We start from the raw sequence: 46,535 nt of genomic DNA on the forward strand, positions 1-46,535 counted from the left end.
GATTCTCATCGCTTTAAACATGCAAAAAGAGAGAACCAATCTGATTCTCTCTCGCTGCTGATTATAAGTCAACCCACTACAGTTGACGAAGAGCCCAAAAAAGAACCTGGAAAACCAGATTCTTTTAATTACTATTAGTCAAGATGAGAGGTAAGCTTATCTTGAACCAACATTAATACGGTTAATCGCACGTTGAAGGGCAACTTGAGCACGACGCACTTGGTCGATATTGTCAGCGGCTTGCTGTGCTTCTTCAAGCTCACGTTCGGCACGCAACTTGGCACGTTCGGCACGACTGACATCAATATCACGTTCACGCTCCGCAGAATCTGCAACGATCGTGACATGATTGTTTTTCACTTCAATAATACCACCATTAACTGCAACCCAGTCCACGTGATTATCATCGTCTATACGGCGAATTTTCATCTCATGAACTTCAAGAGCAGCAATGATGTTAACGTGACCTGGCAAAATACCGATTTCACCATCTTTTGTCCCTGCTAAAATATATTTAGCATGGTGGTCATATTTAATACCGTCAGGTGTTACGATTTGTACAGTCATTTCTGCCATATCATCACCTCATTAGTAGCCAAGGTTTTTAGCTTTTTCAACGACATCCTCGATTGGGCCTACGCTACGGAAGGCATCTTCTGGAAGATGGTCATATTTTCCTTCAAGAATTTCTTTGAAGCCACGTACTGTTTCAGCAACTGGAACATATGAACCTGGTTGACCTGTAAATTGCTCCGCAACGTTAAAGTTTTGTGAAAGGAAGAATTGGATACGACGTGCACGTCCAACCAATGTTTTTTCTTCATCAGACAATTCATCCATACCAAGGATAGCAATGATGTCTTGCAATTCACGGTAACGTTGAAGGACACGTTGAACCTCTGTCGCAACAGCATAGTGTTCTTCACCAACAATTTCAGGTGAGAGGGCACGAGAGCTTGATGCCAATGGGTCAACGGCTGGGTAGATACCCATTTGAGTCAACTTACGTTCAAGGTTTGTTGTCGAATCCAAGTGAGCGAAAGCTGTTGCTGGCGCTGGGTCAGTGTAGTCATCGGCTGGTACGTAGATGGCTTGGATTGATGTAACAGAACCTTTTTTAGTTGATGTGATACGTTCTTGCAATTGACCCATTTCAGTCGCAAGTGTTGGTTGGTAACCAACGGCAGAAGGCATACGACCAAGAAGGGCTGAAACTTCCGAACCTGCTTGTGTGAAACGGAAGATGTTATCGATGAAAAGAAGCACGTCTTGACCTTCCACATCACGGAAGTATTCAGCGATGGTCAAACCAGTAAGGGCTACACGCATACGTGCTCCAGGTGGCTCATTCATCTGACCGAATACCATGGCTGTTTTCTCAATAACGCCTGATTCTTTCATTTCCCAGTAAAGGTCATTACCTTCACGTGTACGTTCCCCAACACCGGTAAATACTGAAATACCACCGTGTTCTTGGGCAATATTGTGAATCAATTCTTGGATAAGAACGGTCTTACCAACACCGGCACCACCGAAAAGTCCAACTTTACCACCTTTAAGGTAAGGGGCAAGAAGGTCAATAACCTTGATACCTGTTTCAAGGATTTCAGTTGATGTTGATAATTCATCGAAGCTTGGTGCTTTTTTATGAATTGGTTCACGCTCTGCATCCTCAGCGAAAGGCTCTTCAAGGTCGATAGCATCACCTAGAACATTGAAAACACGTCCTAAAGTATCTTTACCAACTGGTACTGAGATTGGACGACCTGTATCAAGCACTTCAAGACCACGTGTCAACCCATCTGTAGATTCCATGGCAATCGTACGAACGACACCATCACCAAGTTCAAGAGCTACTTCCAAAACGATTTTTTGAGTTTTATCCTTGTCTTTATAGACGACAAGGGCATTATTAATCTCAGGAAGTTGATCGCCTGTTTCAAATCGAACATCGACAACAGGACCGACAACCTGAGCAATTTTGCCTGAGCTCATGTTTTTCTCCTTTATATAAGTTACAAAAGTCTTATCCGACTTTTACTTTACCTCTATTCAAGTGCTGAAGCACCTGCTACGATTTCTGTAATTTCTTGCGTAATCGCTGCTTGACGTGCACGGTTATATTGAATAGTTAAATCATTGATAACATTTTTAGCATTGTCTGTTGCTGTCTGCATAGCACTCATTCCCGCAGCATGCTCTGCAGTCTTGGCATCAATAATGGCACCGTAAATCAAACTTTCAGTATATTGTGGCAACAATTGCTCAAGAATGGTCTCACGGTTAGGTTCTAATTCAAAGCCAGTGACACCTTCTTCAGCTGCTTCTGAAGCATCAAGTTCAGTAATTGGCAACATTTGTTGAACACGAACTTGACTAGTCAAACTGTTTACATGGTGGTTATAACAAACGTATAACTCATCAAAAATTTCATTTTGATACATATCAACAGCCTTTGAAATGATTTTACCAACTTGTTCGAAGCTTGGTTGATCATCCAAGCCACGCAATTCAAAAGCAACATCAATACCACGAGCCTTGAAAAAGTCTGAACCCATACCACCAATTGAAATAATTTCAAAACTATCTTTATTAGGATGGTATTCTTTGATAAGGTCCATAACCGATTTCAGAATAGTTGAGTTATAACCACCAACCAGACCTTTATCGGATGTAATTACAATATAACCCGTCTTCTTAACAGGACGTGAAATCAACATAGGGTTTGATGACCCTGAAGTTAACTCAGTCTTCAACAAATCAGTTGTAATTTGACGAATTTTGGCAGCATAAATTTGAAAGTCTTTAGCTGATTGCTCAGATTTCGTCAATTTTGCCGCTGAAACCATTTGCATAGCTCCAGTAATCTGACTTGTTTTCTTCGTTGACGCAATTTTGGCTTTAATTTCACTAAGAGAGCCTGCCATATCACACCCTCCTCTTAGTTAAATTGTGATTGATCTTTAAACTCTTGAATGGCAGCATCAAGCACTGACTCTTCAGGAAGATCTTTTGTTGTACGAATCGTTTCGAAAATCTCAGCATGCTGAGCATCAAAGTAATCATACAAGGCTTCTTCAAATGCCAAAATATCTTCTACAGGAACACTATCAAGGAAACCGTGTGTAAGAGCATACAAAATCACAACTTGTTTTTCAACAGGAAGTGGTTTATGAAGAGGTTGTTTAAGAACCTCAACTGTACGACGACCACGGTTCAATTTCGCTTGAGTTGCTGCATCAAGATCTGAACCAAACTGCGTAAAGGCTTCAAGTTCACGATAGGATGCTAGGTCTAGACGTAAAGTACCAGCAACTTTTTTCATCGCTTTGATTTGGGCAGAACCACCAACACGTGATACTGAAGAACCCGCATCGATGGCTGGACGGATACCTGAGTTGAAGAGGTTTTCTTGCAAGAAGATTTGTCCATCTGTGATTGAGATCACGTTAGTTGCGATATAAGCTGAGATGTCACCTGCCTGAGTTTCGATAAATGGTAAAGCTGTAATTGAGCCTCCACCAAGAGCATCAGAAACTTTAGCTGAACGTTCCAAAAGACGTGAGTGAAGGTAGAAAACATCACCTGGGTAGGCTTCACGTCCTGGAGGACGACGAAGAAGCAATGATAATTCACGATAAGCTACCGCTTGTTTTGATAAATCATCATAGACAATCAAAACGTGTTTTCCGTTATACATAAATTCTTCAGCCATTGCGACACCAGCATAAGGAGCGATGTAAAGTAATGGAGAAGGTTGTGATGCAGATGCTGTCACAACGATTGTATAATCAAGAGCTCCATATTTACGGAGTGTTTCTACTTGTGTACGAACTGTTGATTCTTTTTGTCCGATAGCAACATAGATACAAATCATATCTTGACCTTTTTGGTTCAAGATAGCATCAATGGCAACAGATGTTTTACCTGTTTGACGGTCACCGATAATCAACTCACGTTGACCACGACCAATTGGAACCAAAGCATCAATGGCTTTAAGACCAGTTTGAAGCGGTTCTGAGACAGATTTACGTTGCATAACACCTGGTGCAGGTGTTTCAACTGGGCGAGTTGAAGTAGTTGCAATATCTCCAAGTCCATCAACTGGTTGTCCAAGTGGGTTTACCACACGACCAATCAAAGCTTCACCAACTGGTACTTCCATAATTTTACCAGTACGTTTTACGACATCACCTTCACGAATAGAATCAAACTCACCTAGGATAATGATACCGACATCATTTGACTCCAAGTTTTGAGCCATACCATAGGCACCGTTTGAAAATTCAAGAAGTTCACCACTCATGGCATTATCAAGACCACGAGCACGAGCGATACCATCACCGATGTAAGTGACTACACCAGTTTCTGTGACGTCAAAATTTGGCTGGAAGTTTTCAATTTGCTTTTTAATTAAAGCGCTAATTTCTTGTGCGTTAATTGCCAAAAGTCACACCACTTTCTATTTCAAATTCATTTTCAATTGTTGTAATTGAGTTTTCAAGCTGGTATCAATGATTTTATTTTGTGTTTTAATAACAAATCCACCAAGGATACCTTCATCAACGTGTTCAACCAATTCGCGTGTCTTAACAGCAAATTTACGTGCAACGACATTTGAAATACGCTCTTTTTGATCAGCTGTCAAAGGGATTGCTGTAGTCACTTCCACAACATAAGTTCCGGTGACACGATCAAGGCGTTCTTTGACATCTCTAAGAATTGCCTCAATTAAGGCTTCTCTTTCATTCTGTAAAATTACCTCAAGAAAATTCTTCAAATAAGCTGAACAAAACTCTTGAAGCAACCTAACAGTTGCTAGCTTATCCTCACGACTATATGAGTCTTGACTAAGTAGCGTCGTTAAATGTGTTTCTGTAAAAATCGCTAACAGTTGAGTAATTTCCTCATAGATATCAGACACTGCATCTTGTTCAACAGCAACCTCTGCTAAACTCTTAGCATATTGCTCAATGAGAGCGAGTGTTTTTTTATCCATTAGGCGTCTCCCAATTTGTTAAGATAGCTATCAATCAGTTCACTTTGTGAATCTGGATTGAGGTTTTTTGCAATCATTTTTTCTGCTAAGAGTACTGTTAAATCAGCAACTTCACCTTTCACACTTGAAAGTGCTTCTGATTTACTCAAAGCAATTTCTTGATTAGCTTTTTCTTTTAGACGGCTTGCTTCTTCACGAGCTTCCGCAATAATTTTAGTTTCTTGAACTTTACCAGTTTCCTTTGCATCTTCAATAATTTGACTTGCTTCGGCACGAGCACCAGAAAGTTCTGTTTCACGTTTAGCAGCTAACTCTTCCGCTTTTTGACGAGCTACTTCTGCTCCATCAATATCATCAGCAATTTTTTGAGCACGCGCTTCAAAGATTCCTGTGATTTGATCCCATGCGAAGATTCGAATGAGAACATACAAAAGAATAACTGATCCAGTAGTGATAATAAGATTACCAAGACTTGTACTATTAATAAGTGTAGACATGGGTCATAACTCCTTTCTTATTCCTCTTCTTCGCAGACTTTTTCACCAATATATTTTGATGAAAGAATCGTGAATACGTAAGCTTGAATACAACCGATGAAGGCTGAGAATGCTGTCCAGGCCATGTTCAATACAAAACCTGCTGGGCCTCCAACGAGACCAGAATGACCAACACTTACAATCAAGCTCATCACAATCTCACCCGCATAGATATTACCGTAAAGACGAAGTGCTAGAGAAATCAAGTTTGTAAATTGCTCTAGAATGTTCATTGGTAACATAGCTGGATAAGGTGTCAAATAACTTTTTAGATACTCAACAATACCATTTTTACGAATACCTTCAAAATGCACTACAACCGCAATGATTAAAGATAAGGTAAAGTCAACCATGAAATTTGACGTTGGTGATGTCCAAAAATTATGTTCTTCTGATTCTAACTTAATCAAAAGTCCAAGGTTATTGGCTACCAAGATGAAGAAGAAAAAAGTAAACATGAGTAAGCTATAGTTCTTAGTATACTCACCTAAATTAGGTTTGATAGTATTTTGTACGAACTCATAGATATACTCAATAAATGTCTGCTTACCTTTTGGTTTAATTGCCATCTTACGGCTTGTCCAAAAGATAATGCCAAAGGCAATCAGTACAGTCAAGAGAGACATAACGAGAATGGTCAAATCAAACTCAATGCCCAAAAAATGAACTGTTGGATTTGTAGTAGTTTCCAACTGACTCCCTCCTTCCTCTAACTTTAGTTAGATACTCTTGCTACTATTTTGTTGTAACAAAGAATGTACATGCAAGAAGGACGAAGAAAGTACCCTCGATAAAGGCAACACCCAAGAACATGAGCGTTTGGAATTTACTGAACATCTCTGGTTGACGAGCTGAAGATTGTGCAATATTTGCAACTAGAATACCTTCACCGATAGAGACACCCATAACGGCAATACCAAGCGCTAAAATAGCTAAATTCAACATAAGAATTCTCCTTTTAAATTTTTTACTTCTACAGTTTAGACCTATTTTTTTTGAAAGTCAACGCATTTTTAGAAATGGTGGCGTTTTCTTTATCTTTTTTTTAACCTTTTTTGACCTTTAGTGAAACCTTATTTTCATTATTATTTAAATAGGAAAACAAGTTCTATTTTTACTAAACATTAGAAAATAATAAGATAAACTATCTTAAAAAAATGACCACTTCTTACACCTCCTGCTCAAAAAAACGAACAACAGTTAATGTTGTTCATTTTTTGATTGCAATATTTAGTTCTAAAATCCCTAATCGATGCTATACAATAGTTTTTCAAGATTTAGCTAGTATAGCTTATTAGACAGTTTGATTACTCGTTTTTAGTCAACTGCCAAATATCTTCAGCATATTCTGTAATAGTGTCATCAGAAGTGAATTTATGCGACTTAGCAATATTCATAAGACTCATACGTGCCCATAGCTTTTGGTCACGGTAAAGAGCATCAATCTTCTCTTGAGCCGCTACATAAGCAGAGAAGTCTTCCAAAAGGAAATACTCGTCATTATGTGTGATAAGTGACTCATAAATCTCTGTCCCTTCACTTTGAGCATTTGGAATTGTTCCGTTAACAAAGCTATCAACGACTCGACGAATAGTCGGATTGCTTTCATAGATGCCACGAGCATAGTAATCATGATTTTCATAGTGGCTATAAACAGCATCCTTATCCATACCAAAGATAATGATATTGTCATCCCCAACTTCATCTTTGATTTCGATATTGGCACCATCAAGGGTAGCTAGAGTAATTGCTCCAGTCATCATAAATTTCATATTTGATGTTCCAGAAGCCTCTTTTGACGCAAGTGATATCTGCTCAGACACATCTGCAGCTGGAATAATAAGCTCTGCCAAAGATACCCTATAATTTTCAAGGAACACGACTTTGAGCTTACCTTGTAAACTGCTGTCGTTGTTAACCACATTTGCAATTTCATTAATTAGTTTAATCACGGATTTTGCGAAATGGTATCCTGGTGCAGCTTTTGCTCCAAAAATGAAGACACGAGGTACCATATCTTTGTCAGGATTTTCCTTAAGATCAAGATAGAGTTTCAAAATATGAAGAACATTTAGAAGTTGACGTTTGTAAGCATGGAGTCGCTTAACTTGAACATCAAAAATAGCATCCGTCGATACTTCGATACCCGTCGTTTCTCTGATATAACGTGCTAGGCGCTCTTTAGCAACCTTTTTAACCTGATAAAAATGGTCTAGAACAGTATCATCATTCGCAAATTCTACCAATCTGTCAAGTTGATGAATATCCTTTCGCCAGTCTTTTCCAATAGTCTCATCCAAAGCCTGAGAAAGCTCTGGAGCAGCTATTTGTGTCCAACGACGTTGAACGATACCATTGGTTTTATTGTTAAACTTCTCAGGATAAAGGGTATAAAAATCATGCAAGGTATCTTCTTTCAACAGATCTGTGTGCAGTTTAGCAACTCCATTGACTGAGTGACCACCGATAATTGCTAGATTAGCCATGTGAATTTGATTGTCTTTGACAATACGTGTTCGCTCAATTAAACCTGAGTCATAGCCTTGTTTTGCCAGATTAGAAACGAAGCGATGATCAATCTCAAGAATAACCTGGTAAACCCTAGGTAGAACTTTTTTAAAGAGCTCTGCATCCCATTTTTCCAGCGCTTCTGACAAAATAGTATGGTTCGTGTAAGACATGGTCTGAACCGTTGTTTCCCAAGCAGCATCCCAAGTTAGACCATAATCATCCAATAAGATACGCATAAATTCTGCTGGTGCTACTGCAGGGTGGGTATCGTTGATATGAACAGATACTTTTTCGTGGATATTCTCTAGAGGCAAGCCTTGTTTTAGATAAGATTTAACAATGGTTTGAAGACCTGCACTTGTCATAAAATACTCTTGAATCAAACGCAACTGTTTGCCTTCATAATTACTATCATCTGGATAAAGAACTGCTGTAATATCCTGAACACGGCGACGATCTTCAATCGTTGGGTAATCTAGTTCATAGGCTTCTGGAATCTCAACATCCCAAAGTCGAAGGTTGTTAATAACTCCATTCTCAAAACCAATCTGTGGTACATCATAAGGAACCGCATGAAGGAGTTGAGCATTATGGTAAACAGGGACAATACGACCTTCTTGGTCAGCTTGAAGGTAAACGTCACCGAAAAGCTTTACATCAACTATATCATGGTCTTTGCGTGTCTCCCAGACATTACCAATAGAACCAAACCAAGAATCGGGTAATTCAACTTGATAACCATCAACAATACGCTGCTTAAAAAGCCCATACTGATAGCGGAGCCCATTTCCAAAACCAGGGTAGCCAGTCGTTGCAAGTGAGTCCATAAAGGCAGCTGCCAAACGGCCCAAGCCCCCATTTCCAAGAGCCATATCATGTTCTGCTTCAACTACCTCTTGAAAATCGACATTCAGTTCTTCAAAACTTTCTTTCACTAAATCTAAGATACCTAGATTAAGGAGGTTAGTTTCCAACATACGACCTGGTAAAAATTCAATAGAAAAGTAATAGGCTACTTTTTCCTTATTTTCTGAAAGTTTATGATTTCTGTCAATCCAGGTATCGGTATAATAACGACGAATGAGTTTAGCTAGTGTCGTAAACAGTTCTGCTGGTGTTGCACGAGCTACTTTAATCAATTGCTCCTCGTGAAGTGTATCCTTAAAATCTCGGATAAATTGTTCTTTGCTTAACTGTTCTAAGTTCATGAGTTTCCTTTCTGAAATCATTTGAATATTACGATAATTATAATCCTAAATAATCAACTTATCTCCCTGAAATAAGTTGATCTTTGTTTGATAAAGTTAAAGCGATTGATAGAGCTTATCATACGCGAGACTAGCTGTATCCCACGAAAAATCTCTAGTCATGGCATTTCTTTGCAACTGCTTCCAGCCTTCTTGATGATGATAGTAGGTATCCAAAGCACTTTCTAGCGTCTTAGTCATCCAGTAGCCTGAGAAATGATCAAAGCTAAATCCTGTGCCTGTTTGCGTTACTGAGTTATAGGCTTCAACAGTATCTCGAAGACCTCCAACTTCTGAAACAACAGGCAAGGTACCATATCGCATCGCCATCATCTGAGACAAGCCACAAGGCTCAAAGGCTGATGGCATAAGGAAAATATCACAGGCTGCATAAATTTGCTGAGCCAATGCCAAATCAAAGGTAATATTAGCTGATAGTTTATCTGGGTATTGGCTTGCAAACCATGAGAAGGCATTTTCATAATCAGCATAGCCTGTTCCTAAAAGAACAATTTGTAGGTCATACTGCAAAATATGATGCAACTCATTGACCACTAAATCAAAACCTTTTTGATCTGTCAAACGTGAGACAATCCCAATCACTGGTACATCTGACCGAACTGGTAACCCTAGGGATTCTTGAAGCGCTTGTTTATTTTTTGCTTTTCCTGATAAATCTGTCACTGAAAAATGATAAGGAATCAAGGGATCTTTCTCTGGATCTAAAAGCTCTGTATCGATACCGTTAACAATACCAGATAACTTACCTGCTTCCATTCGCATGACTTGATCTAACCCTTTACCAAATTCAGGTGTCATGATTTCACCCACATAAGATGGTGATACTGTTGTCACACGGTCTGCATAGAGAACAGCTGCCTTCATCCAGTTGAGGCAATTGTTCCAACGAAGTGTTCCATCCTCATAGCGCTCTGATCCAACTCCAAAAAGGTCACCTAACATAGCTGGATCAAACTGACCTTGAAACTCAATATTGTGGATTGTAAAAACAGTCTTAATATTTTGGTAAGCAGCAATCCAATGGTATTTTTCTTTTAGAAGATAAGGAATCATTGCTGTATGGTAATCATGTACATGAAGAACGTCTGGAATAAAATTAACTTTTTCCATCAACTCTAAGGCTGCAATCTGAAAGAAGGCAAATCGTTCTCCATCATCCCAATCACCATAAACCTTGCCACGGTAAAAATACTGCTGATTGTCAATAAAGTAAAAGGTTACCTGATCACGGACAATTTTTTTCACACCGACATACTGATGACGCCAACCAATATTGGTATAAAAAGATAGCACATCTTCGACTTGATTACCAAATTTAGCAGCAACCACATCATAATAAGGGAGAACAACAGCAACTTCATCGCCATTTTTAACCAGTGATTTTGGAAGCGCCCCTATCACATCTCCCAAACCACCTGTTTTAGCAAAAGGTGCTCCTTCTGCTGCTACAAACATGATTTTCATTGAATAATATCTCCAGTAATTTTTTGACCCTTGCCAATAACAAGTGGGTTATCAGGACTCCCTTTTAAAGTAACACCTTCAGGAATGGCTACTCCCTTATCAATAATAGCATAGGCAATACTAGCACCTTTGCCCACAGACACTTTAGGGAAGAGAACGGACTTGTAGACCTTACTCTCTTCATGAACCTGACATGACCGTGATACAATGGAATGCTCAACTTGTCCTTGAATAACAGAACCAGATGCAAATTGTGAATTTTTTACAATGGACTCTGTTGCAAAATAGGTTGATTCTTCATTTTTGACCTTGGTATAAACTTTTTGATTACCATAAAAGAGTGCGTAAAATTTTTGAGGGTCTAACATATCCATATTAGCTTTATAGTAAGAATCTACCGAGCAAATGTTAGAAAGGTAGCCTGTATGTTCAAAAGCAAGAGCTCCATCTGTCAAAATGAGCTCACGGAGAAGATGACGGATTTTACGTGGATTTTCCTTGCTTGCTTCCTCCTCCATCTTAGTAATCAGCCAAGAAGTATTGACAACGTAAATATCCGCAGACATTGGTACAGGCTCATCAGTTTTATCAATGTCTGCTTTGCCAACAACAGCATCCGTCTCATCAACTGCTAAGAGTTCGTTGGCAGGAGAACAATCAGCCTTCAACATCTTCTTATAGACAACTGTTATCTGACGCTTGTTGGCATTGTGAAGATGGATAACTTGTTGTAGATTGATATTACACAAAATATCACAAGACATATAGATTGTTTGATCTGAACCTGAGCGTTTGAGGTAATTAAGAATTTGCTCGTAGTAATCCGCATCAACAAATTCACTCTCATCGCTGGTATTGTAAAAACCTAAGAAGTAATGGCTAAGCAAGGTATTCAATCCCCACTCACGCCCTGAGCGAATATGGTCAAAGACAGAACGGATATTTTGCCCACGAAAAATACCATAGATGCTACGGACACCAGCATTAGCCAAGCTAGATAGCTGAAAATCAATCAGACGATATTTGCCATCAAATGGGAGACTTGCTAGCGGTCTATTAGCGGTCAAGGCACCCATATCTGGATAACCAACAGTATTTCCTAAAATTGCAGTATATTTATCACTCTTCATCTGTCAACCCCACTACTTCATCATATCCAACAACTTGAACGTCCTCTGCTCCATCAATAAGAACGTTTTCGCCAATTACAGCACCCTCTCCAATAATAGCGCGATAAATCTTGGCTCCAGACTTAATCGTTACACCACTCATAATGAAGCTATCCTTAACTTCGGCTCCTTGCTCTACTTTGACATTTGTTGATAAGATGGAATGGTCAATCTTACCAGCAACGTAGCAGCCATCAACAACAAGAGAATCGTTAACATCAGCTTCTTCAGTGATAAAATTAGGTGGCGTAATCAGATTTTTAGAATAGATTTTCCATGAACGATCACGGCTATTAAGTGCATTATCAATAGCGATGTATTCCATGTTTGCCTCCCAAAGAGACTCAATCGTTCCAACATCTTTCCAATAACCTGCAAAGTTGTAGGTATAAACAGGCTCTCCTTGTTCAAGATAGGCTGGAATAACATGTTGCCCAAAGTCTGACATATCAATATTATTTTTCTCAGCATCAACCAACATGTTACGTAATTTTTGCCAATTAAAGATGTAAATCCCCATAGAAGCTTTGGTTGATTTTGGATGTTCTGGCTTCTCTTCAAACTCTACGATACGATCATTTGAGTCAGTATTCATGATACCAAAACGACTGGCTTCTTTTAGAGGAACGTCAATGACCGCTACTGTCAAACTAGCCATATTATCCTTATGAGTTTGAAGCATATCATCATAGTCCATCTTATAGATATGGTCCCCAGATAAAATAAGAACATATTCAGGATTAATACTATCAATATAATCGATGTTTTGATAGATAGCGTGGCTTGTCCCTAAAAACCAGCGGTTTCCTTCCGTTGCAGAATAAGGTTGTAAAATAGTCGCTCCGCTATTTATCCCATCCAATCCCCATGAAGATCCGTTTCCGATATGGCTATTTAGAGCCAAAGGCTGATACTGTGTAATCACTCCGACATTTGTTATCCCTGAGTTTGCACAATTTGACAATGCAAAATCAATGATACGATATCGTCCTCCAAATTGCACAGCTGGTTTCGCAATGCTTTGCGTTAGTTTTCCAAGACGTGTTCCTTGCCCTCCTGCAAGGATGAGTGCCAACATTTCATTTTTCATCTACAGTTTCCTCCCCAATAGATAACTGATTGTAAGTTAATCTTTTGATTTGCTTACCTACGGCTTTTTCTTTTTAATACGACGCTTCACTTTCCAGATACTTGCTCCCATGGCTGGTAGGGTAAAGGTCAGGGTCTGCTCATAGTCTCGCCATTCACCCAACTCTGTTTTCGTCTCTGGATTATTTTCCTTCCAAACACCTCCAAATTCTTCTCGCTCTGTATTTAATATTTCCTCATAGATCCCAAATACTGGAACCCCAATCGTAAACGCCCTCCTTTCAACAGGTGTCATGTTAAAGACACAAAGCAAGATCTCACCTTTGTCCGATTTTCGAACGAAGGACAACACTGTCTGAGACTTGTTATCAGCATCAATGATCTCTAAACCATCAAAGGAATCGTCAATCTGCCAAAGCGCCTTATGTTCCTTATAGAAGCGATTAAGTTGGCTTGAAAAGTACTGCATCTTGGCGTTCATACTATCGTTAAGATTGGACCACTCTAATTGTTCGCTGTACTTCCATTCTAAAAACTGACCAAACTCCGATCCCATAAAAAGTAACTTCTTGCCGGGGTGGCAAATTTGATAGGTATAAAGATTTCTAAGACCTGCAAACTGATTGTAACGATCTCCCCACATCTTATGCATCATACTCTTTTTCCCATGAACCACCTCGTCGTGTGAAAAAGGAAGAATAAATTGCTCATTAAAGGCATACATGAAACTAAAGGTTACCAGATTGTAGTCATACTGGCGATATATAGGATCTTTTTCATAGAATCGTAAGATGTCATTCATCCAGCCCATATTCCACTTATAATCAAATCCCAACCCACCATCTGCAACTGATTGTGTAATCGGTGTGGCAGCAGTTGATTCCTCAGCAATCATCATCACATCTGAGTGATAAGACTTCACAATTTGATTTAATTTTTGTAAAAAATGATAGCCCTCTAGATTACGATTACCGCCATCTTTATTTGGAACCCAAGGTCCATCATCATAATCCAAGTAGAGCATATTTGACACAGCATCTACACGTATACCATCCAGGTGGTATTCCTCTATCCAGAATAAAGCACTGGAAATCAAGAAGGACTGAACTTGATTTTTCCCTAAATCAAAATTGAGGGCTCCCCATCGATAATTATGAGCACGATCATGATCTTGGTATTCAAAGGTAGGCGTCCCATCAAAATAAGCTAGGGCATCATCATTTTGTGTGTAGTGTCCAGGGACCCAATCCACAATAACACCTATATTTTCCTTGTGACAGGCATCCACAAAAGCCTTTAAATCATCAGGTTGACCATAGGTATGCTCCAAGGCAAAGTAGCCCATCACTTGATAGCCCCAACTCATATCCAAAGGATGAGCCATTAGAGGCATAAACTCAACATGAGTATAATTCATCTTGACCAAATAGGGAATAAGCTCTTCTTTTAGCTCTTTAAAGGTATAAGGACTGCCATCTTCTTTTTGTTTCCAAGACGAACTGTGAACTTCATAAATATTAACAGGTCGTTTTTTAAACCCTAAACGCTTGCGACGTCCTAACCATAGCTGATCACTCCACTGATAGTCTGAATGTGAAGTCACTACAGCTGCTGTCCCAGGACGTCTCTCAAAATAAATCGCTAAAGGATCAATCTTCTCAATAACCTGACCACCACTTCTAGTAATCAAGTATTTATAAAGCTGACCCTCCTGAGCTAAGTCGGTATCGACCTCCCAGATACCAGCTTGATTTCGTTGCATTTCTACTGGATTAGCTCTCCAGTCCGTAAACTCTCCAATCAATTGAACCTTCTCTGCATGAGGGGCCCAAACCCTGAAACTGAACCCCTTCTCTCCATCCAAAGGGTGCACTCCCAAATAATGTTGAACACGGTAATTTTCTCCAGTACCAAAAGTGTACACTTGCTCTTCTAACGTCATGTGATCACCTGCTTCTCCTAAAACCGTTTCCAAAAATTGAATTTTCAGAAAAATAAATGTAAATAAAAAAAGTAACCCAAACGTCTGTTTAGATTACTCGGTTGTCAATGAACTTAACATAAACTTTTAATGTAAGCGTTGTATTTTCTTCATTATATCACATTTTTCTTGTTAAGTCATTCGTTTTTCATAATTTTTCGATAGATTTTTCGATATTATTGAAAATAATATTCGTGTTTTTTTCATCTTGATAATTCAAAGAGACCAGCCCAGTGCCACTATCACATGAAGCTATCGTGATGGTGTCTTCTATAGCTGCATAGCTTTTGTTTGAAAATAAAGGATTGTGCTTTTTCATCTCAATCCATTCTGAAACTTGATTGAGCATATCGTTTTCATCAGAAACTCTAGTCCAATCAATGGCGTTAACAGCATCCGAGGCATTGTAACTATTCATTGCAGCAAGTAAGTCAGATTCAGTTACCTGATTTTCTGGTCCTGTGGCTACTATTTTTGTTCTCATGAATTCTTGACCAATCTGCATGAAAGCCATTCCTTGCATCATCAGATTTAAGCCAGTTGCCAGTAAGACCCTTTTTCGATGACTGTCTGTATCATCCGCTGGATGCAGAATCTGCAACAGATCACTGAGGTTATAGTTATCATGCGCCTCGATATAATTGACGACTTGACTTGGTGCCAAGTAGGAAGAAAAAGAACGACTTCCTAATAAGGATTGCCCAATTTCCCACTCTAATGGTGCCCCCGAAACAAAGCCTGCCTTAAGATGACCATAGACTTCTGCTCCCTTGACAGCATCACGCGCATCATCATTGAAAAATCCGATTCGAGGGAGCTGGTTGGCATTTGCTTTGATAGCCTTTTGATGTCTAGCAAGACCAGTTCCCATATCCCAGCCTTCACCATAAATGAGTAGCCTAGGGTCAAGTCTATCCAAGGCTTCTCGAATAGCTCTCATGGTTTCGACATCATGTAGCCCCATAAGGTCAAATCGAAAACCATCAACCCCATACTCCTCGGCCCAATAGAGAACAGAATCAATCATATATTTTCGAAACATTTCTTTCTCGCTGGCTGTCTCATTGCCACACCCGGAACCATCCTGAAAAGAACCATCTGTTTTCATACGGTAAAAATAGTTCGGTACAGTCAGTTGAAAAGGAGAGCTGTAAGACGAATAAGTGTGGTTATAGACAACATCCATAATAACACCTATACCAGCCTCATGATAAGCCTGAATCATTTCTTTCAACTCATGAATAGGAGCTAGGGGATTTTCTTGATCGTATGCAAACTGACGATCTGGAACATTGTAATGCTCTGGATCATAACCCCAATTGTAGGTCAGATGACCAGAGTCATCATAAACTTTATGGTGTTCAAAGACGGGTTGCAACTGAACATGAGTGTAGCCCATTTTTTTGATATGGTCAAATGCAGTACTATCCCCTTGAGCATTTTGACTCCCTGTCTGACAAGCACCCAGATAAGTCCCTCTATAAGCAGCTTCAATACCAGAGCTTTCTGATGTAGTCAAGTCTCGAAGATGCATTTCACAGATAACAGCCTGACAAGGATTATCCAATCGCCAATCAGCAAATTCTGGGGTAACTTTTTTAAAGGTCTCTGGAACCAACTCTTGATCTGACACAATCAAACTTTTCTGACCATCTAGACTAAGAACTTTTGTGTAAGGATCACAAGTATCTTGATAGAAATGCGATTCGTGGTAGATACGGTATTGATAGGCATAGCCTGACCAATCTCCTTCTAAACAGAACTGCCAAACACCCTTGGTATTCATTTCGTGATGATCAAGGTTAATCGAACTTCCTCTTTCCATTTGAAGGCATTCTATTTGATTCATTTCCTGATCAAATAACAGAAGGTCAACACGGTTAGCTAATGGGGACCATACCCTAAAGTCAGTAGCAGTTTCATGATAACGATAACCTAGCCAGCCCTGATAACCCCAATTGCGATCAAACTCAGATGCTCTAACGGCCATATCAAAAGCGGTATCACGAGGTTTAGACAGATACGGACTAGTCAGGGCTGCTTGTTTAGCATAATAAACCTGATGATCCCCTTCAACTAGCCAAATATGATTGGGAGAGTCCCCAGAAAAGCGGCGTATCTGAAAGTCCACTGTTTGTTTGGACCAATCGTCAGCCTTAACCAAAAGATGAACCGAATCTAAAAAACGATCCGAAGGATAAGTAATCTCTCCAAAAACACCGAAATCATCTTCCCCTGTAAAAGAGGCATCCTCTCCCCAATAACCATCAATCCACTTCCACATACTGATGTGACGATAGTCTCCTTGGGAGTTATGAAAATGTACTGTTAAATAATTTTCCATCGTCTTTATACCATATCTGAGCCAGATAAGCCATCTACCTCATGAGAGAATTTCTGAGCGATTTCCTCTAGGGCAAGTTCATCAGCATCAACCAAGGCAGAATCTGCAATTTCATCCACATTAGCATAAAATTCAATATGATTTTTTAAATTTTCCAATAAAATAGGAGCATCTCCACCATATTCACCATCTAGGTTAATCATCATGCGCTGGTCACTTAGAGGTTCAATCGTCATCTGACTTGTCTTAATGTACTCGATATTTTTATCGTTCATATGCTTACCACCTTGAAGCACCATACGAATAAGAGCAACAATTTCAAATAGGTTTGAGGTTTTTACTAACAAAAGAGTGAATAATCCATCGTCCAACTTGGCATCAGGGGCAATGGTTTCAAAACCGCCCACCGAATTTGTGATTGCTGCAAAAATCATAGACACTTCACCTTCAAAAACACCATCATCGTGGGTGATTTTAACAGGGACCGTCTGAATACGTGGCAGCAACTCAACCCCTTTTGCAAGATAAGCCAAATAACCAAACATGGTTTTTAATTGGCTAGGGACGCTGTAGGTTAACTCTGTGAAGGAACCTGCAGCGGCGATGTTGATAAAGTATTTTTCCCCATAGGCACGGCCAATATCTGATTTTATGGTCTGTTTTTTTCCAATAATCTTTGCAGCTTCAATAGGATTTCCTCTAGGAATTTTTAAGGCACGCGCAAAATCATTGGTTGTTCCTGTAGGAATAATCGCCATCTGAGGACGTTTTCTCAAAGGAGCAATCCCACTAACTACTTCATTAATGGTACCATCTCCACCTGCTGCGATGATTAAATCAAAGCCTGCTTCAGCCGCCCTTTTAGCTTCATTTCTGGCAGAGTGGGGTTGAGCTGTTGTTTGAAAAGCTGAGCTTTCAAATCCATAACTCTCTAAAATATCAAGAACATCTGCAACGTTTTTTTTCATAATTTCCTGACCTGAGGTTGGATTATAAATCAAACGTGCTCTTTTTTGTCTTCCCATCTTATTTTTCCTTCTATTTTTTAACCAGGTATCTCGTTAGATTTAACATTACAAGGTTAACAACCATTCCTCATCAACAACTGGAATACCTAGTTCCTGTGCCTTAGCTAGCTTACTTCCAGCATCACTTCCTGCAACAACTAGATTGGTTTTTTTAGAGACAGAACCGGTCACCTTAGCACCAAGTTCCTCAAGTTTCGCCTTTGCTTCGCTACGTTTCAAGTGCTCTAATTTTCCTGTTAGAACAACAATTTGTCCTGATAAGGCTGCATCAGCAGAGACCTTTTTACCCAAATAAGAGAGGTTAACACCATCTTGTTCTAGTTCGCTAAGAAGCAAGCGGGCATTCTCTGTAGCAAAATAATCTCTCAGGCTCTTTGCAATAACAAGACCTAGGCCATCGATTGCAGCAATCGCTTCTTCATCAGCTTGTGATAGGGCTTGCAAGTTTTCAAAAGCTTCCATGAGCTGCTTACTTGCCTTGGCACCTACATGACGAATCCCCAATCCAAAGAGCAGTTTTTCAGCGGAATTCTGCTTAGCTGCTTGAATGGCTTCGTAAAGTTTCGTTGCTGATTTTTCCTGAAATCCTTCTAACGTCACTAAATCTGCAATCGTCAACTGGAAGATAGCAGGAATATCACTGACCAAGTCAGATGTGAAGAGTTTTTCAACGACTGATGGACCTAATCCTGTGATATTCATCGCATCTCGTGAGGCAAAATGGATCAAACGTTCCTTGAGCTGGGCTGGGCAAGAAGCATTGATACAACGCAAAGCAACTTCGTCCTCATAGTGAAGCAAGTCTCCTCCACACGATGGACAAGTCTCAGGTATCGGCATAACTTCCTGACTGTCACGTTTACTTTCTACAACCGATAGAACAGCTGGAATAATATCACCAGCCTTGTAAACAAGCACCGTATCACCGATACGAATATCTTTCTCTGCAATATAATCCACATTGTGGAGTGTTGCTCGACTAACGGTTGTTCCTGCCAGCTGAACAGGACTAAGATTAGCAGTCGGTGTTACGACACCTGTACGCCCTACTTGCCAATCAACAGAAAGCAGTTCTGCTTCTTTCTCCTCAGCAGGAAACTTGTAAGCAACTGCCCAACGAGGAGCCTTAACAGTGAAACCTAATTCCTCTTGCATCGCAAGGCTATTAACCTTAATCACCACGCCATCAATATCATAAGCCAAATGATCACGGTCTCGTCCAACCTCCTGGATAAAGTCCCAAATAGCATCCATAGAGGAAGTGATTAGGCGTCTTGGATTGACTGAAAAACCTAAGTCTGCTACCTCTTTCAACACCTCATCTTGGGTAGCTCTCTCTGTCGGACTCGCCTCTTGATAGAGGAAAGTCGCTAATTTTCTCTCAGCTACGACTGACGTATCCAACTGTCTCAAAGTTCCTGCCGCAGCATTTCTTGGATTGGCGAATTCAGTCTGACCTGACTCCTGACGCTCATTATTAAGACGCTCAAACTCTTTACGCGGAAGGTAACACTCTCCTCGAACTGTGATAGTGAGTGGTTTGTCCAGTTGAAGAGGAATATCTTGAACTCGTTTTAGGTTTTCAGTAATATTTTCACCGATTGAGCCATCACCTCGTGTTGCACCAACTTGCAAACGTCCATCAACATAAGTTAAGGAAACAGACAAGCCATCAATCTTAAGCTCAGCCATATAGCTTGCCTGAGGAAACTCAGCTTTGATTCGCTGATCAAAAGTGTCTAGTTCTTCTCGCGAAAAAGCATCCTGCAAGCTATATAGCGGATACTCATGTTCATACTTCTCAAATCCCTCCAGAATCAAACCACCTACTCGGTGCGTCGGACTGTCTGCTTGAACCAAATCTGGATGAGCTGTTTCAAGTTCTACCAACTCACGATAAAGTTTGTCGTAATCGCTATCTGAGACGGTAGGATTATCTTCTGTGTAATACTCTTTAGCATACTGGTTAAGCAAGGCTACCAGTTCTTTCATACGATTTTCCATAGCTCTATTTTATCACAGATTCCCTCTTAAAAGACAAAAAACCTTCCAAAAAGAAGGCTTATCATAGACTATATTGTAAAGTCAATACGCTCTGCGATTTTCTTAATAAGTGCAGCACCCACAAGGAGAGAAGCTAGCTCTCCTACTGCTGTTGTGAACCAAGTCAAGAAAAAAGGCAACTGACTAATGATAGTCAATTCTGCTGCAACTGTAAACATAGAAGCTGCAAAGAAAAATGAAAAGTAGACGTGCGCCTTATCCCAAAGTCCACCACAGATAGATTGACCCTTAAACTTGTCAAATAAGAAAACACCTAAAGTCACAAATACCAAGGTTGACCCTCCGCCAACAATGACATCGATCATACCAAAACTAAAGAAATTAGCAATCATACAGCCCAAAGTCACACCAATAATATACTTAAGATTGTAAAAAGCCAAGAAATTCATCATTTCCGCAAGGCGAAACTGGTAAGCACCGTAAGAAATAGCATTCAATGGTGGGGTAACCGTCAACACAACATAGATAGCTGCAACAATAGCGATTTGAACCAAATCACGGATAGAATATTTTTGCATATAAAACTCCTCTTTAGCAAAATGCTTCAATTATGCTCAGTACAAAGGGATTAAGTTACTGAGGGTTGCATTAAGCAACCTTTCTATCATATCATAAAATAAGGTACTTGAAAATAGCTATTAACTAAGTCAAGAATAGTCCTTCTCACCATATCTCGGATAAAACTGAGTACTTGCTTATAGTTATCAGTTGGTTCGCTTCACAAGGTGTGCTATAATCAGACTATGAAAAAATTAAATTCAATTTGCAAACAATTTTTCACCTCTGAAGTGTTTAAATACCTTTTCTTTGGCGTCCTGACAACCTTAGTCTATATGGGGGTTCGTCTTATCATTTTCGAGCTTATTCCAGTTGGTTCAGTCTCTGTTGTCATTGCCAATATTATTGCGATTCTTTTCGCTTTTTTTACCAATGATAAGTTTGTCTTCAACCAGACTCCAAAGGGATGGTTTGGGCGATTGGTTAAATTTTCTATCGCTAGACTATCTACCTTATTGCTAGATTTGGTAATGGCATTTCTATTAGTTGACCATTTCCCTGGAATTATCGGTCACTTTTTGACTAGCCTACCAGTCTCAAGCTATTCTACCGAGATTCTAGAAAAGGTAAATGGTATCGAAACGCTCATCAGCCAAGTTTTGATCATGGCGTTCAACTACCTCATCAGTAAACTTTTTGTTTTTAAAGACAACAATAACTAAAAAATCTGAAAGGGATAGGGATATCTCTTTCAGATTTTTTTACTCTTCTTCATCGTTTGAAAGGTGATGAATGATTGTCATAACATCGCCCTTACGTCCTTCCAATTCACCTTGTCGTAACTCTTGAATAGTGGCATTAAGAATAGCCCCATAAATCAGGATGTTTGCCAAAAAAATGAACCAAATCATGATGATAAAAAACATGACTGCTCCAAAAGTCTTGACATCGACCAAGCGTCCAAAGGTTCTAATAACATACGAGGAAATCAAACTATTAAAGAAGAACCAGACAAACGACGTCAATAGCGTCCCTGGAATAATATAGCGTATTTTCTTGATTTTTACATTCGGTAAAATAAAATACAACATTGCAATACTAGTAAAAATCACTAAACTAGTCAAAGGTTGGCTAAGATTTAAAATAATATTGGCTAACTTATCACTCAAATGATAATAGGTCATCAAAATCTGCAAGATCGCTTTAAGGAACGTTGATGCCATTACCGCAAAAGTCAAGAGAAAGAGAATGAGAACACTGGTCACAACTCCAATCAGATGACTAATCACAAAATCACGGTGTTCTGACACCCCATAGGCTTTATTGATTGCCTTTTGAAGCGATGATAGACTCTTAGACATCGTCCACAGAGCCGTAAGTGTCGCAATCCCAAGTAAGCTACTTGATGGCCTTGAAAAAATATTAATCGCAAGACCTGACAAGGTCTGATACAACTGAGCAGGTAGGTACTCCTTCATTACCTTTAACATGTCTGTAATGTCAAGATTGAGATAGGGAAATAAGTTGGTTGCAATCACTAAAAGTGGAAAAATGGTCAGCAAGAGGTAATAGGCTACTGCAACAGCTGATATGTCCATCTCTGCACTGCGATAATGAGCTAAAAAGACCTGTAGTGGATGCCACTCAAGCCTTTCCCAAAGCTTATCAAAAAGCCGTTTTCGGTTCATTTTAATAGGTTCTTTCTTCACCTTGACTTGTCAAGATACGTGGACCATCTTTTGTGATGACAAATTGATGCTCGTACTGGCATGACAGACCGCCATCCAAGGTCTTATGGGCCCAACCTGTCTCCATATCCGTATCAATTTCCCAAGTTCCTGTATTAATCATTGGTTCAATTGTAAGAACCATCCCTTCTTTCAAACGAAGCCCACGACCAGCTACGCCATAGTTTGGCACCATTGGCTCTTCGTGCATGGTTGGACCAACACCGTGACCAACCAAATCACGAACAACTCCGTAACCACGACTCTCTGCGTACTCTTGGATAGCAGCTCCAATATCACCGATACGGTTACCGACAACAGCCTGTTCAATACCGAGGTACATGGCTTCACGGGTAACTTCCATAAGTGACTTAACCTCGTCAGATGGTGTTCCAATCGCATAGGCCCAGCATGAATCTGCCAAACCACCGGTATAATTTTCAGTGTATTCTTTCAACTGCGCAACGTTGTTAAAATCAAGTTTTGACACGTCCACAACAGATTTATCAAGAGGTTCTGAAAGTACCATGTCAACCTTCAACAAATCGCCATCTTTCAAAATATAGTGACGTGGAAAGGCGTGAGCCACCTCATCATTAAGCCCACAACAAGTCGCATAAGGGTAGTCCATCAAACTACCATCAACGCCGATTTGAAGGGGAAGAACATTCTCTTCTTTACAACGACGACGAACGTACTCTTCAACCTCCCACATGTCAACACCTGGTTTCAATAAGTCACGCAAGCCAATATGAATAGATGCTAGGAAATCTCCCGCTCTATCCATTGCTTCAATCTCACGCGCTGATTTTAATGTAATCATTCTAGCTTTTCTCCTTTTATTATCAATTCATTTTCGTTGTCACAAGTCCTTTGACGACCAATTGGTAGCCATGACGGATTTCAAAATCAATGATTGCACTACGACGACTTTCTGTCATCAACTTTGGTGTAATGCAAAGGTCATCCTCAATTTGAACAGCCTTTAAAAAGTATAACATCATTTGCTCAATAATGATATTCTTTTGGTATTTTTTCCGTAGAACACGGATAGAGATTTCTTTTAAATACTCTGTCAAAATCCCATAAGATATAGAGCCTACGGCATCCATCATCGATGGTTCAACAGTAAAGTAATAATTTCCCTTATCTTCTTTAAGGTTACTCAGTATCTGCTCACTGTAGGTATGCAGGTGGGTCCCTTCCATTTCTTGAAGCTCCGCCATAACACGGCGGCGTGTGATCACACCGAGCAGTTTTTGATCTTCACCTACAACGGGCATCATGTCAAAATCATCTTGCATCATTTTTTGATTGATGTTAGCCAGGCTGATGGTAGGCTTGGCTAGGTGGGGATTTTTAGTCATTAGTTTATCAATGCTAACACTCAACGCCTTAGATGACACATCCCTCATCGTGACCACACCCACTACCATATCATGTTGGTTAATAACGGGAAAACGGATGTTTCCTGTTCGCTTAGATAATTGCTGGTAATCACGTACCGTGTCAGTATCCTTCAGGTACCCATAGTCATAGGCGCTATGATAGACTTGATTAACCGTTTTTAGATCCTCTTTGATACGTAGGTTCGCAAGGGCGTTATTGATCATAGTCGCAACGGTAAAGGTATCATAATTGCTGACCATGACGGGAATGTTGTGAGCATTTGACACGGTAAGGACACGATTAGAGACCTCAAAGCCTCCTGTTACCAGAATGGCATTGTGATTCTCTAGGGCAATCAATTGGATATCCTCTCGGTCACCAACAATCAACAAGCCTCCTTTGACAAGATAGCGATGGATATTTTCTCTCGTCATCGCACCAATAGAAAACTTGCTAAACTCATGTCCAAGTCCTTGATGACCTGAAACAACCTTAGAGTCTGAAATATGGGCTATTTCAGCATAGGTTAGGCGATCAAGAGGACGACTCTCTTTTTTTTCGATACGAACCGTTCCACTACGTGGACGTGTTTCAACAATCCCTCGATTTTCTGCTTCCTTAATCGCACGGTAGGCGGTTCCATCGCTGACTCGCAAATGATTCGAAATGCTACGAACACTCACGCGCTTACCAATCTCTAGATTTTCTAAGTAGTCTAAAATTTCCTGATGTTTACTCATGTCATATCATCCTTTTTCAGTTCAAACCTAAAATAATCCCTCATTTTATGTGTATAGCGGTCGCTTCCTTTATAGTGTTTCACTAAATGAAAACCTGCTTTTTGAGCCACTACCTGACTAGCAACATTTTCTTGATGCGTAATAATGATAAGCTTTTGAAACCCGATAGCATCGAAGGCTATTTCAGACAAGGTCCGCAAGGTTTCAGTCATTATCCCCTTGCCCCAATGACTTCTTTTCACAAAATAGCCAATCTCAGCCCACCCTTTACTCGCTTGTATGCTCTCAAGGTTAATCATGCCTAGAAATTCCTGACTTGACTTATCAAAAATAGCCCACTTTCCTAATGGTTCTTTCAAAAAATAATGCACCAGCAGATAGTCACTTTCAAAGCGACTTGCTCGGGCTGGAAAAATAAAAGGAAGATTGTCAGGATCTCTGGTCAATTCATAAAAATCCGAAGCATCTTTAAAAGATACGGGTTTTAATAGGAGACCTTGGGTCTCTATCTCTGAAAATCGTGCTAAGTTCACCCAAATATCCATTTAACTTCCTTTCCTCCTCATCATTGTTCGTCTTGGTATTGTTATATTATAGCATAATTAAAACAGTTTTTATAGATGGATTGGTAAGCGATAAAGCTAGATTTCTTATAGAGATTTTCAGCCAAGTTACAACAAAAAACTCCTGAAGGAATCTACCACCTTCAAGAGCTTCTTATTAGCGTAAATAACGTACCAAGGAATAAACAACCGCTAGAGTCACTAGGGTCACAACAACAAGATAGAAAATAGAATGTCTATTTTTTTCCTTTTCAGGCTTCTCATAACGCGCCTTATCAATTTTTTCAAGAATATCTTGCTCTAGTAGTTCATTCTTTTTTGACATGGATAGCCTCCTTAATCGCCTAACAGACGACGGTAATTTTCGGGATTATCCTGTCCAAGTCCCTGTCTTTGTTGCTTAACAAGATCTTGAATGTGGCTAATCTCTGATAGATACTGGACTAGTTGTTCCGGTTTATCGGATTGGAAACAATTATCAGCTAGTGTTAGTTGAGGGTTATGAGATGTTTTATCGAAGGCCAAAACGAGCTGATTGTACTCAAAGGCCTGACGTACTGCCGATAAGATTTCACTGCCGTGATTGATGTCCAAATAGATTGAACAAGTCTCAAATAAGCGTCTCACCTGATCTTGGGCTATATTGGGATAGAGATGAACATTATCATACTGAGCAAATCCCATCAAATAAGGCGACATCTCCGTCAAGGCACCAATGTGAAATTGATAGTTAGGCAAGGAGGTTACCAAGAACTCCAAGTGTTCTAACTGATCTGAATTGGTTAAAGTGAGAATCTTCTGTTGACCACTATTTTCTGATTTTTCAGGGTAGAGGTAGCCTAGATAAGAGACACGTTTCTTTTCTTCCTCCGATAACAGTAACTGCATCTTATCATAAGTTGCTTTATCTTGAACGATAACACGTTTGCTACGATGGGTACGCCCTGATAGGATGATTCTCATATTTCCAGGAACGTCTTCTCCAATAGTCTCCTGCCAGAATAAAATATCGTCTCCAGGTAAATCGAGATAGTAAGAAATCATAAAAGGCATCGCCAATGAATTATACCAAATAGCACTGAGGTCCAGACCTGATTCTTTCAAGTAAAAGAGAATGAAATCAAGTTTTTTGGTAAAATGATGCACCTTGTCTTTCCAGTTCAATAAGATAGCACCTGTTCGTAAATTTTCTATTAGGACTTCTTCTTGAGCCTGCGTCAGATAGGTTTTAAATAAACCTTGCTGCTTATCATCAAAATAGGTTTTTGCAAAAACCCATCCTGATTGATTGTAATGTTCTGACAGACGGACTTGACCTTTCTTATCTAACCAATCAACAGTCTTTACAAATCGGAGGTGACTTGGCTCATGATAGAAAATATCAGCCATTTTATCACTTTTGTTCCAGATTTCTCCCTTGGTATTATTGCCTGTAATCTGCCAGTAGTCGGGTACACGAATTTGATTAAAATACCTTGCCTTACCTTGTCCTACAGACATGCCACAAAAGTAGCTATAAGGTGAGGTAACACCTTCTGGCAAACAACCATCATCATTGAGCAAGACTGTTGTGCCAGATAAGCCTGCTGTTTCCAAAGAATAGTGCAAATCTAAGGTTTCTTGATTTAACCATTCAAATAATCTAATCATGGATAATCTCCTTCACAAATATTGTCCACTGCTCTTCCAAACGGTCATCTAAGAAGGCTGACGCTTTTTGGTAGGAATATTCATAGGTTGATTGACGATAGAGATTCTTGTAAAACAAGACAATCTTTTCAGAAAAAGCTTCTGCAATTCGGCTAGCTTCATCTGGTTCTTGACGTGGAATCAGGTAACCATTTTTCCCATCATCTACAAAGGTCTGATTACCATAAGGAACATCCAAACCAATCAAAGGAAGACCTGAACCAACTGCTTCCATTAAGGTCAAGCCAAATCCCTCACTGGTAGAAGCTGTCAAGTAGAGCTCATAATCTTGATAAATCTCTGTTAGATCCTGATGCCCCATCAAACGAATATAATCTTGTGCACCCGCCTCTGCTATCATCTTGGTGAGCGGTTGACGTTGGCCACCCTCTCCATAAATATCAAAGGTCAATTGTGGCAGTTGACGATGGGCTTTAATGACAGCTTGAACTAACCAATCAATATGCTTTTCACCTGCTAATCGTGACCCTGTGACCATTGAGAAGGGTTTTCGACTACTCAATGGACGGCGTAGCTTATCAAGACTCCCTACTGGAATACTGTAGATAGCTGGACGAAACGGCGTGTACTTTTTAAACTGCTCTTCTAAGACTTCTTTTTGTCTCTGGGTAGAGGTGATAAAGGCATCTACCTTATCAGCATGGCTAAATTGATATTCGTAGTAGTTATTCCAAAGAATAGTCTGATCTGTCGTTGCTTTAACGCTAAAGTGCTCTGCATGGATGACGACTGCTAGCTTAGCCTTACCTTTATGTTCAAAAATGGTCTGCCCAATACCTGTCGCACGATCCAACAAAATCAAATCTTTTTCAGTCAGCTGCAACTGATCTAGAAAACGTGCCACCAAATCATCCTTAGAGTAGCACATGCCATCAGCAAAACGAAAGAGACTGGTCTGATCTGAGTTCAAAAACTCCTCGTAAGCAATACTTCTATCCTTGTTATAAAAACTACGTTTATAACAAGCTAAACGGTCTTCTTCCTTAGCATAATACTCACTAAACAGCTTAGCATCGGTGTAATAATCTTTACGAAATAGGACTCCTTGCGATAGGTACTCCACACGCTGAACCAAGCCTTCCTCTACCTTATGTAAAAAGGCAACCACTTGCAAATCCGTTCCGTCAAAAGAATAGCGAACCAGGTTCCCTTGAGCTACTTTTGAAGTGACAGGAGCAGAAAAACTCTCTTCTAAAGCAGCCAAAGTATAGGTTGACTCCACCACTTTTTGGTCTGTAAAAGCACTGTAGAGCCAGATGATTTCATCATCTTTAAAACCGATATTTGATGTAAAGTGCTGTAGATTTTCAGATTGGAAAAAGTCTGTAAAGACAAACTTGGCTGTCATCCCCAAGCGTCTCAACACACCTGCACGATAGGCTTGAGCATACTCAACACCACTACTTGCCCAGCCGATACCCAAGTTGATATTATAAATTGTCATGATACTCCCATTTTCTATACAAAGTAAATAGAATAGCCCTTTTGGCTGTCGCCTTCGATTGTACTTAACATCATGTGACGCACGGCTAAATCTTTCACCTCTTGTGACATTTTATCGTAAGAGATAAGTGAGTCGTGATAGTATTCTGATAAGGAATCTCTCTGCGCTAAAGCTCGCATTGTCACGATACCTTTTAACTGCTGCAAATTATCTACTTGCTCAATCCAACACTCATCAATGGCTTTTAAAACTGAGAGTCGGTAAAACTCTGCCATTTTTTCCTCGTTTTGAAAAATAGCGGCTTTCTTATCCAACTCTTCTCTGACAATGGTCCATATAAAATCAGATACGATTTTTGGATCAAAAGAGCGTGGGAAAAAGCGAAAACGATAGGTATAATTATCCAGCAGATAACGGCGTAAATCACGCTCTGTCAAATTCGGATGAGTCGCCAAATAATGGCTAATCGAATCTGTTACAATCTCTTTAATTTTCCCTGATAGGTCCGCTTCATTATAGATTAAACGATCACGTAAAGCATAGATTTTTTGACGTTGCACACGTAGACTCTCATCAAACTGAATCGTATTTTCACGCGCCGAGACAGCCTTATCTTCACTCTTTTGTTGGGCTAAACTAATGGCACGATGATAGCGACGACTAGTCAGTTCATAGCCATAGTTAGCACGCTCAGTATGGTTATTCTTCTCAAAATAACGATTCAAACGCTTGCCACCATGCTGCACCAAGAGTTCATCCTCCAACGAGACAAAAAATTGACTCATTCCAGGATCACCTTGTCTCCCTGCACGTCCACGTAACTGCCAGTCCACACGACTATTAGGCATTCGTTCGGTACCTACAACCGCTAGCCCTCCTAACTCTGCGACCCCTTCACCGAGTTTAATATCCGTTCCACGGCCAGCCAAAGAAGTAGCAACCGTGACAGCACCTAACTGCCCCGCCTCTTGAATGATCAAAGCCTCTTTGGCCAAGTTTTTAGCTGTCAAAGTATTATGGGCAATACCTTCTTGGAGAAGCATTCGTGAGTAAATCTCTGCAATATCAACAGTCCCTGATACTAGCAAAATAGGCTGTCCCGTTGCATGAAGTTCCTTGACGTAAGAAATAGTTGCGTAGAGCTTCTCAGGTAGGGTGGTATAGATACGATCAGGATAATCTATCCTCTGAACGGGTGAATTGGTAGGAACCACAATAACAGGGACCTTATAGGTAGCAATAAGCTCATCCTCTGCTATTTTTCCTGTCCCCGTCATCCCAGAGAGTTTCGGGAACATGTTAAAAAGACTTTGATAGGTCACTGAACCCATAGCACGTGATTCTTTGGTCAATTTAACATTTTCCTTAGTCTCGATAGCTTGGTGAATCCCTGACTGCAATCGAGTTCCTTCAAGGAGACGACCTGTACGGTTATCTAAGAGTTTAACCTCGTCTTCGTCAACAACATAGTCTCGATCTTTTTGATACAAATGCTGCGCCCTAAGAGCCAGATTGATATGACGATTTAATTCATAAGACTTATTGTCATAAAGGTCATCAATATCAAAAAACTCTTCAGCGTAGGCTATCCCAGCACCTGTTAGATAGACAATCTTTTTATCCTTGTCGTGCTTGTATTCTTCCTCTTCTTGTAAGGTTAAAACAAACTGATTACAGATATGAAACAGGTTGGATTGAACGCGCGGTTGGCCTGAGATGATGAGAGGAGTTTGAGCATTATCAAGCAGGACCGCATCCGCCTCATCCACAATAACATAGTTAAAAGGACGTAAAAATTTATCCGCCTGCGATCCTGACAAGTTGTCTATCAAGTAATCAAATCCTAAGGCTGTACTAGTTGAGTACATGATATCTGATCCGTAAATCTGACGTTTTTCTGCTGCAGAAATATCTTCGTCCTCATCAAAGACACCAACACCTACTGTCAATCCCATCCATCGATAGACACGCCCCATTTCCTGGGCATCACGTCTTGCTAGGTACTCATTTGTCGTTACTAGAATAGCCCCTTTACCTGACAAGGCATTCAAATAAAGAGGGAGAGTTGCTGTAAGGGTCTTTCCCTCTCCCGTCTTCATTTCAGCGATATTACCTTGGTGCATAGCTATAGCACCAATGACTTGAACATCATAGGGGTATTTCCCAAGGACGCGCTTATCGGCCTCTCGGATGGCTGCAAAGGCATCTGGCAGTATGCCATCTAATGTTTCACCAGCATCTAAGCGTTGGCGAAATACATCTGTTTGTTGCTGCAGTTCTTGATCACTCAAAGCTGCATAATAGTCCGCCCTTTGATTGACCTTGGATAAGATCCGACGTATTTTTCTTAATTTATAACGATTAAGCAGTGTTTCTTTTTGTTTAACTGCCACTATATCCTCCTATTACTCCAAACCAATAAGTCCTCGAATAATATCAAGTTCCTCTGGAAGGTCCTCTTTCTGATAAGAAGCTATCTGCTCCCTTTCAACAACCTCTTCTTGTTCCTGATAAAGTGCTAAGTTTCTAAATTGCAAACGGTGGCAACCAGCACTCCGTACTGTTATCTGATAAGTAAAGGTATCATCTGGACAGGTAAATTGGTGTTGACCAACACGTAAAACTTGTGACGAAATACCTTCGTTTTGACGATTGAAAAAATCCAGTTCCAAATAATAACGATTGGCCGGTGACGTTTCTAAATCTGCTACTAGCTCATAAGATTTTCCTGGCTCTAACAAAGGAAGTTGTGGTGAGAAGCGATTTCCCTGATAGTTCGTCCTAGAAACAAAACTTACAATAGGCTTACCTGAGGCTAGGCGCTCATTGTCAAACACGACATAATCGTCGTAAAAATCAATCTTTGAACCATAGAGATAAGCACCATCTTTTCTCATTTCAGTCCATTCTAGACGTTTGAGTAAGGTCCTAGTTGTCATGGCGATCAAATCCTTCCTTTAGCATATTTCGATATTGTCTCTTAAACCAACGATTGATTGCAGGGCTATTATCATTGTGGCGACCTTCGTAGCCCTTAGTGTAGATATGAGCTCCTTTATCTGATAGGTTTTCTAACAACTTCTCAGTTGCTGTCCCATCATAATCATCTTGCTCCATATAAGCGATCGCAAACTTAGTCGATGGAAACTCTGATTGGTCAAAACGGTCCCAAAAACGTTGATTAAGACGCTCAACACTTCCTTGATCAATCCCTCCTTCGATGTTACGAAGAACATCACCGATTGTTTCAAATTCATAAGGACGTTTCAACTTCATACCCAAGGCAACATCACCGACATTAGCAAAGGGTTTACCAATTACGACACCATAAGGGTTAAAATCAGAGGCATAATACAAGGCCCCGTAAGTCCCCATAGAAAGTCCCGATAGAATCATCTGGTGTGAATCAAATCCAAGATAGTCTAAAGAGTCCTTGATGGCACGTCTCATCTGGTCTTCTAATTCCTGACTGCCCGAATAAAAACCGCCACCTTCTAACCTTGGGTCACCGATTAGGATAAAAGGCGCCTTGAATGATTTCATCATAAAGAAACCTTCAAACCCTTCTGCAGCACGGAAACCAGAAAAATAAACGTTTAAAGGCGGTTTTAAATCACCTGGATTAAAGTAATAAATCAATTCTTGACGCTTTTGATCGTTGAAACGCTGTCCACCTAAAACAAACCGACCTAGCCCCATTCGTGAATAGCGCCAATGCATAGGTCCGAATTTCAGCAATCCCTGCCCTTTGGCAAAGATTGTAACGGCATAAAACCCTACGGTTTCATTGGCTTCTAGAACGTAAGGCTCTACCATATCGTCCTCCCTTAAACGAATAGGGGGTAACATCTCATAGAGACTCCCTCTGACAAAGGGAACAATCTCAATTTCAATCTGGCAATCCCCTTCCTTGATATACTCCTGCCACAACTCCAAAGAAACTGGAAATGACGATAAGTTATACCGATAGGTAAACAAGGACTGGTAATCCTCACCAAAGTTCCCTTCAAAACATGCTGCAACGTGTCCTTCATAATAGACTTGCCCATCAAAATTAGGATTAGGGTCAATATCAGGAATCTTCAATTTGGCACCATATTGGCTTTCAAAAAGATTTAAATAAAGAAACTGCATGGTTTCTTGAGGACCTGCCTCTACAGGCAGCTCTGTCAATACCTTACGTTTGAAAATCCCAAATCGATTAAAAGAAGTGAAAGTCAATCCTGGCAAATGAAACAGGGCATAAGCCTCGACTGTATCGACCAACCCTTCTAGGCTACTTTCTGCTACCTCACTCGTTAACAAAATACCATCGAAATGCAGTCTAACCGTCGGCATCTCTACAGTATCCTGTGATGGTGCTTGTTTTGCAAGTAGCTTCTCTAACTCCGTTTGACGCAAGTCTGCTAAAAAAGAATCCACTTCATGAGAAGGACAATAAAGCCATTCCAAATCATCTGGAAGGTCTAAGTCAGCGTTCCAGCTGTGATCTCCAATTTGTAAAATCTTCATCTTGTCCCCCTTTCATTTTCTAAGAGCGTCAGCCATTCCGCCAATAGTCGCCCGCTCGTGTAGTCACCCATTTTCTGAACAGCGTAGACCAAAGAGCGGTTCCAATTCGCTAGACCATCAAAATAATACTGAACAGCTTGGTCCAACTGGTTAAAATCATCTAAAATCCAACCATTTTCCTGATGGGTCACGTAGTCAGACTTTACTGCATTGATTTGTGGAATTCCTGCGCTAAGACTTGCAATCTGAGTATAGGTATCAGGCTCTTGCCCCAAGTCTAAGACTAAACGAGCAGTGTCTAAATGGCTAATAAGCTGGTTTTCATTTGTCAAAACAGCAATTGAAACGCGCTTGTTCTCAAGCTCCTCTTCCTCCTCAAGATGATTTTCACTGGTATCATCCCCCAAGGTATAGAAGTTGGCTGGATTGAAATAAGTCTCTATCTTCTTAGCAATCAGCTTCAATAACTTATCTTGATCCAGACCTGTGTCAAAGCTAACCAGCTGCAATTGAATCAATGGATTGGTTTCCATGGCTGCTAGTAAGGTCATTAAAACCTGTTCCAACTCTTCTGCTGTGATAGTATCGATATAAAAGTAAACAATCAATTCTTTGATCGTTTGGCTTCGTCCCAATCTCAAACGAGTATCAAAAGTAGAAAGACGGGTCATGGTAACACCTGAGACTCCTAGTCTTTCAGCCACCTCTTTAAATCTCATTTCCTCTGATTCTGTATCAATAACAACTAAGCTAGCTGCTTCCAAGGAGGTTTTCAATTCTTCTGTCGGTTCTAAAGGATAGCGACGATTGAAAAACGACAGAATTTTGCTTTGGTTTGGAAATGTTTCTTCAATTAGGTGATTATGCTGCTTATGAGCAGAAATAACCATCGTATCATCATCAGTCACCTTAGCTGAAAAAACAGCTAACCGCTCCACAATCAAATCCTTCCAAGTCGCATAAGATAGCTGTCTAAAAGAGTTATCGGCATTCGGATTTACGACTATCCCTTCATCTCCTTGTAGCCACTCACGAACCTGCCAAACACCATTAGGATTTAAGTAATCCTGATAGTATTCATGACCCTGTTCATCAAAATACAAAACGCTCGATACAAACCCACGATCATCAAAAACATAATGATAGTGTGGCTGATTGTCTTTTTGAAATTCAATACGAAGGAGATTCCCATTTTCTGCAAAATGGATATAAGCTAACAGACGATTACCTTGTAGAGCTAGAACTGCAAAAGGACTGTACACAAAATGGGTATCTGATGGCCAATTTAAAGATTTGTAAGAAATAGGATTGGTCGTTTTGGAAGAGATGTTTTGGATATCGTCAAAGAATGACCAGTAGTCCGTTCCCAAAATGTCCTGCTTATGCAAAAAGTAACGAAGCTGCGGCTGATAGTTCAAAATCAGAAGCTGAGCCGCTTCTTTCGACTGACGAAACATTTTAAGTTGATTGATAGTATCATCAAAAGTCATGCGTTCAAACACCCGAAACCAAAGTGGGGTTTCATCATACCAAGGACGATTGTTGTTATACCACGACGGAATAAAATAGAACACCGTAACCTCCTATAAAAGATCTTTGTATTTTTTCCAGTTAGACAAGGTTGTCACTTGCTCAATGACAGTCATCATAAGACTGATAACGATAAAAATATTACTGATTAATAAGGCTAAGCTCGTCTTACCAGACTGACCCACCAAGAAAAAGAGGGGACCAGCTCCCATAAAAATAACTAGAACAGCACCAATTTGCATCAAGATATTGAGTTTCTTCTGGATGTACTGCTGGGTTGGTTTTCCTGGTTTAACATGTTCAATATAGTCACCGTTATTTCGCATATTTTTGGCAATATCATAAGCATCATAATTGTAATATGTAAATCCAATTGCCAAAAGATAGAGAATAATAGCATAGATGATGACACCTGGAAGACTTGATAAACTCGTATTGAGAGCAAGATAATTTAAAACAGGCTGCTCCGGGAATAGGTTAAGTAAGCCCGAGAAAATGATTGGTGGTAGCAACATCAATGTCATCCCATACATAAAGGGCATACCACTGGCAGGCATTATACGAATCGGTAAGTAAGTATCTTTCGTCAAATGATTGCTAACGCTGATACGTCTCACTGGAATACGATATTCCGCACGATAGGTCAAGACAGCAATCATAGTCAACAAGCATAGACAACTCAAAAAGATAAAAAGTTGGACCACTAACATAGGCCCTGAAGCTGTATTATCTTGAAAAAATTGATTCAAGTTAGTGAAGAAGGATAGTATCATGTTCGTTATCACGATAATCATCATTCCACCAAAACCTTTGGCGCTATTCATATTTCCTAGCCATATTAAAACATAGGCACCTGTTATCATCAGAATCATGGTGACAATACGGGGTAAGATGGGAAAGGACAATCCCAGCAAACTCACTGGGGTAAATGTAGTGCCACTTGTTAATCCAAAAGCTTGAATAATGGCGATAATCAAGGTAAATCCCATTCGGTAAACATTCAATTGTTTTGTTGTTAGCTCTTTGAATAAACCAAATACGGTAAAAAAGCGCCAGATGATCATTCCTGTCATCCAAGGACCAATTCCAAGTGAAAAAAGAGTGATTTTTGTCAATTCTCCACCTGTAACAGCTGCCATATTTGCAAGAAGTGTCTGTGTTTTCATTACTGTAAGCATTCCTGAATTCAAGGCAACTGTTGATACTGGTACGCTACGACCTACCATATAAACAAAGAGGATTAAGACGGTCCAAAGCGTTCTCTGAACCAATTTTGAACTTTTTAATTTTGTAAACATCTCGACCTATTTCTAGTAGTTTTTTCCTATTTATTATAACAAAAAGCAACCTCTATGAATAGCAAATGTCATCCTTTTATTAAAATTTATGAGTCACTAAAATGAGATATTTCGTTTTAAATAAGCACTCTCCCTTACTTTCCTTTTATAATATTGCTAAAACCTATACTATCCAAAAGTTTTTTTCTGATAATTATCATCTAAACTATTACTCATTTTCAATGCTATTTTTAATGACTGATACCAATTAAAAATAACCTAATTTACTGTAGATCTTATCATTTTAAAACCAAAAAATCCCCCAGACTTAGGAACTTTACCTAAAGAATGGAGGTTTTTTCTTATTTGAAAAATTAGTTATCTTTATCTTCTTTACGACGTTTGAAGATTAAACCAGTCGCTGCTAGCAGAGCTGCTCCAATATAGGCAAGACCTGATTCTTTCTCACCTGTTGCTGGAAGGCTAGCTTTGGCAGATGCTTTTGCTGCTGGAGCTACTGTTGTTGGTTTAGTAGCAGTCGGTTGTCCGGTTGATGTATCAACTACTGGATTCTTGATAACATTTCCTGATTCGTCAACGTAGTGAACTACCACGTCACCTTTCGATTTTTGAGGTGTTTGTGACTCTGAATGAACAGAACTGCTTGATGCACTTGCTGACTCTGAACTTGAAAGTGATTCTGAGACTGATTCAGATAATGATTCACTTAGGGATTCTGAAACGGATTCACTTGTGGACTCAGAAACCGATTCGCTTAACGATTCTGAGACGGACTCACTCAAGGACTCGGACACTGACTCACTTAAGGACTCGGAAACTGATTCGCTCAACGATTCTGAGACGGACTCACTTAGTGACTCGGATAATGATTCACTCAATGATTCTGAAACGGATTCACTTGTGGATTCTGAGATTGACTCACTTAGCGATTCTGATACTGATTCGCTTAATGACTCGGACACTGACTCGCTCAACGATTCTGAAACGGATTCGCTTATTGACTCGGATACTGACTCACTTAGGGATTCAGAGACTGATTCGCTCAACGATTCTGATACTGATTCGCTTAATGACTCGGACACTGACTCACTTAACGATTCTGAGACCGATTCACTTAACGACTCTGACACTGACTCACTCAAGGATTCAGAGACTGATTCGCTCAACGATTCTGAAATTGACTCACTCAACGATTCTGAGACCGATTCACTTAGTGATTCTGAAACGGATTCACTAATTGACTCAGATACTGACTCGCTCATCGATTCGGAGACTGACTCACTCAATGACTCAGACACTGACTCACTGAGGGATTCTGAGACGGACTCACTTAAGGACTCGGAAACTGATTCGCTTAAGGACTCGGAAACTGATTCGCTCAACGATTCTGAAACGGATTCGCTCAACGATTCTGAAGTTGACTCGCTGGTTGACTCAGAGACTAATTCGCTTAACGATTCTAAAACAGATTCACTTAGCGATTCTGATACTGATTCGCTCAAGGACTCGAAGACTGATTCGCTGGTTGACTCAGACAAGGATTCACTTAATGACTCGGAAACCGATTCGCTTAGAGACTCGGACAAGGATTCACTTGTGGATTCAGAGACTGATTCGCTCAACGATTCTGAAACGGACTCACTCAAGGACTCCGAGACGGATTCGCTGGTTGACTCAGACAAGGATTCACTTAATGACTCGGAAATGGATTCACTTGTGGATTCAGACACCGATTCGCTTAACGATTCCGATACTGATTCGCTGAGGGATTCTGAGATTGATTCACTTGTTGACTCGGAAACTGATTCGCTTAACGATTCTGAGACTGACTCACTGATCGATTCAGACACTGATTCGCTTGTTGACTCAGAAACTGACTCGCTCAACGATTCTGAAATTGATTCACTTGTTGATTCGGAAACGGATTCGCTTTGTGACTCTGAGACTGACTCACTGAGGGATTCAGAAATTGATTCACTTGTTGACTCAGACACGGATTCACTCAATGATTCTGACACTGACTCACTTAGTGACTCTGACAAGGATTCACTTAGCGATTCTGAGACGGATGCACTTAACGACTCGGAAATTGACTCACTCAATGATTCGGAAGCTGATTCACTTAGGGACTCGGAGATGGATTCACTCAGCGATTCTGAAACTGACTCACTTGTGGACTCGGAGACGGATTCGCTGGTTGACTCTGACAAGGATTCACTCAACGATTCTGAAACTGATTCGCTTAATGACTCGGAGATTGACTCACTTATCGATTCTGAGACTGATTCGCTTAACGATTCAGATAAGGACTCACTCAATGATTCTGAAATTGACTCGCTGAGGGACTCAGATACTGATTCGCTTAACGATTCTGAGATTGACTCACTTAGCGATTCTGAGACGGATTCGCTTAACGATTCAGATAAGGACTCACTCAATGATTCAGAAACGGATTCACTCAACGATTCTGAAATTGACTCGCTCAAGGATTCGGATACAGATTCGCTTTGTGACTCTGACAAGGATTCACTCAAGGATTCTGAAACTGACTCACTTAACGATTCTGAGACCGACTCGCTCAAGGACTCGGAAATGGATTCACTTAGCGATTCTGACAATGACTCACTTAGCGATTCTGAAATTGACTCACTGATCGATTCAGACACTGATTCGCTTGTTGACTCAGAAACTGACTCGCTCAACGATTCTGAAATTGACTCACTCAATGACTCGGAAATGGATTCACTTGTTGATTCAGACACCGATTCGCTTAACGATTCTGAAATTGACTCACTCAATGATTCGGAAACGGATTCGCTTAACGACTCGGAGACTGACTCACTCAATGATTCTGAGATTGATTCACTTGTCGATTCGGAAACCGACTCACTAATTGACTCTGAAACGGACTCGCTCAACGATTCTGAGACTGATTCACTTGTCGATTCGGAGACTGATTCGCTTTGTGACTCTGACAAGGATTCACTCAATGACTCAGAGATTGATTCACTTAAGGATTCAGAAACTGACTCGCTTAATGACTCGGACACTGACTCGCTTAACGATTCTGAAACTGATTCGCTTTGTGACTCTGACAAGGATTCACTCAATGAATCAGAGATTGATTCACTTAAGGATTCGGAAACGGACTCGCTTAACGACTCGGAAACCGATTCACTCAGCGATTCGGAAACTGATTCACTTAAGGATTCTGAAATTGACTCACTCAATGACTCGGAGACCGATTCACTCAATGATTCGGAAACTGATTCACTGATCGATTCAGACACCGATTCGCTTAACGATTCTGAAATTGACTCACTCAAGGATTCGGAAACTGATTCGCTTTGTGACTCTGAAACTGACTCACTCAAGGATTCTGATAACGATTCACTTGTTGACTCTGAAACCGACTCGCTTAACGACTCGGATACCGATTCACTCAAGGATTCTGAAACTGACTCGCTCAACGATTCTGAAATTGACTCACTCAATGACTCGGAAATGGATTCACTTGTTGATTCAGACACCGATTCGCTTAACGATTCTGAAATTGACTCACTCAAGGATTCGGAAACTGATTCGCTTAACGACTCGGAGACTGACTCACTCAACGATTCTGAAATTGACTCACTCAAGGATTCTGAGATTGATTCACTTGTTGACTCGGAAACGGACTCGCTCAATGACTCGGAAATGGATTCACTTGTTGATTCAGACACCGATTCGCTTAACGATTCCGATACTGATTCGCTGAGGGATTCAGAAATTGATTCACTTGTTGACTCAGAAACTGATTCGCTTGTTGACTCGGAGACTGACTCGCTCAACGATTCTGAAATTGACTCACTCAAGGATTCGGAAACTGATTCGCTTTGTGACTCTGAGACTGACTCACTGAGGGATTCAGAGACTGATTCACTTGTCGATTCGGAAACCGACTCACTAATTGACTCGGAGACGGATTCGCTTGTCGATTCAGAAATTGACTCGCTGAGGGATTCTGAAACTGACTCACTCAATGACTCGGAGATGGATTCACTTATCGATTCTGAGACGGATTCACTTGTGGACTCGGAGACCGATTCGCTTAGGGATTCTGAAATTGACTCGCTGAGGGACTCTGAGACTGACTCACTGAGGGATTCAGAGACTGATTCACTTGTCGATTCGGAAACCGACTCACTAATTGACTCGGAGACTGATTCGCTTGTCGATTCTGAAATTGACTCGCTGAGGGATTCTGAAACTGACTCACTCAATGACTCGGAGATGGATTCACTTATCGATTCTGAGACGGATTCACTCAATGATTCGGAAACTGATTCGCTCAACGATTCTGAGACGGACTCGCTTTGTGACTCTGAGACTGACTCACTGAGGGATTCAGAGACTGATTCACTTGTCGATTCGGAAACCGACTCACTAATTGACTCGGAGACTGATTCACTTGTCGATTCGGAAACCGACTCGCTCAACGATTCTGAGACTGATTCACTTGTCGATTCGGAAACAGATTCGCTTATTGATTCGGAGATTGACTCACTTATCGATTCTGAGACTGATTCGCTTAACGATTCAGATAAGGACTCACTCAATGATTCTGAAATTGACTCGCTTGTCGATTCAGAAATTGACTCGCTGAGGGACTCAGATACTGACTCACTTAAGGACTCGCTTAGGGATTCTGAGATTGATTCACTTAAAGATTCGGAGACGGACTCGCTCATCGATTCTGAGACGGATTCACTTAATGACTCGGAGACGGACTCACTCAAGGATTCAGAAATGGATTCACTTGTGGACTCGGAGACGGACTCACTCAAGGATTCTGACACTGACTCGCTCAAGGACTCGGACACTGATTCGCTTAATGATTCGGAAACAGATTCACTTGTTGACTCGGAGACGGACTCGCTTAGGGACTCGGAGATTGACTCACTTGTGGATTCTGAAACCGATTCGCTCAACGATTCTGAGGTTGACTCACTTGTCGATTCGAACACTGATTCGCTTGTTGACTCAGATATTGACTCGCTTAGCGATTCTGAGACTGACTCGGAAACCGACTCACTTAACGATTCAGAAATTGACTCACTTAAGGATTCGGAAACTGACTCGCTTAACGACTCTGAAACCGATTCACTCAAGGATTCTGATACTGACTCACTTAACGATTCTGAGACCGACTCGCTCAAGAACTCTGAAATGGATTCACTTAGCGATTCTGAGACCGACTCACTTAAGGATTCTGACACTGACTCACTTAGGGACTCGGAGACTGATTCACTTAACGATTCTGATAACGATTCACTTGTGGACTCGGAAATTGACTCACTTATTGATTCTGAAACCGATTCACTTGTGGACTCAGAAATCGACTCGCTTAGGGATTCTGAGACGGATTCGCTGGTTGACTCGGAAACGGACTCACTCAAGGACTCAGAAACGGATTCGCTTAGGGATTCAGACACTGATTCGCTCAAGGACTCAGATACTGATTCACTTGTGGATTCTGAAACGGATTCGCTTAATGATTCTGAAGCCGATTCACTCAATGACTCGGATACTGACTCACTTAGCGATTCGGAAATTGACTCACTCAACGATTCTGAAACGGACTCGCTGGCTGACTCTGACACTGACTCACTTAAGGACTCGGAGAGTGATTCGCTCAACGATTCTGAGATTGACTCACTTAGGGATTCAGATACTGATTCGCTTTGTGACTCTGACAAGGATTCACTTGTTGACTCAGAAACAGATTCGCTTAGCGATTCTGAGACCGATTCGCTGGTTGACTCGGAAACGGACTCACTCAAGGACTCAGATACTGATTCGCTGGTTGACTCGGAGACGGATTCACTCAACGATTCTGAAACCGATTCACTTGTCGACTCGGAAATGGACTCACTTAGCGATTCTGAGATTGACTCGCTTAACGATTCTGAGACGGATTCACTTGTGGACTCTGAGACCGATTCGCTTAGGGATTCTGAAATTGACTCGCTGAGGGACTCAGATACGGACTCACTTAACGATTCTGAGATTGATTCACTTGTTGACTCTGATACGGACTCACTCAATGATTCTGAAACCGACTCGCTGGTTGACTCGGAAATTGATTCACTTAGCGATTCGGAGACGGATTCGCTGGTTGACTCGGAAACCGACTCGCTTAATGATTCTGAAATTGACTCACTCAAGGACTCGGATACTGACTCGCTTAACGATTCTGAGACGGATTCACTTGTGGACTCTGAGACCGATTCGCTTAGGGATTCTGAAATTGACTCGCTGAGGGACTCAGATACGGACTCACTTAACGATTCTGAGATTGATTCACTTGTTGACTCTGATACGGACTCACTCAATGATTCTGAAACCGACTCGCTGGTTGACTCGGAAATGGATTCACTTAGCGATTCGGAGACGGATTCGCTGGTTGACTCGGAAACCGACTCGCTTAATGATTCTGAAATTGACTCACTTAGCGAGTCTGATACGGAGTCACTCAATGATTCTGAAACCGACTCGCTGGTTGACTCGGAAATGGATTCACTTAGCGATTCTGAAACTGACTCACTCAAGGACTCGGAGACGGATTCGCTTAACGATTCTGAGACTGACTCACTTGTTGACTCGGAAACTGATTCAGACACTGACTCGCTCAACGATTCGGAAACGGACTCGCTCAATGATTCAGATACGGATTCGCTTAGGGATTCGGAAATTGACTCACTCAAGGACTCGGATACTAACTCGCTTAACGATTCTGAGACGGATTCACTTGTGGACTCGGAGACCGATTCGCTTAGGGATTCTGAAATTGACTCGCTGAGGGACTCAGATACGGACTCACTTAACGATTCTGAGATTGATTCACTTGTTGACTCAGATACGGACTCGCTCAATGATTCAGATACGGATTCGCTTAATGACTCGGAGATTGACTCACTTATCGATTCTGAAACCGACTCGCTGGTTGACTCGGAAATTGATTCACTTAGCGATTCTGAAACGGACTCACTCAATGATTCGGAAACCGATTCGCTTAACGATTCGGATACCGATTCGCTCAAGGACTCGGAAACCGATTCACTCAAGGATTCTGACACTGACTCGCTCAGCGATTCTGATAACGATTCACTTAACGATTCTGAGATTGACTCACTTAGAGACTCGGAGACGGACTCGCTTAACGATTCTGAGACAGATTCACTTGTGGACTCGGAAACGGACTCTCTGATTGATTCAGACACTGACTCGCTTAATGATTCTGATAACGATTCACTTAGGGACTCAGATACTGACTCACTTAACGATTCTGAAACTGACTCGCTTGTTGACTCGGAGACGGACTCACTTGTTGACTCGGAAATGGATTCACTTAGCGATTCTGAAACTGACTCACTTGTTGACTCGGAGACGGAGTCACTCAAGGATTCTGAAACCGACTCACTCAAGGACTCTGACATTGATTCACTGATTGATTCGGAAATTGACTCGCTTAATGATTCTGAAACCGATTCACTTGTGGACTCGGAGACCGATTCACTTAGCGATTCTGAAACTGATTCACTTAGGGATTCAGACACTGATTCGCTTAACGATTCGGAGACGGATTCACTTGTTGACTCGAAAACGGAGTCACTCAACGATTCTGAAATGGACTCACTTGTGGACTCGGAAACCGATTCGCTCAACGATTCTGAGACTGACTCGCTTAATGACTCGGAGATGGACTCACTTAGCGATTCTGAGACTGACTCGCTTAATGACTCGGAGACCGATTCACTTAGCGATTCTGAAACGGACTCGCTCAAGGACTCGGAAACGGATTCACTTGTGGACTCGGAGACGGACTCACTTATCGATTCTGAGATTGATTCACTTGTGGACTCAGAAACGGACTCGCTCAACGATTCTGAGACTGACTCACTTAATGACTCGGAAACGGATTCGCTTAGGGATTCAGACACGGATTCGCTCAACGATTCGGAAATTGACTCACTCAATGACTCGGAGATGGATTCACTTAACGATTCTGAGACCGATTCACTTGTGGACTCGGAAACGGATTCGCTCATCGATTCAGAAACTGACTCACTTAACGACTCGGACACTGATTCGCTTGTCGATTCAGAAATTGACTCGCTTAGGGATTCTGAAACTGACTCACTCAATGACTCGGAAATGGATTCACTTAACGATTCTGAGACGGATTCACTTGTGGACTCGGAGACGGACTCACTAAGTGATTCTGAAATTGACTCACTCAACGATTCTGAGACCGATTCACTTAGGGACTCAGATACTGACTCACTTATCGATTCTGAAACTGACTCACTTAACGACTCGGAGATGGACTCACTTATCGATTCTGAAATTGACTCACTTGTTGACTCGGAGACGGATTCGCTCAACGATTCTGAGATTGATTCACTTGTTGACTCAGATACGGATTCTCTTTGTGACTCTGACAAGGATTCACTCAACGATTCTAAAGCGGATTCGCTTAGGGATTCAGATACTGACTCGCTGAGAGATTCTGAAATCAATTCGCTGGTTGATTCAGAAATTGACTCACTCAAGGACTCTGAGACCGAAGTACTTAACAATTCTGAGACTGACTCCTTAATTGAATTACTCAAGGATTCTGTTAAAGACGTTGATAAGGACTCTGATAAAGATTCTGAAGCAGAATTGTAAAATCCAGCATCAATTGAAAGATTATCTGCTCCATTGATTGTCACTACAACCAAACCACTAGAATCAATATCAGAGTCACTGTAATCATCCCCTAACTTCGAATTCGTAACAGTAGCCTTATAACCATTTGGAACATCAAACTGAACTATATAAGTTGTTTTATCAGACAAACCTGAAAACTCATATTTCCCACCCTCAGTTGTTACCGTCGTTTGAATCACATTACCTGAGCTATCCAACAAATTTACTGTAACATTCGCTAAGGGTTTCTCTAGAGAACTAGAACCCTGGACTCCATCCTTATCAACATCTTCCCATACATAATCACCAATCTTGTAGGTTTTCGGAGTATCAATAACATTGTTATCCAATTCAGAATTCACGAATCCAGCTGCACTGATTTGACTATTTGATCCCGCATCTCCGAAAGGAATAGTTGTCATCAAGCTTGTTTCATCATTTGAACTCATCGGTGCTGTGACAACGATAACATATCCTTCGGTTGATAAGATATAAGTTTGATTCAAATTAACTTCGATACCGGCCGCTGTTTGTTTTATCCCGACTTGGTCCGTGACATCCTCTGCATTGCTGTAGTCTTGTATCATACTGTAAGACATAGCGCTTGGCGACATTTTGTAGACCTTATAGCTAGCTTTTGAAAAATCAACATTCGATTTTGTCAAATCATCATTACTTACTGTTGCTGTTAACGATGCTCTGTCAAAGCGACGCATAGTTCGTCCTTCAGGATTAATCTGAGTAGTATAAGTAAAAGTTCTATTTACATCTGATGTCGCTGTAACAAGAGAATCCGAATTAATTCCACTCTGCTGATCACTTAATGGTTCGTTAAATATAATATTCTGTACAGAAGTTACTACTTTATCGCCGATAGACATACTAAACACTTCATTGTTCTTTGATCGTGAAAAATACTCACCATCTAGGAATAACGTTTGACTGACATTACCTGAAAGATTGCGTTTCAAAGCAGCGTATTTAGTAAAGGTATAAGTCAACGTATGAGAAGCTTTGTCATACGTTGGTACAGCAATGATACCACCAGTAGTATCTCGGATAGCATTCTCATCACTATCAAAACCATCATCGGACAGACCAACAGTGTTTAGATTTTTAGAAAGCTCAACTGTGAAAGTATCCCCTTCTTGAACGTCCGTCACTTGAAAGCTAAAACGTCCAATAAAAGCTGCTGCCTTATCGTAGTTCATTGTTCCAGCAACATTATCGCTAGATAATTTATCCTCAGTAATTGAAATATCTGTTATCTCAACTTTAGAACTAATATCTGATTTAGAGATGGTTGCTGAAACTACGGCAACTGGATCACCTGAGCCTGACGAAACAGCATCGGAAGCATCCTTGGCAAGGATTTCCTCTTCAAGGAGTTCTGATTGCGTTTTAGCGCTGTTTGTTACAGCAATCAAGCTCGCTAGACTAGCGCTCGCTGATTCTGTCAAACTATCAATTTGACTAGCCACAACTTTAGCTGCTGTCACATCAATATTCAATGATTGAGCTAACTCAATTTGATCTGCAAGGTCCTGTGAAGCTTTTGTTGCATCTGACTTAGCTTGTGCCAACTCTTCTTCAGAAACTGTAGACGATTCAGAAGCTTGACTAGCACTGTCAGTTGTTGTCGCCTCGGTTGTTGTTTCAGTCTTAGTTGCTGTTTCAGAAGTCGTTACTGAAGATTCTGAAGCTGAAAGAGACTCAGACGATGACAACGATTCTGATGTTGATAGTGACTCAGATACTGAAAGCGATTCTGATGTCGACTCGCTAACTGACTCAGAGATTGATGTTGATACAGACTCTGAGACAGATTCTGAAATCGATTCACTTACCGATTCTGACACTGACACCGAAACAGACTCTGATACAGAAGCTACTTGCAAATCTGAATTCGGTGCTTCACTACTCTCTTGAGTCACTTCT

32 protein-coding genes and 1 riboswitch are annotated in these 46,535 nt (G+C 40.7%); of the genes, 2 read left to right on the forward strand and 30 right to left on the reverse strand.

The window, feature by feature from the left end; translation table 11 throughout:
• Window positions 1-156 precede the first annotated feature (156 nt).
• The 17 genes from JOC31_RS04810 to JOC31_RS04890 all read right to left on the reverse strand — a co-directional run bounded on the left by JOC31_RS04810 (window position 157) and on the right by JOC31_RS04890 (window position 20,971).
• A complete protein-coding gene (locus JOC31_RS04810; protein ID WP_205017033.1) occupies window positions 157-576 on the reverse strand; it encodes a F0F1 ATP synthase subunit epsilon in 420 nt (139 codons plus the stop codon).
• Between the two features lie 12 nt (window positions 577-588).
• On the reverse strand, window positions 589-1,995 hold the full coding sequence (gene atpD, locus JOC31_RS04815) for a F0F1 ATP synthase subunit beta (protein WP_205017034.1): 1,407 nt from the start codon (window positions 1,993-1,995) through the stop codon (window positions 589-591).
• A gap of 53 nt (window positions 1,996-2,048) precedes the next feature.
• Entirely contained in the window at window positions 2,049-2,927 is an 879-nt protein-coding gene (locus JOC31_RS04820) for a F0F1 ATP synthase subunit gamma (RefSeq protein ID WP_205017035.1), read from the reverse strand.
• 14 nt (window positions 2,928-2,941) lie between these two features.
• Window positions 2,942-4,447, reverse strand: coding sequence for a F0F1 ATP synthase subunit alpha (atpA, locus tag JOC31_RS04825; RefSeq protein ID WP_205017036.1), 1,506 nt, complete (start codon window positions 4,445-4,447; stop codon window positions 2,942-2,944).
• Between the two features lie 15 nt (window positions 4,448-4,462).
• Window positions 4,463-4,999 carry a F0F1 ATP synthase subunit delta gene (locus JOC31_RS04830; RefSeq protein ID WP_205017037.1) on the reverse strand — a complete coding sequence of 179 codons (537 nt, stop codon included), beginning with the start codon at window positions 4,997-4,999 and terminating at the stop codon, window positions 4,463-4,465.
• Window positions 4,999-5,496, reverse strand: coding sequence for a F0F1 ATP synthase subunit B (gene atpF, locus JOC31_RS04835; protein WP_205017038.1), 498 nt, complete (start codon window positions 5,494-5,496; stop codon window positions 4,999-5,001). The genes JOC31_RS04830 and atpF overlap by 1 nt, the downstream gene beginning before the upstream one ends.
• Window positions 5,497-5,513: 17 nt before the next feature.
• Window positions 5,514-6,227, reverse strand: coding sequence for a F0F1 ATP synthase subunit A (atpB, locus tag JOC31_RS04840; RefSeq protein ID WP_205017039.1), 714 nt, complete (start codon window positions 6,225-6,227; stop codon window positions 5,514-5,516).
• A 43-nt stretch (window positions 6,228-6,270) separates the two neighbouring features.
• Complete coding sequence (locus JOC31_RS04845; RefSeq protein ID WP_205017040.1) at window positions 6,271-6,480, reverse strand: F0F1 ATP synthase subunit C; 210 nt, start codon at window positions 6,478-6,480, stop codon at window positions 6,271-6,273.
• A gap of 362 nt (window positions 6,481-6,842) precedes the next feature.
• The gene (locus JOC31_RS04850) at window positions 6,843-9,254 is read right to left on the reverse strand and encodes a glycogen/starch/alpha-glucan phosphorylase (protein WP_205017041.1); all 2,412 of its coding nucleotides are present in this window, start codon (window positions 9,252-9,254) and stop codon (window positions 6,843-6,845) included.
• 96 nt (window positions 9,255-9,350) lie between these two features.
• Window positions 9,351-10,778 carry a glycogen synthase GlgA gene (gene glgA, locus JOC31_RS04855; protein ID WP_205017042.1) on the reverse strand — a complete coding sequence of 476 codons (1,428 nt, stop codon included), beginning with the start codon at window positions 10,776-10,778 and terminating at the stop codon, window positions 9,351-9,353.
• Window positions 10,775-11,908 carry a glucose-1-phosphate adenylyltransferase subunit GlgD gene (glgD, locus tag JOC31_RS04860; RefSeq protein ID WP_205017043.1) on the reverse strand — a complete coding sequence of 378 codons (1,134 nt, stop codon included), beginning with the start codon at window positions 11,906-11,908 and terminating at the stop codon, window positions 10,775-10,777. Before glgD ends, glgA begins: the two co-directional genes overlap by 4 nt.
• Window positions 11,898-13,037, reverse strand: a complete 1,140-nt coding sequence (locus JOC31_RS04865; protein ID WP_205017044.1) for a glucose-1-phosphate adenylyltransferase — start codon at window positions 13,035-13,037, stop codon at window positions 11,898-11,900. The genes glgD and JOC31_RS04865 overlap by 11 nt, the downstream gene beginning before the upstream one ends.
• Before the next feature lie 57 nt (window positions 13,038-13,094).
• Entirely contained in the window at window positions 13,095-14,978 is a 1,884-nt protein-coding gene (gene glgB, locus JOC31_RS04870) for a 1,4-alpha-glucan branching protein GlgB (RefSeq protein WP_205017045.1), read from the reverse strand.
• Window positions 14,979-15,165: 187 nt separating this feature from the next.
• A complete protein-coding gene (gene pulA / locus JOC31_RS04875; protein ID WP_205017046.1) occupies window positions 15,166-17,361 on the reverse strand; it encodes a type I pullulanase in 2,196 nt (731 codons plus the stop codon).
• A 5-nt stretch (window positions 17,362-17,366) separates the two neighbouring features.
• Entirely contained in the window at window positions 17,367-18,386 is a 1,020-nt protein-coding gene (locus JOC31_RS04880; protein WP_205017047.1) for a diacylglycerol kinase family lipid kinase, read from the reverse strand.
• A gap of 48 nt (window positions 18,387-18,434) precedes the next feature.
• Window positions 18,435-20,393, reverse strand: a complete 1,959-nt coding sequence (gene ligA, locus JOC31_RS04885; protein WP_205017048.1) for an NAD-dependent DNA ligase LigA — start codon at window positions 20,391-20,393, stop codon at window positions 18,435-18,437.
• 68 nt (window positions 20,394-20,461) lie between these two features.
• On the reverse strand, window positions 20,462-20,971 hold the full coding sequence (locus JOC31_RS04890) for a QueT transporter family protein (protein WP_205017049.1): 510 nt from the start codon (window positions 20,969-20,971) through the stop codon (window positions 20,462-20,464).
• Window positions 20,969-21,067: riboswitch (PreQ1 riboswitch) on the reverse strand. It overlaps the preceding gene by 3 nt.
• Window positions 21,068-21,196: 129 nt before the next feature.
• Here JOC31_RS04890 and JOC31_RS04895 point away from each other — a divergent pair.
• Window positions 21,197-21,673 (forward strand): GtrA family protein, encoded by a 477-nt coding sequence (locus JOC31_RS04895; RefSeq protein WP_205017050.1) that lies wholly within the window; start codon window positions 21,197-21,199, stop codon window positions 21,671-21,673.
• A 39-nt stretch (window positions 21,674-21,712) separates the two neighbouring features.
• Here the strand turns inward: JOC31_RS04895 and JOC31_RS04900 are convergent, their stop codons facing one another.
• The 13 genes from JOC31_RS04900 to JOC31_RS04960 form a co-directional block, all read right to left on the reverse strand.
• Window positions 21,713-22,639, reverse strand: a complete 927-nt coding sequence (locus JOC31_RS04900; protein WP_205017051.1) for a YihY/virulence factor BrkB family protein — start codon at window positions 22,637-22,639, stop codon at window positions 21,713-21,715.
• A gap of 1 nt (window position 22,640) precedes the next feature.
• Entirely contained in the window at window positions 22,641-23,501 is an 861-nt protein-coding gene (locus JOC31_RS04905; RefSeq protein ID WP_205017052.1) for a methionyl aminopeptidase, read from the reverse strand.
• A gap of 22 nt (window positions 23,502-23,523) precedes the next feature.
• On the reverse strand, window positions 23,524-24,807 hold the full coding sequence (gene spxR / locus JOC31_RS04910) for a CBS-HotDog domain-containing transcription factor SpxR (RefSeq protein WP_205017053.1): 1,284 nt from the start codon (window positions 24,805-24,807) through the stop codon (window positions 23,524-23,526).
• Window positions 24,804-25,352: a GNAT family N-acetyltransferase gene (locus JOC31_RS04915; protein WP_205017054.1), complete on the reverse strand. Its 549-nt coding sequence runs from the start codon at window positions 25,350-25,352 to the stop codon at window positions 24,804-24,806. Before JOC31_RS04915 ends, spxR begins: the two co-directional genes overlap by 4 nt.
• A 175-nt stretch (window positions 25,353-25,527) precedes the next feature.
• A complete protein-coding gene (locus tag JOC31_RS04920; RefSeq protein ID WP_205017055.1) occupies window positions 25,528-25,695 on the reverse strand; it encodes a hypothetical protein in 168 nt (55 codons plus the stop codon).
• 11 nt (window positions 25,696-25,706) lie between these two features.
• Window positions 25,707-27,020 (reverse strand): accessory Sec system glycosylation chaperone GtfB, encoded by a 1,314-nt coding sequence (gene gtfB, locus JOC31_RS04925; RefSeq protein WP_205017056.1) that lies wholly within the window; start codon window positions 27,018-27,020, stop codon window positions 25,707-25,709.
• Window positions 27,013-28,524 carry an accessory Sec system glycosyltransferase GtfA gene (gene gtfA, locus JOC31_RS04930; protein WP_205017057.1) on the reverse strand — a complete coding sequence of 504 codons (1,512 nt, stop codon included), beginning with the start codon at window positions 28,522-28,524 and terminating at the stop codon, window positions 27,013-27,015. Before gtfA ends, gtfB begins: the two co-directional genes overlap by 8 nt.
• Before the next feature lie 14 nt (window positions 28,525-28,538).
• Window positions 28,539-30,917, reverse strand: a complete 2,379-nt coding sequence (gene secA2 / locus JOC31_RS04935; RefSeq protein ID WP_455430851.1) for an accessory Sec system translocase SecA2 — start codon at window positions 30,915-30,917, stop codon at window positions 28,539-28,541.
• 12 nt (window positions 30,918-30,929) lie between these two features.
• Window positions 30,930-31,463, reverse strand: coding sequence for an accessory Sec system protein Asp3 (asp3, locus tag JOC31_RS04940; protein WP_205017058.1), 534 nt, complete (start codon window positions 31,461-31,463; stop codon window positions 30,930-30,932).
• Window positions 31,453-33,036, reverse strand: coding sequence for an accessory Sec system protein Asp2 (asp2, locus tag JOC31_RS04945; protein WP_205017059.1), 1,584 nt, complete (start codon window positions 33,034-33,036; stop codon window positions 31,453-31,455). Before asp2 ends, asp3 begins: the two co-directional genes overlap by 11 nt.
• Window positions 33,033-34,610, reverse strand: a complete 1,578-nt coding sequence (gene asp1, locus JOC31_RS04950; protein ID WP_205017060.1) for an accessory Sec system protein Asp1 — start codon at window positions 34,608-34,610, stop codon at window positions 33,033-33,035. The genes asp2 and asp1 overlap by 4 nt, the downstream gene beginning before the upstream one ends.
• A gap of 9 nt (window positions 34,611-34,619) precedes the next feature.
• Window positions 34,620-35,864 carry an accessory Sec system protein translocase subunit SecY2 gene (secY2, locus tag JOC31_RS04955; protein WP_205017061.1) on the reverse strand — a complete coding sequence of 415 codons (1,245 nt, stop codon included), beginning with the start codon at window positions 35,862-35,864 and terminating at the stop codon, window positions 34,620-34,622.
• Window positions 35,865-36,217: 353 nt separating this feature from the next.
• Window positions 36,218-36,457, reverse strand: coding sequence for an LPXTG cell wall anchor domain-containing protein (locus JOC31_RS04960; RefSeq protein ID WP_205017063.1), 240 nt, complete (start codon window positions 36,455-36,457; stop codon window positions 36,218-36,220).
• A gap of 139 nt (window positions 36,458-36,596) precedes the next feature.
• Here JOC31_RS04960 and JOC31_RS09870 point away from each other — a divergent pair, with 139 nt between their 5' ends.
• Window positions 36,597-44,576 carry a hypothetical protein gene (locus JOC31_RS09870; protein WP_239551653.1) on the forward strand — a complete coding sequence of 2,660 codons (7,980 nt, stop codon included), beginning with the start codon at window positions 36,597-36,599 and terminating at the stop codon, window positions 44,574-44,576.
• Window positions 44,577-46,535: the final 1,959 nt, after the last annotated feature.

Source organism: Streptococcus saliviloxodontae, assembly GCF_016908655.1.
In the GTDB taxonomy this organism is placed as follows: Bacteria; Bacillota; Bacilli; order Lactobacillales; family Streptococcaceae; genus Streptococcus; species Streptococcus saliviloxodontae.

Excerpts from the sequence above, each read along its gene's own strand:
- JOC31_RS04810 (WP_205017033.1), bottom strand. The coding sequence starts at position 576 with ATGGCAGAAATGACTGTACAAATCGTAACACCTGACGGTATTAAATAT.
- atpD (WP_205017034.1), bottom strand. The coding sequence starts at position 1,995 with ATGAGCTCAGGCAAAATTGCTCAGGTTGTCGGTCCTGTTGTCGATGTT.
- JOC31_RS04820 (WP_205017035.1), bottom strand. The coding sequence starts at position 2,927 with ATGGCAGGCTCTCTTAGTGAAATTAAAGCCAAAATTGCGTCAACGAAG.
- JOC31_RS04830 (WP_205017037.1), bottom strand. The coding sequence starts at position 4,999 with ATGGATAAAAAAACACTCGCTCTCATTGAGCAATATGCTAAGAGTTTA.
- atpF (WP_205017038.1), bottom strand. The coding sequence starts at position 5,496 with ATGTCTACACTTATTAATAGTACAAGTCTTGGTAATCTTATTATCACT.
- JOC31_RS04845 (WP_205017040.1), bottom strand. The coding sequence starts at position 6,480 with ATGTTGAATTTAGCTATTTTAGCGCTTGGTATTGCCGTTATGGGTGTC.
- JOC31_RS04850 (WP_205017041.1), bottom strand. The coding sequence starts at position 9,254 with ATGAACTTAGAACAGTTAAGCAAAGAACAATTTATCCGAGATTTTAAG.
- glgA (WP_205017042.1), bottom strand. The coding sequence starts at position 10,778 with ATGAAAATCATGTTTGTAGCAGCAGAAGGAGCACCTTTTGCTAAAACA.
- glgD (WP_205017043.1), bottom strand. The coding sequence starts at position 11,908 with ATGAAGAGTGATAAATATACTGCAATTTTAGGAAATACTGTTGGTTAT.
- JOC31_RS04865 (WP_205017044.1), bottom strand. The coding sequence starts at position 13,037 with ATGAAAAATGAAATGTTGGCACTCATCCTTGCAGGAGGGCAAGGAACA.
- glgB (WP_205017045.1), bottom strand. The coding sequence starts at position 14,978 with ATGACGTTAGAAGAGCAAGTGTACACTTTTGGTACTGGAGAAAATTAC.
- pulA (WP_205017046.1), bottom strand. The coding sequence starts at position 17,361 with ATGGAAAATTATTTAACAGTACATTTTCATAACTCCCAAGGAGACTAT.
- JOC31_RS04880 (WP_205017047.1), bottom strand. The coding sequence starts at position 18,386 with ATGGGAAGACAAAAAAGAGCACGTTTGATTTATAATCCAACCTCAGGT.
- ligA (WP_205017048.1), bottom strand. The coding sequence starts at position 20,393 with ATGGAAAATCGTATGAAAGAACTGGTAGCCTTGCTTAACCAGTATGCT.
- JOC31_RS04890 (WP_205017049.1), bottom strand. The coding sequence starts at position 20,971 with ATGCAAAAATATTCTATCCGTGATTTGGTTCAAATCGCTATTGTTGCA.
- JOC31_RS04895 (WP_205017050.1), top strand. The coding sequence starts at position 21,197 with ATGAAAAAATTAAATTCAATTTGCAAACAATTTTTCACCTCTGAAGTG.
- JOC31_RS04900 (WP_205017051.1), bottom strand. The coding sequence starts at position 22,639 with ATGAACCGAAAACGGCTTTTTGATAAGCTTTGGGAAAGGCTTGAGTGG.
- JOC31_RS04905 (WP_205017052.1), bottom strand. The coding sequence starts at position 23,501 with ATGATTACATTAAAATCAGCGCGTGAGATTGAAGCAATGGATAGAGCG.
- spxR (WP_205017053.1), bottom strand. The coding sequence starts at position 24,807 with ATGAGTAAACATCAGGAAATTTTAGACTACTTAGAAAATCTAGAGATT.
- JOC31_RS04915 (WP_205017054.1), bottom strand. The coding sequence starts at position 25,352 with ATGGATATTTGGGTGAACTTAGCACGATTTTCAGAGATAGAGACCCAA.
- JOC31_RS04920 (WP_205017055.1), bottom strand. The coding sequence starts at position 25,695 with ATGTCAAAAAAGAATGAACTACTAGAGCAAGATATTCTTGAAAAAATT.
- gtfB (WP_205017056.1), bottom strand. The coding sequence starts at position 27,020 with ATGATTAGATTATTTGAATGGTTAAATCAAGAAACCTTAGATTTGCAC.
- gtfA (WP_205017057.1), bottom strand. The coding sequence starts at position 28,524 with ATGACAATTTATAATATCAACTTGGGTATCGGCTGGGCAAGTAGTGGT.
- asp3 (WP_205017058.1), bottom strand. The coding sequence starts at position 31,463 with ATGACAACTAGGACCTTACTCAAACGTCTAGAATGGACTGAAATGAGA.
- asp2 (WP_205017059.1), bottom strand. The coding sequence starts at position 33,036 with ATGAAGATTTTACAAATTGGAGATCACAGCTGGAACGCTGACTTAGAC.
- secY2 (WP_205017061.1), bottom strand. The coding sequence starts at position 35,864 with ATGTTTACAAAATTAAAAAGTTCAAAATTGGTTCAGAGAACGCTTTGG.